Annotated in this window: 55 protein-coding genes, 1 tRNA gene and 6 pseudogenes (2 of these 62 only partly in view); 47 read left to right on the top strand and 15 right to left on the bottom strand. The window is 36.1% G+C overall.

Going from position 1 to position 57671, the window contains the following annotated elements:
* The 6 genes and pseudogenes from AADV52_RS05585 to hpt all read left to right on the top strand — a co-directional run.
* Positions 1–390 carry the 3' portion of a hypothetical protein gene (locus AADV52_RS05585; RefSeq protein WP_014919191.1) on the top strand. 108 nt of this gene lie to the left of the window's left edge, so 390 of the gene's 498 nt are visible here — the last part of the coding sequence; its start codon lies off the left edge, out of view; it ends in the stop codon at positions 388–390.
* Positions 391–409: 19 nt separating this feature from the next.
* Complete coding sequence (locus AADV52_RS05580) at positions 410–895, top strand: PTS sugar transporter subunit IIA (RefSeq protein WP_014919190.1); 486 nt, start codon at positions 410–412, stop codon at positions 893–895.
* Positions 896–1020: 125 nt separating this feature from the next.
* Positions 1021–1293, top strand: a complete 273-nt coding sequence (locus AADV52_RS05575; RefSeq protein WP_014919189.1) for a hypothetical protein — start codon at positions 1021–1023, stop codon at positions 1291–1293.
* Positions 1294–1360: 67 nt separating this feature from the next.
* Positions 1361–1935: pseudogene (locus AADV52_RS05570) on the top strand (nitroreductase family protein).
* A gap of 90 nt (positions 1936–2025) precedes the next feature.
* Complete coding sequence (locus AADV52_RS05565) at positions 2026–3387, top strand: hemolysin family protein (RefSeq protein ID WP_014919188.1); 1362 nt, start codon at positions 2026–2028, stop codon at positions 3385–3387.
* Positions 3388–3494: 107 nt separating this feature from the next.
* On the top strand, positions 3495–4064 hold the full coding sequence (gene hpt / locus AADV52_RS05560) for a hypoxanthine phosphoribosyltransferase (RefSeq protein WP_014919187.1): 570 nt from the start codon (positions 3495–3497) through the stop codon (positions 4062–4064).
* Between the two features lie 30 nt (positions 4065–4094).
* Here hpt and AADV52_RS05555 read toward each other — a convergent pair whose 3' ends face one another.
* A complete protein-coding gene (locus AADV52_RS05555; RefSeq protein WP_014919186.1) occupies positions 4095–5405 on the bottom strand; it encodes an APC family permease in 1311 nt (436 codons plus the stop codon).
* 102 nt (positions 5406–5507) lie between these two features.
* Here AADV52_RS05555 and AADV52_RS05550 point away from each other — a divergent pair, with 102 nt between their 5' ends.
* From AADV52_RS05550 to AADV52_RS05535, 4 genes are all read left to right on the top strand, one after another.
* Positions 5508–6212 (top strand): GH25 family lysozyme, encoded by a 705-nt coding sequence (locus AADV52_RS05550; RefSeq protein WP_014919185.1) that lies wholly within the window; start codon positions 5508–5510, stop codon positions 6210–6212.
* On the top strand, positions 6212–7444 hold the full coding sequence (locus AADV52_RS05545; protein WP_014919184.1) for a DEAD/DEAH box helicase: 1233 nt from the start codon (positions 6212–6214) through the stop codon (positions 7442–7444). The genes AADV52_RS05550 and AADV52_RS05545 overlap by 1 nt, the downstream gene beginning before the upstream one ends.
* Positions 7441–8769, top strand: a complete 1329-nt coding sequence (locus tag AADV52_RS05540; protein WP_014919183.1) for a PTS sugar transporter subunit IIC — start codon at positions 7441–7443, stop codon at positions 8767–8769. Before AADV52_RS05545 ends, AADV52_RS05540 begins: the two co-directional genes overlap by 4 nt.
* A gap of 51 nt (positions 8770–8820) precedes the next feature.
* Positions 8821–8893, top strand: a tRNA-Arg gene (locus tag AADV52_RS05535).
* 43 nt (positions 8894–8936) lie between these two features.
* Here the strand turns inward: AADV52_RS05535 and AADV52_RS05530 are convergent.
* Positions 8937–9125, bottom strand: a complete 189-nt coding sequence (locus AADV52_RS05530) for a hypothetical protein (protein WP_014919182.1) — start codon at positions 9123–9125, stop codon at positions 8937–8939.
* A 107-nt stretch (positions 9126–9232) separates the two neighbouring features.
* Between AADV52_RS05530 and wecB the strand changes: the two genes are divergently transcribed.
* Positions 9233–10375 carry a non-hydrolyzing UDP-N-acetylglucosamine 2-epimerase gene (gene wecB, locus AADV52_RS05525; RefSeq protein ID WP_014919181.1) on the top strand — a complete coding sequence of 381 codons (1143 nt, stop codon included), beginning with the start codon at positions 9233–9235 and terminating at the stop codon, positions 10373–10375.
* Positions 10376–10398: 23 nt separating this feature from the next.
* Here the strand turns inward: wecB and AADV52_RS05520 are convergent, their stop codons facing one another.
* Together AADV52_RS05520 and AADV52_RS05515 are read right to left on the bottom strand one after the other, a co-directional pair.
* Positions 10399–10938, bottom strand: coding sequence for a GtrA family protein (locus AADV52_RS05520; RefSeq protein WP_014919180.1), 540 nt, complete (start codon positions 10936–10938; stop codon positions 10399–10401).
* Positions 10931–11377: a flavodoxin gene (locus tag AADV52_RS05515; RefSeq protein WP_014919179.1), complete on the bottom strand. Its 447-nt coding sequence runs from the start codon at positions 11375–11377 to the stop codon at positions 10931–10933. Before AADV52_RS05515 ends, AADV52_RS05520 begins: the two co-directional genes overlap by 8 nt.
* 143 nt (positions 11378–11520) lie before the next feature.
* On the opposite strand from AADV52_RS05515, the gene map reads away from it, so the two are divergent.
* The 6 genes from map (at position 11521) to AADV52_RS05485 (ending at position 17887) form a co-directional block, all read left to right on the top strand.
* Positions 11521–12348 carry a type I methionyl aminopeptidase gene (gene map / locus AADV52_RS05510; protein ID WP_003633294.1) on the top strand — a complete coding sequence of 276 codons (828 nt, stop codon included), beginning with the start codon at positions 11521–11523 and terminating at the stop codon, positions 12346–12348.
* Between the two features lie 8 nt (positions 12349–12356).
* Complete coding sequence (locus AADV52_RS05505; RefSeq protein WP_014919178.1) at positions 12357–13280, top strand: YihY/virulence factor BrkB family protein; 924 nt, start codon at positions 12357–12359, stop codon at positions 13278–13280.
* Positions 13281–13341: 61 nt separating this feature from the next.
* Positions 13342–14241 carry a UTP--glucose-1-phosphate uridylyltransferase GalU gene (gene galU, locus AADV52_RS05500; protein ID WP_014919177.1) on the top strand — a complete coding sequence of 300 codons (900 nt, stop codon included), beginning with the start codon at positions 13342–13344 and terminating at the stop codon, positions 14239–14241.
* A 111-nt stretch (positions 14242–14352) separates the two neighbouring features.
* A complete protein-coding gene (locus tag AADV52_RS05495; protein WP_014919176.1) occupies positions 14353–15513 on the top strand; it encodes a thiolase family protein in 1161 nt (386 codons plus the stop codon).
* Positions 15513–16724, top strand: a complete 1212-nt coding sequence (locus AADV52_RS05490; RefSeq protein ID WP_014919175.1) for a hydroxymethylglutaryl-CoA reductase, degradative — start codon at positions 15513–15515, stop codon at positions 16722–16724. The genes AADV52_RS05495 and AADV52_RS05490 overlap by 1 nt, the downstream gene beginning before the upstream one ends.
* Complete coding sequence (locus AADV52_RS05485; RefSeq protein ID WP_014919174.1) at positions 16724–17887, top strand: hydroxymethylglutaryl-CoA synthase; 1164 nt, start codon at positions 16724–16726, stop codon at positions 17885–17887. The genes AADV52_RS05490 and AADV52_RS05485 overlap by 1 nt, the downstream gene beginning before the upstream one ends.
* Positions 17888–17925: 38 nt before the next feature.
* On the opposite strand, the gene AADV52_RS05480 is transcribed toward AADV52_RS05485, so the two are convergent.
* Complete coding sequence (locus tag AADV52_RS05480; RefSeq protein ID WP_003626759.1) at positions 17926–18210, bottom strand: hypothetical protein; 285 nt, start codon at positions 18208–18210, stop codon at positions 17926–17928.
* Positions 18211–18291: 81 nt separating this feature from the next.
* Between AADV52_RS05480 and AADV52_RS05475 the strand changes: the two genes are divergently transcribed.
* On the top strand, positions 18292–18516 hold the full coding sequence (locus AADV52_RS05475) for a hypothetical protein (RefSeq protein WP_014919172.1): 225 nt from the start codon (positions 18292–18294) through the stop codon (positions 18514–18516).
* Here AADV52_RS05475 and AADV52_RS05470 read toward each other — a convergent pair.
* Positions 18509–19225, bottom strand: a pseudogene (locus AADV52_RS05470) (IS982 family transposase); the annotation flags it as partial. The gene AADV52_RS05475 and the pseudogene AADV52_RS05470 overlap by 8 nt on opposite strands.
* A gap of 398 nt (positions 19226–19623) precedes the next feature.
* Here AADV52_RS05470 and AADV52_RS05465 point away from each other — a divergent pair.
* The 5 genes and pseudogenes from AADV52_RS05465 to AADV52_RS05445 form a co-directional block, all read left to right on the top strand.
* The gene (locus AADV52_RS05465) at positions 19624–19851 is read left to right on the top strand and encodes a hypothetical protein (RefSeq protein ID WP_014919171.1); all 228 of its coding nucleotides are present in this window, start codon (positions 19624–19626) and stop codon (positions 19849–19851) included.
* Positions 19852–19947: 96 nt separating this feature from the next.
* Complete coding sequence (locus tag AADV52_RS05460; RefSeq protein WP_014919170.1) at positions 19948–20220, top strand: hypothetical protein; 273 nt, start codon at positions 19948–19950, stop codon at positions 20218–20220.
* Positions 20221–20695: 475 nt separating this feature from the next.
* A pseudogene (locus AADV52_RS05455) lies at positions 20696–21275 on the top strand (recombinase family protein).
* 197 nt (positions 21276–21472) lie between these two features.
* A pseudogene (locus tag AADV52_RS05450) lies at positions 21473–22623 on the top strand (IS256 family transposase).
* Between the two features lie 115 nt (positions 22624–22738).
* A pseudogene (locus AADV52_RS05445) lies at positions 22739–22846 on the top strand (alpha/beta hydrolase); the annotation flags it as partial.
* Between the two features lie 410 nt (positions 22847–23256).
* Here AADV52_RS05445 and rlmD read toward each other — a convergent pair.
* A complete protein-coding gene (gene rlmD / locus AADV52_RS05440; RefSeq protein ID WP_014919168.1) occupies positions 23257–24639 on the bottom strand; it encodes a 23S rRNA (uracil(1939)-C(5))-methyltransferase RlmD in 1383 nt (460 codons plus the stop codon).
* 122 nt (positions 24640–24761) lie between these two features.
* Between rlmD and recX the strand changes: the two genes are divergently transcribed.
* Complete coding sequence (gene recX, locus AADV52_RS05435) at positions 24762–25574, top strand: recombination regulator RecX (RefSeq protein ID WP_014919167.1); 813 nt, start codon at positions 24762–24764, stop codon at positions 25572–25574.
* A 9-nt stretch (positions 25575–25583) separates the two neighbouring features.
* Positions 25584–26066 (top strand): hypothetical protein, encoded by a 483-nt coding sequence (locus tag AADV52_RS05430; RefSeq protein ID WP_003627790.1) that lies wholly within the window; start codon positions 25584–25586, stop codon positions 26064–26066.
* Between the two features lies 1 nt (position 26067).
* Here the strand turns inward: AADV52_RS05430 and AADV52_RS05425 are convergent, their stop codons facing one another.
* Positions 26068–26529 (bottom strand): hypothetical protein, encoded by a 462-nt coding sequence (locus AADV52_RS05425; RefSeq protein WP_003627789.1) that lies wholly within the window; start codon positions 26527–26529, stop codon positions 26068–26070.
* Between the two features lie 105 nt (positions 26530–26634).
* On the opposite strand from AADV52_RS05425, the gene AADV52_RS05420 reads away from it, so the two are divergent.
* Together AADV52_RS05420 and AADV52_RS05415 are read left to right on the top strand one after the other, a co-directional pair.
* Positions 26635–27507 (top strand): hemolysin family protein, encoded by an 873-nt coding sequence (locus tag AADV52_RS05420; protein WP_014919166.1) that lies wholly within the window; start codon positions 26635–26637, stop codon positions 27505–27507.
* Complete coding sequence (locus AADV52_RS05415) at positions 27507–29078, top strand: peptide chain release factor 3 (RefSeq protein ID WP_014919165.1); 1572 nt, start codon at positions 27507–27509, stop codon at positions 29076–29078. Before AADV52_RS05420 ends, AADV52_RS05415 begins: the two co-directional genes overlap by 1 nt.
* A gap of 51 nt (positions 29079–29129) precedes the next feature.
* On the opposite strand, the gene AADV52_RS05410 is transcribed toward AADV52_RS05415, so the two are convergent.
* From AADV52_RS05410 to AADV52_RS05400, 3 genes are all read right to left on the bottom strand, one after another.
* On the bottom strand, positions 29130–30407 hold the full coding sequence (locus AADV52_RS05410) for an ISL3 family transposase (protein ID WP_014919164.1): 1278 nt from the start codon (positions 30405–30407) through the stop codon (positions 29130–29132).
* A 208-nt stretch (positions 30408–30615) separates the two neighbouring features.
* Entirely contained in the window at positions 30616–30897 is a 282-nt protein-coding gene (locus AADV52_RS05405; protein WP_014919163.1) for a DUF1827 family protein, read from the bottom strand.
* Between the two features lie 149 nt (positions 30898–31046).
* Complete coding sequence (locus AADV52_RS05400) at positions 31047–33236, bottom strand: ATP-dependent Clp protease ATP-binding subunit (RefSeq protein WP_014919162.1); 2190 nt, start codon at positions 33234–33236, stop codon at positions 31047–31049.
* 204 nt (positions 33237–33440) lie between these two features.
* On the opposite strand from AADV52_RS05400, the gene AADV52_RS05395 reads away from it, so the two are divergent.
* The 6 genes from AADV52_RS05395 (at position 33441) to AADV52_RS05370 (ending at position 38124) form a co-directional block, all read left to right on the top strand.
* Entirely contained in the window at positions 33441–33623 is a 183-nt protein-coding gene (locus tag AADV52_RS05395) for a hypothetical protein (RefSeq protein WP_014919161.1), read from the top strand.
* A gap of 113 nt (positions 33624–33736) precedes the next feature.
* On the top strand, positions 33737–34003 hold the full coding sequence (locus tag AADV52_RS05390; RefSeq protein ID WP_005718606.1) for a phosphocarrier protein HPr: 267 nt from the start codon (positions 33737–33739) through the stop codon (positions 34001–34003).
* Positions 34003–35736: a phosphoenolpyruvate--protein phosphotransferase gene (gene ptsP, locus AADV52_RS05385; RefSeq protein ID WP_014919160.1), complete on the top strand. Its 1734-nt coding sequence runs from the start codon at positions 34003–34005 to the stop codon at positions 35734–35736. The genes AADV52_RS05390 and ptsP overlap by 1 nt, the downstream gene beginning before the upstream one ends.
* Before the next feature lie 231 nt (positions 35737–35967).
* Positions 35968–36366 (top strand): transcriptional regulator Spx, encoded by a 399-nt coding sequence (spx, locus tag AADV52_RS05380; protein WP_014919159.1) that lies wholly within the window; start codon positions 35968–35970, stop codon positions 36364–36366.
* Positions 36367–36457: 91 nt separating this feature from the next.
* A complete protein-coding gene (locus AADV52_RS05375; protein WP_014919158.1) occupies positions 36458–37198 on the top strand; it encodes an adaptor protein MecA in 741 nt (246 codons plus the stop codon).
* A gap of 77 nt (positions 37199–37275) precedes the next feature.
* On the top strand, positions 37276–38124 hold the full coding sequence (locus AADV52_RS05370) for a competence protein CoiA (protein WP_014919157.1): 849 nt from the start codon (positions 37276–37278) through the stop codon (positions 38122–38124).
* Between the two features lie 8 nt (positions 38125–38132).
* Here the strand turns inward: AADV52_RS05370 and AADV52_RS05365 are convergent, their stop codons facing one another.
* Positions 38133–38750, bottom strand: a complete 618-nt coding sequence (locus AADV52_RS05365; protein WP_014919156.1) for a DsbA family protein — start codon at positions 38748–38750, stop codon at positions 38133–38135.
* A gap of 85 nt (positions 38751–38835) precedes the next feature.
* A complete protein-coding gene (locus AADV52_RS05360) occupies positions 38836–39444 on the bottom strand; it encodes a CYTH domain-containing protein (RefSeq protein WP_014919155.1) in 609 nt (202 codons plus the stop codon).
* A 123-nt stretch (positions 39445–39567) separates the two neighbouring features.
* Here AADV52_RS05360 and AADV52_RS05355 point away from each other — a divergent pair, with 123 nt between their 5' ends.
* The 4 genes from AADV52_RS05355 (at position 39568) to AADV52_RS05340 (ending at position 43783) form a co-directional block, all read left to right on the top strand.
* Positions 39568–40200, top strand: coding sequence for a GTP pyrophosphokinase (locus AADV52_RS05355; RefSeq protein WP_014919154.1), 633 nt, complete (start codon positions 39568–39570; stop codon positions 40198–40200).
* Positions 40197–41009, top strand: coding sequence for an NAD kinase (locus AADV52_RS05350; protein ID WP_014919153.1), 813 nt, complete (start codon positions 40197–40199; stop codon positions 41007–41009). The genes AADV52_RS05355 and AADV52_RS05350 overlap by 4 nt, the downstream gene beginning before the upstream one ends.
* The gene (locus AADV52_RS05345) at positions 40993–41889 is read left to right on the top strand and encodes an RluA family pseudouridine synthase (RefSeq protein ID WP_014919152.1); all 897 of its coding nucleotides are present in this window, start codon (positions 40993–40995) and stop codon (positions 41887–41889) included. The genes AADV52_RS05350 and AADV52_RS05345 overlap by 17 nt, the downstream gene beginning before the upstream one ends.
* A 118-nt stretch (positions 41890–42007) precedes the next feature.
* Positions 42008–43783, top strand: a complete 1776-nt coding sequence (locus AADV52_RS05340) for an oleate hydratase (protein WP_014919151.1) — start codon at positions 42008–42010, stop codon at positions 43781–43783.
* Between the two features lie 34 nt (positions 43784–43817).
* Here the strand turns inward: AADV52_RS05340 and AADV52_RS05335 are convergent.
* Positions 43818–44509 (bottom strand): annotated as a pseudogene (locus AADV52_RS05335) (TVP38/TMEM64 family protein).
* A gap of 105 nt (positions 44510–44614) precedes the next feature.
* Positions 44615–45643 carry a lactonase family protein gene (locus AADV52_RS05330; RefSeq protein WP_014919150.1) on the bottom strand — a complete coding sequence of 343 codons (1029 nt, stop codon included), beginning with the start codon at positions 45641–45643 and terminating at the stop codon, positions 44615–44617.
* A gap of 152 nt (positions 45644–45795) precedes the next feature.
* Here AADV52_RS05330 and AADV52_RS05325 point away from each other — a divergent pair, with 152 nt between their 5' ends.
* The 10 genes from AADV52_RS05325 to AADV52_RS05280 form a co-directional block, all read left to right on the top strand.
* Positions 45796–48552, top strand: coding sequence for a cation-translocating P-type ATPase (locus tag AADV52_RS05325; protein ID WP_014919149.1), 2757 nt, complete (start codon positions 45796–45798; stop codon positions 48550–48552).
* 70 nt (positions 48553–48622) lie between these two features.
* Positions 48623–49003 (top strand): PTS glucitol/sorbitol transporter subunit IIA, encoded by a 381-nt coding sequence (locus AADV52_RS05320; RefSeq protein WP_014919148.1) that lies wholly within the window; start codon positions 48623–48625, stop codon positions 49001–49003.
* Positions 49004–49019: 16 nt separating this feature from the next.
* Complete coding sequence (locus AADV52_RS05315) at positions 49020–50219, top strand: AI-2E family transporter (protein ID WP_014919147.1); 1200 nt, start codon at positions 49020–49022, stop codon at positions 50217–50219.
* A gap of 51 nt (positions 50220–50270) precedes the next feature.
* Positions 50271–50831 carry a tRNA (cytidine(34)-2'-O)-methyltransferase gene (locus tag AADV52_RS05310; RefSeq protein WP_003625990.1) on the top strand — a complete coding sequence of 187 codons (561 nt, stop codon included), beginning with the start codon at positions 50271–50273 and terminating at the stop codon, positions 50829–50831.
* Complete coding sequence (locus tag AADV52_RS05305; RefSeq protein ID WP_003625992.1) at positions 50831–51220, top strand: DUF1149 family protein; 390 nt, start codon at positions 50831–50833, stop codon at positions 51218–51220. The genes AADV52_RS05310 and AADV52_RS05305 overlap by 1 nt, the downstream gene beginning before the upstream one ends.
* Positions 51221–51240: 20 nt before the next feature.
* Positions 51241–53658: an FtsK/SpoIIIE family DNA translocase gene (locus tag AADV52_RS05300; protein ID WP_014919146.1), complete on the top strand. Its 2418-nt coding sequence runs from the start codon at positions 51241–51243 to the stop codon at positions 53656–53658.
* Positions 53645–54859: a M16 family metallopeptidase gene (locus AADV52_RS05295; RefSeq protein ID WP_014919145.1), complete on the top strand. Its 1215-nt coding sequence runs from the start codon at positions 53645–53647 to the stop codon at positions 54857–54859. Before AADV52_RS05300 ends, AADV52_RS05295 begins: the two co-directional genes overlap by 14 nt.
* Positions 54856–56112, top strand: coding sequence for a M16 family metallopeptidase (locus tag AADV52_RS05290; protein ID WP_014919144.1), 1257 nt, complete (start codon positions 54856–54858; stop codon positions 56110–56112). The genes AADV52_RS05295 and AADV52_RS05290 overlap by 4 nt, the downstream gene beginning before the upstream one ends.
* Positions 56113–56841, top strand: coding sequence for an elongation factor P 5-aminopentanone reductase (gene ymfI / locus AADV52_RS05285; protein ID WP_014919143.1), 729 nt, complete (start codon positions 56113–56115; stop codon positions 56839–56841). It abuts the gene before it with no gap.
* A gap of 67 nt (positions 56842–56908) precedes the next feature.
* Positions 56909–57671, top strand: partial view of a helix-turn-helix domain-containing protein gene (locus tag AADV52_RS05280; RefSeq protein ID WP_014919142.1) — the 5' portion only. 356 nt of this gene lie beyond the right edge of the window; the window shows 763 of its 1119 coding nt (coding positions 1–763); the start codon lies at positions 56909–56911; its stop codon lies off the right edge, out of view.

Here is a 57671-nt window from a genome sequence, read left to right as displayed (position 1 = left end):
ATTGCTCCATTGCTATTCTGGGCATTAATCGCATTACGCGGCGGTGCTTCGAATCAATCGATCAAAATGATGATTATGAAGCAGCCAGCTGTGGCGATCGTTACTATTGCTGCAATCGTTGACTTTGTCCTAGGCTACTATTTGATGCTAAACAAAAAACAATTTTTGGTTAATCGACAAACCTATCGCTTTTTGATGGTAAGTCAACTCATTGGTCAAGTATTGGTTGGTAACTTACTCTGTGGCGTTTTAGCCATCTTGGGAATGTATAAAGCCAAGACTTTGAAAAAGAGGCAGGATAATATTAGTCCAATAGTAATTGTTATTTCACTAGTAGCAGCAGTTTTATTGGCACTATGCTTTATGTTGATATTGTTACTTGAATTTTAGAAATCTAGAGGTTTAAATTATGTTTAATTTCTTTAAGAAAAAGAATAAAGGTATGGAAGTAGATGCAGTAATTGACGGCGACATTATGCCAATTACTGATGTAAAAGATGATGTTTTCTCAACTAAGATGTTAGGTGATGGCTTTGCAATTAAGCCAACAGATAATCAAATCTATGCACCTGTTGATGGCACTATTTCTACACTCTTTCCAACTAAACACGCCATTGGCATCAAGACAGATAATGGATTAGAAATCTTAATTCACTTAGGTCTTGATACAGTTGAATTAAAAGGTGCTCCGTTTACAGTTAGTGTTAACCAAGGCGATAAAGTTGAAAAGGGACAACCTTTAGCCACAATGGATTTCCAAATGATCACTGACAAAGGCTACGATGACAGTTGTATCGTAGTTTATACCAACATGGATCTTGTAAAATCAGTCACCCCAATTGAAAAGGGTGCGGTTAAACATTCCCAAAAAGTACAAACTATCGAATTTAATTAGTCATTTTCCCTCTCTCAATTAAAATCTTATAGACTAATAAAAAAGTAGTTTTAAGTCCTAGCTTCTTAGGTGAAGCTAGGATTTTTTTGTTAATATAGAGGTAGAGAAAAGATGAGGAGAATTTGATGAAAAGATATCGACCAAATACAAAAGCAGTAATTGTTGGAATTGTCTTAATGCTGATTGGAATTTTGTGTTGGGTAATTAAAGCCTCGTTTATTCCTAAAGGTGCATTATACTTATTCCCTGTTGGATTGTTGTTGATTTGCGTGGGCGGATTGGAATTAACTATTACAGCTTTTATTGCTATGAGAAAAAATGATTTAGCAATGAGTGCCCACCTGAGAGCAATTGAAGCTCAGCGAAAAAAGGCTGAGATTAAAAAAGAGTCAAGATAGTCTAGACCTGTTAAACTATAATATGCATGAATAAAATAGAGTAATTTTTAAGAAGGGTAGAATAACAATGGATTTTAAAGAAGTTTTTCAAAAAGAACATGTAACTCGTAAATTTACTAATAGAAAAGTTCCTGAAAATGCGATTGCTGAAATTATTAAAAAGGCACAGCAATCCCCATCATTGCTTAATTCACAGCCTTGGGGAGCTTAGGTATTAGTAGGGATGCCTTGGAAGAATTTAAGAAGGCTTCCATTGAAAATAATGACAATGACGTAAAGCCAAACGAAGATTTCGCTTCAATGCTGTCAATTGATTGGGATGTTTTCCCAAGTAGAAATATGGTTACTATAGGTGCATCTTAGAGCTTCTTCTTTAGAAATAAATTGCAATTATTTTCACATGCTAATAAAACTATGTTCAATGCACCAGCAATTATTTCCTTGACAGTGCCTAAAAAGTCTCCAGCTCACTCAATGGTTTCTTATCCAGATCTTGTTAGAAAATACGCTAAGATTCCTGAAGACGAAGCAGTTGGTATGGCTATTGCAGTTGGCTATATCGATAAAAATGCAGAGATTAACGATTCAAAATTTATCCCAGCACGCGTACTTTTTGAAAAAATTTGCAAATTAACTAAATAAGCCAATTTCAATTGTGTAAAACTGAACTATTACGGTTAATAATGGTAAAATAGGTTTTAGTAATTAAGTTATAAAAAAGGTGATAATGCTTTGAGTCCAGCTCAGATAGCAACTAATCTAGTTGCAACTTTGTTAATTTTTGTTGTTGCTGCATTCTTTGTTGCTGCAGAATTTGCGTTAGTGCAAACAAGACCTAGTCAACTTGAAGATATGCTGGCTAAGGGTCAAGGCAACAAAAAAAAATTACAACGTGCGCTTCATATGACGCATAATTTGAATGAGTACCTTTCAACTACGCAAGTAGGTACTACTCTTGTAGGAGTAGTTTTAGGTTGGTTCTCAGCGGATACGTTTGACGTTATTTTAGCGGATGCGTTTCATTTAACTCCGATGAGTGAATCGCTCATCAAGTCAGTAAGTGCAATTTTGGGTGTGATTCTTTTAACCTATTTGGAAGTTGTATTAACTGAAGTCGTTCCTAAGAATATCGCTATTGATAAACCTGTGGGGATGATGATGGCGATTGTTACACCGCTTCATATTTTTCACACGATTGTTTATCCATTCGTATGGCTACTTAACACAAACTCCAATGGTATTTTGAAGCTAATGGGTTTTGCACCAGCTGATGAAGAAAATGAGGTTTATTCTCAATCTGAAATCATCAAGTTATCGCGTAATGCGGTGCATGGTGGCTCGCTTGATAAAGAAGACCTTACTTATATGGAACGGGCCTTTGAATTAAACGATAAAGTCGCTAAGGATATCATGACTGATAGAACTCGTTTGTCAGTGCTTGATTCTACGGATATTATCGAATATGCCCTTAAGAAATACTTAGAAGAGGGATACAGCCGTTTTCCAGTAGTTAGGGATAATGATAAAGATGATGTGGTAGGATACGTCTATGCCTATGATATTGTCCAACAGAGCCAAGTTGATAGCAGCGTTCCAGTAACTAGAATTATTAGAACGATTATCACTGTCCCTGAATCAATGCCGATTCAAGATATTTTGCATTTAATGATTTCTAAGCACACTCCAATTGTCTTGGTTGTTGATGAATATGGTGGTACAAGTGGTATCGTAACCGATAAGGACATTTACGAAGAACTCTTCGGTTCTGTAAAAGATGAAATTGATGACGTTTCTGATGATTACATCATCAAGGATAAAGATGGCAATGTTCATGTTTCAGGGAAGACTACCTTATATGACTTTGAACGTTTCTTCCACACAGATTTAAAGGCATTTCAAGATAGCGACATCATTACTATTGGTGGTTATATGATGGAACACTATCCTAACCTTAAAAAGGGTGAAACGATTGAACTCGAGGGCTATAAATTTACGCTTGATAGTATTGAGCAAGGATTTATGCGATGGTTTATCGTAGCCCCAATTAATGCTAAAAAGAAAACAAAAGAGAAAGAAAAAAGCAGTCAAAAATAGAAACTGTTCAGAAAAAGCGTCTTTTAAGACGCTTTTTTTGTATGAAGATGTTATAATTTCTTAATAATAAGAGTTTTAAACATAAATTGGATTGAGGGGTAGGTAAATTGGTTAAAGCCGACAATATCAACGATATTATTGATCATAAATTATTTTCTGAAGATGACATTCATGAAATGTGTGTCCGTTTAGGTAAGCAATTAACTGAAGACTATGCAGGCAAGAAGCCTTTAGTTGTAGTTGCTTTGAAGGGTGCAATTTATTTCTTAACAGATTTAACTCGTCAAATGGATGTTGTTCACCAATTAGACTTTATTGATGTTTCTAGTTATGGTGATGGTTTCGAATCAACTGGCAAGGTTAAGATCGTGACTGACTTAGCAACTGATGTTAAAGATCGTGATGTCTTGATTGTGGAAGATATTGTCGATACTGGTTTAACCTTGAAGTTCATGAAGGACTTAATCAAGAAGCGTGGAGCTAAGAGCGTTAAGTGTTGTGCTATGCTTAATAAGGAATCACGCAGAAATGTTGATGTTGACCTTGAATATTATGGTTCAAAGGTTGGCAACGAATTCGTAGTTGGTTACGGTTTGGACTTCTTGAACATGTACAGAAACATCCCTTATGTTGGTGTGTTAAAGCCTGAAGTTATTCAAAAATATGTGAACAAATAAAAAATAAGGAAGAACTTTAACCGTTCTTCCTTATTTTGTTTTTGCATATAGTTTTTGCATATAAAAGTAAATTGGCAAACCCAGCAAAGTTAATCCAATTCCAATTATTGATAGAACGAATTGATTAATAATTGTGGAGACCACAATAAAAATACCACCTAGAATTGAAACGATGGGGATAAGTGGATACCACGGAACTTTAAAGGGTCTACGCAATTCGGGTTCGCGTTTTCTTAAAATAATGACTGCGATAGATAGCATAGTGTTAAAAGTCCACATGACGAAGACTAGCATATCTGTTAAAACAGTAAAGTTGCCCAGCAAAATCATTATAATAGCGATCGCATCTACAATTAAAGCTCCTATAACTGGTACACCAGTGTGGATGTTGGCTTTACCAATTTTATTTGAGAATGGCAAAAGATTGTCTTGGGCTAAAATGTATGGCGTGCGCATCCCTGTTAGCATGAAGGCATTAACTGCACCATAGACAGAGATTAGAATGCCGATGGCTACCAGTTTCCCACCGAATTGACCAAATAATCTCATTGAAGCTTCAAATGCAGCGTTATTGTTGTTGACTAATTCATGAATTGGCAAAACGGTTAAAAAGATGTAATTAATCAAAACATAAATTAAGGTAATGGCAGATAAACCAAAAATAATCGCACGTGATAGATCTTTTTCTGGATTTTTAACCTCATTAGCCAAGTTGGTAACAACGATCCATCCTTCAAAGGCAAAGAGGGCAGAAAGCAATCCTTGGCTGATGGCATTAGGAAAAGAAATATTGTCTCCTACTGTCAATGGGAAAATGGGAGCTGGAATTTTATTTTGATTAAAGAATCCCCAAATAATAATCAAAATAATTGGAATCACTTTTAAGACAGTGATAATAGACTGCATTTTGCTAGAAAATTTGGTGCCAATCAAGTTGATAGCTAGTAAAAATAATACAAGAGAAATAGCTATTAGATTAGCGTATTTTGCCTCTATGCCAAATAGTGAGACGAATTGTACCCCGAAAATGGAACTAAGTGCTCCAATTTGTGCAGGAAAATAAACAATCATTTGTGCCCAGCCAAATAGAAAGCCCCAAACATGGCCATAAGTATAATCCAAATATTTAATTGCACCATTGATTTTCAAACTTGCTGCAATCTCCGAAATTGTCAATCCAGACGCAATAGAGATCACTCCGGCTAAGATCCATACAAAAATTGTGGTCGAACTACTGCCAGTTTGGGCCGTAATTGTTCCAATTTTAAAGAACACACCAGCTCCGATCACTGAACCAACTACGGTAGCAAGAGCTTGTCCAAAAGAAATTTGTCTTTTCACACTTTCACCATCCTTAAAAAAGTTAATATGTAATTATTTTAGCACATTCAAGGCTTGGTATGATCCGCATTTTTAGTTAAAATAGTAGCGGGAGGAAAAGCCATGAAAAGGTATCATCATAAATATACTTTACCTGCAATTTTGACTTTATTAATTTTAGCAATTGCATTTCTTTTAATTGGCTTTTTTAATTTTAAAAGACAAACGACCTTGCCGCCGGACTCTAATTCTAGTCCGATAGGGATCGAGCTGAATCAAGATGTAGATTATGTGGATTTGCATAAGCTGCAGTCGAATGGAATTTCATTTGTTTATTTAAAATCCACACAAGGCAGATCTTATTTTGATGAAAATTATTTATCCTATCGTGATCAGATTTTAGGTACGCAACTCGCTTTTGGCAGCGAAATTTTATATAGTAATGAATCGACTGCTCGGCAGCACTATCGGTACTTTTTTAACCAAGTAGGCAATAATACAGGAAGCTTGCCGATTCTGATTGTACCGGTGGCTGGGCCTAGTAAAAAGTACTTACAGTCGATGAGTAAGTTTACTCGCATGTTGCAGCAACGAGGCAAAACAGTAATGGTAGAGCTTGATCAAAAGTATCGCCGATACTTTAATCAGGCAACATTATTTATGTCGACAGGTAAAAAAGCACCTAATAAATTAAAATATTCATTTTGGCGTTATACGACTAATGGACGCGTAAAAGATGTTTCTGGTTTGGAAAAGGGCATCACGATGTACGCGTATAACGGAACCGTTGGTCAATATAAACAGAAGTATGGACAATTAACACAATAATGTATCAAGAAAAAATAAAACAAGTATTGCTCAAAGAGCATAAGACCGAACCAACAATAATACAAAAGCAAACCTATGATGCTATCAAAAATGGAGCCAGCCTGATAGGCTTAGCTAAAACAGGAACAGGTAAAACCTTAGCTTATGCTTTGCCTAGCTTAGAAAGAGCAGAAAAAGGCAATGCTAACAGCGTAGTAATTTTAGCTCCAACTACTGAATTAGCTGTTCAAATTCGACATGCTATTAATCCTTATTTGCATGCATTGGATTTAAAGGGAGCAACGCTAGTAGGAGCCGGTAATAGAAAAAGACAAGAGGATAATTTAAAGAAAAAGCATCCGGAAGTGATAGTGGCTACTCTGGGGAGATTCTTTGATTTCTTCTCAAGCGGTCGAATTAAAATAGCTCAAATTAAGACTATGATTATCGATGAAGCAGACGATATTTTGGAATTTGCCAAACTTGAACTATTGTCTGCATTAGGTCAAAATTTAGGCTCAGATAGTCAAATTTTGCTTTTTGGTGCCACTGATTCAGAGATTACGAGAGATGCAGAAGAATTGTTTGCTCGTAATTTCCTTTTAGTCGATGTGCGTAACCAGCAAAATTCAACTACCAAGCATTATTTCTTACAAGTTGATAATCAACATAAAATTGAATTTTTGCAAAGAATGACCAAGCTGGATCATTTTAAGGGTATTCTTTTCTTTGACTCTAATGAAACCATGATGCGTTTTGCCGGGATTTTTAGTCATACTAAGACTAAGTTTGAAATATTAGCTAATGAATTTGGCAAGCAGCGTCGTGAAAAAGCGTTAAACGATTTAGCTACAGGAAAGACTAAGTTGCTTCTAGCTACTGATCTCGCTGCACGTGGCTTGGATATTCCGGGTGTGACCTATGTTATCAATTTTGATATTCCAAGTGAGCAAAATACATATTTGCACCGTGCGGGGCGAACTGGAAGAATGAACGCCACAGGTTACGTGGTAACTTTGGGTGATGATCACGACTTCCGTGATCTAAAGAAGCTTTTAGCAGATCAGCTTCAAATAGAGCGCGTTTATTTTGCAGGTTATCATTTAACTACTAGCAAGCCTAAAAAGATAGAAAAGAAGAAGGAAGCTGCTGCAGAAGTTAAACAGGTAGTTAAGAAAAAGCAAAAGAAGCACAAGAAACGTAATAAGAAAAATAAGGGATATCATCCCCATTATCTGAAGGTGAAGAAATGAATCGATTAGTTAGATGGCTGGAAGATTATGTATTGCCGATAGCTAATCGTTTAGGGCAGATAAGGTGGTTAGTTGCATTAAGGGATGCTTTTGTTTCTTTAATGCCGATTACGATTGCTGGATCGTTAGCCGTTTTGATTAAAAGCTTGGTTGAAGCCGCTAAAATTCATTTAGGCTGGAACGCTTTTGCTTTTGCAATGCAGCCATTCGTATCAATTAGCAATTTAGTATGGCGAGGAACTTTTTCGCTTTTTGCCTTTTTCTTTGCTTTAGCGTTAGGTTATCAGTTAGCCAAAGCTTTTGAAGTAAATAGACTAGCTGCGGCGATTGTTTCACTATCATCGTTTGCCTTAAGTATTGCTAGTTTTGCAAAAATCAAATTTCATGGCGATAGTATCTTGATTAGGGATGCTTTTGATATCAGTCAGTTTTCAACTACGGGATTGTTTACTACTATCTTATTTGGTTCAGCTGGTTTCTTTATTTATTGGGCTTGTTATAAAGCAAGAATCATGGTTCATTTATCAGCTAATTTACCACATGCAGAACAAGCTGCCTTTGATTCGATGATTCCTGCGATAATTGCGATTTTTAGCGTGGGCGGAATTAATTATCTCTTTCAAGCATTAACCGGTCAGTATTTGGGCGATTGGCTATTAACTAGTATTCAAATGCCATTGGTTAAATGGGGCCAAGGCTTTGGTACAGTACTGTTAGTAACCATGTTAGTACAAGTATTTTGGTTTTTCGGAATCAATGGGTTGGGAGTTTTATCCCCAATTCTGGATTCGATCTGGTTAACTGCCCAAAATAGCAATATTGCGGCGGTTCGTAATGGTCGTATTCCACCATACCTTTGGGGACGTGGATCCTTTGATGTTTTTGCTTGGTTTGGTGGTGCTGGTGGCACTGTGATGTTAATCGTTGCTATTTTAATGTTTTCTAAGCGAAGTGATTATCGTATGGTGGCTAAAATTGCGCTTGCACCAGGTATTTTTAATATTGGTGAACCGATCTTATTCGGATTGCCAGTTGTTTTAAATCCAGTTTATTTAATCCCGTTTGTGTTGGCACCAGTGGTTAATGTTGCATTTTCTTATTGGGTGAGCGTAATGGGATTGGTTAATCCGGTACAAGTGGCTGTGCCAAGTATTATGCCACCGATTATCGGTCCATTTTTAGCCTGCAATTATGATTGGCGTGCCATTGTTTTAAGCATTGTCGATATGTTGATTACTTTGGCAATTTGGACTCCATTCGTTATTGCGGCAGATAAAATTGCGGATACCAATAATCCTAAGACATTTTTTACCACACAATTTTAGAAAAAAAGATTAACTATTACCGTATTTTTTGGTAAAGTTAATCTTAGGTTTGACCCCGTAGTTCATCTGGATAGAACAATGGTCTCCTAAACCGTAGAGGTGAGTTCGAATCTCACCGGGGTCATCAAAAAAGCCATCTGTGATGCAGATGGCTTTTTTTGTAAATACTAACCTAATGGATTGAGCATGATGTAAGTAATTAAGCCCCAGACGACAAAGACACAGATTAAAGCAGAATATAGCAAGCGTCGTCTAAGTTTAGCAGGCTTAGCCTTGTCCAATCCAAATACTAAGCAGAAACTGCCAATGATAATAAATAAGGCTGTAGTAATTAAAAAGATTAAACTAGAATTCATAAACATATCCAACTTTCTATAAATACACATTTAATTAAAACACAGAATTAAGATGCAAGATAGAAATAAATCAGTTATAGTTAAATAAGGTCATCGGAGGAAATTATATGAAGAAGATTAAAGTAATGACTGTCTTTGGTACAAGACCTGAAGCGATAAAAATGGCGCCACTTGTTTTAAAATTGAAAAAAGATGAGCGCTTTGACGAAGTGACTGTAGTCAGTGCACAGCATAGAGAAATGCTGGATCAGGTACTCGATATTTTTAAAATTAAACCTGATTACGACTTTAACATTATGCACAAGAATCAAACTTTGGAAGATATTACTTCGAAAGTGATGATTGATTTGTCAAAGGTCATCAAGGAAGAAAAGCCAGATGTTGTGCTGGTTCACGGTGATACGACAACTAGTTTTGCGGCGGGGCTTGCGACCTTTTATCAACAAACTACATTGGGACACGTTGAAGCGGGACTTAGAACTTGGAATAAGTATTCGCCATTTCCTGAAGAAATGAATCGCCAAATGACCGATGATTTGGCTGATTTATATTTTGCTCCAACTGAATTATCTAAGAGCAATCTGATTAAAGAAAATCACAAAGCAGACAATATTTTCGTAACTGGGAATACTGCAATTGATGCTTTGGAACAAACTGTGCAAAAAGATTACCACCACGCTGTTATGGACGAAATTACACCAGGGAGCAAGGTGATCTTGGTGACTATGCACAGACGTGAAAACCAAGGCGAACCTATGCGCCACGTCTTTAAGGTGATGCGTCAGGTAATTGATTCACATCCCGATGTAGAAATTATTTATCCAGTGCACTTGTCTCCACGGGTGCAGGAAGTAGCTAACGAAGTTTTAGGCGGCGATCCTCGAATTCACCTGATCGAACCACTTGATGTGGTTGACTTCCACAATTTAGCAAAACGCAGCTACTTTATCATGACTGATTCAGGTGGTGTGCAAGAAGAAGCGCCAAGTCTGGGCAAGCCAGTGCTTGTTTTGCGTGACACAACTGAACGTCCCGAAGGCGTGAAGGCTGGTACTTTGAAGCTTGTAGGCACGCAAGTCGACGCAGTTAGAGAAAGCATGCTAGAACTTTTAGAAAATAAAGAATCATATGACAAGATGGCGAATGCCAAGAATCCGTACGGTGATGGTCATGCTAGCGACCGCATTATGGATGCAATTTATTACTACTTCAATAAAGATGAAGCAGAAAAACCAAAAGATTTTGAATAAGAACAAAACAGAGAGCAGCAAAATTAATTTTTGCTGCTCTTTTTATTTTCTCGTTTATTTTTCTGTTCTTGAATCCGCATCTTAGCTCGTTCAATCATGGTATGTTCTTGATTTTGAAAGACTGATCTAGTAGTTAAATAATTGAATACACCAACTAGTACTTGGTCAATGATCTTAACAAGCAAAGCATTTAAATGAAGCCAAGATAATCCTACCAACATAATTAAAGTATCTGGAATTAAACTAATTACGCGGTAAGTAAAGAAAACTATTAATTTGTGCCATGTGCTGTGATCATGATCGACATTATTAATAAAAACGGCTTTTTGGTTAAAGTAAAATGATGCCAGGTTAGACACAATAAAAGCAATGGTATTGGAAATTACCATTACGCTGTGCCACCAAGAATGAAGTACCATAAAGACTAAAGTATTAATTAAGGTAGCCACGAAGCCGAAAATCATGTATACCCAGAGATTACGGTGTCTTTTAAGCAACTTTTGCCCTAATTGTCGAATTTGAGCTTGATCGACAGCAGTAACTTCTTTTTTATTTTTAGTCATTTAGCTTATCAGCCATTTCCTTTGCAGCTTGGTCAATCAGATCGATAGCTTCATCGTCAGGTGCATTTTCAATAGTGACGGGCTTAGTAATTTCAGTAGCACCACATTCTTTAAATGCCTTTTCATAGTCAAAAACATTTTCACAGAAATGTTCGCCATAGGTCTTATCTCCAGAACCCATCACAGCAAAATATTTACCACTTAAATCCAAGGCCTTTAATTCTTCATAAAAGTCTGCAATTTCGTCGGTCATTGCACCCTCACCATAAGTATAAGTAATGAAAATACAAAGATCGCTTTCTAAGTAATCACTGGCATCCGTGAAACCAACATCGCTTGTTTCAACGTCAAAGCCATAGTCTTGAAGATCTTCTTCTAATATATCTGCCATGTCTTCATCATTGCCAGTCATACTGGCGTAAACAATTCTTGCTTTCATGATTTTTCATACCTTTCACTGCATTATATGACACTTTATTATACATGAAACTTCGGTTTTTTAGCCCAGATTTGATAAACTTTTAAAAATATTCAGTAAAACGTTATAATAATGAGGAATATATTTTTAAAGGAGAAATTATTTTGATTACAATTAAATCAATCAGAGAACTTAAAGGTATGCAAGCTTCAGGACACCTTCTTGCAACAATGTTTGAAGGCTTGCGCGATGTAATTAAGCCAGGAATTTCAACCTGGGAAATTGAAGAATTCTGCCAAGACTTCGTTAAGAGTCGTGGTGGTCGTCTTTCAGAACAAGGTTTTGAAGGCTATAAGTATGGTACTTGTATTTCAGTTAACGATGAAATTGCTCACCAAACTCCAAGAAAAGATCGTATCTTAAAGGAAGGCGACATCGTTAAGGTTGATGTAACTTGCAACTTGAATGGTTACGAATCAGATTCATGTACTACTTATCCAGTTGGTGAAATTTCAGAAGCTGACAAGAAGTTGATCGAAGTAACTAAGAAGGCAATGTACTTAGGGATTGATCAAGCTGTTCTTGGTAACCGTATCGGTGATATTGGTGCAGCTATTCAACATTGGGTTGAAGATGAAAATCATTACGGTGACGTCCGTGAATTAATTGGTCACGGTATTCAACCATCAATTCACGAAGATCCAGAAGTACCACACTGGGGTAAAGCTGGTCATGGTATTCGTCTTCGTGAAGGTATGACTATTACCTGTGAACCAATGGTTGAAGCAGGTGGCGATTGGCACATTGATCAAAGAACGGTTGATGATCCTAACGATGATTGGGTATACTACGCAACTCCAGATGGCTCAAATGCTGCTCAATTTGAACATACCTTTGCTATTACCAAGGATGGTCCTAAGATTTTAACTTTGCAAAAACCATATGATGGTTTAGAAAAATACATCCCTCACTTTGATGAGATGGATGACTAGGTTCTTGAATGAAAAATGAGACAAATCGATCTAATTCAAAAATAAGTGATTTCTTTCTTACCTTGCGTACAATTCTGTCACAGGGTGAGATTATTGATAGTTCAATAGTAATTGCCTATTATATTTTGTTTTCAATCTTTCCGATTATCATTATTATTGGAAATGTTCTGCCTCTATTTCATATCGATACAGCTCCCATTGCAAAATATTTAAATTTGATTTTTCCAGATCAAGTATCTAGCTTTATCATGCCAATCATCAATTCTTTGTTGAAAACGACATCTACTGGCTATATTTCATTTGGTATTATTTTGGCGATTTGGTCCTTTTCTAATTTAGTTAATGCTATTAGATTAGGCGAAAACCGACTGTATGGTGTCCATCAAGTGGAATTAAAGCTCTCAATGCTTAATTTCTTGTGGACAAGATTAATTATGGTCATCTTTACCACCTTGATGATTATTATCTTTACTGCAGTTGGTGTAGTATTGGCGTTTGGTCAAGAATTGCTAGATTTAATGGATGCAATATTTAAGATACCTGTTCATGAAGTGGGTAAAATATTTAGCTATCGCTATCCAGTAATTTTCTTGATTATAATTTTGGCGGTATTTTATTTAAATTATGTATTGCCAAATATTAAGCTGAAAAAACGGGTAATTTGGCCAGGTGTATTTGTTACTTCATGTGGCTGGATTGCATTATCGTTTTTATTTAGTTTTTACTTGCATAATTTCCCGATTACTTGGAAAAACTACGGAATTGTCGGTACGTTCATCATTTTTATGTTGTGGTTGAACATTGCTTCACTATTATTTTTATTTGGTGTAGCCGTCAATGCCACGATTATTCGTAACCGGGTCGGAGAACTTGAGTATTCTGCTGGTAGAATTGCTAGCTATATTCAAGATAAAAGAAGGAAGCAAAAGTAGCTCTAAAATCATAATTTTGCTATGATACTGTTAAGAAATAGAGAATAGAAAGTGTGTCTGTATGAAAGTAAGAAAAGCTGTTATTCCAGCTGCCGGTTTAGGTACTAGATTCTTACCTGCAACAAAGGCTTTGCCTAAAGAAATGTTGCCAATTGTTGATAAACCAACAATTCAATTTATTGTAGAAGAAGCTAAGAAGTCTGGTATTGAGGATATTTTGATCGTTATTGGTAAGAATAAGCGACCAATTGAGGATCATTTTGATTCTAATCCAGAACTTGAACAAGACTTGGAAGAAAAAGGCAAAAGTAAATTGCTTAAATTGACCCAAGGAATTACCAACTTGGGTGTCAATTTGTACTATACTAGACAACCACATCCAGCTGGTTTAGGGGATGCAATTTATCGTGCTCGCAGCTTTGTTAGTGATGAACCATTTGTAGTAATGCTTGGTGATGATTTGATGGATGATCAAGTGCCTTTAACCAAGCAATTGATTAATCGTTACGACAAGACGCATGCCTCTACGATCGCTGTAATGCCTGTACCTCATGAAGAAGTTTCTAAATATGGGGTAATTGAACCTGAAAATGAAATCATGCCTGGTTTGATCAACGTTAAGTCTTTTGTAGAAAAGCCTGATGTTGATAAAGCTCCAAGTGATTACGCTATTATTGGACGTTACTTGCTTACACCAGAAATTTTTGATATTTTGGCTCATCAAAAACCAGGTCGTGGCGGAGAAATTCAATTAACAGATGCCATTGATACGATGAATAAGACACAACGCGTGTTTGCTCATGTATTTAAAGGTGAACGTCATGATGTTGGTAATAAAGAGGGCTACCTTGAAACCTCTATTGAATATGGACTAAAGCATCCTGAGATTAAGGATCAATTACGTGCATATATTAAGAAGTTATCTAAGCAATTTGAAGCAGAAGATAAAAATAATAAATAAAAAGCAGATAATTGTTCATAGACTACGCGAGAGCGTAGTCTTTTTATGTTTTTTTTTTAATATTTTTTGTTATGATCATAGTGTTAATAATACAAATGGAGAAAAATAGTGATGAAAAATATTTATATTGTAGCGGCCAAGAGAACACCTTTTGGCAAGTATCGTGGATTTTTTAAAGATGCTTCGGCAATCGATCTTGGTGTAATGGCGTTAAAGGGAGCTTTAAAAGCAGGAAATATTGATCCTAATGATGTTCAAGAACTTTTCATGGGAAATGTGTTGAGTACAGGCTTAGGTGAAAATATGGCCCGACAGGTTGCTCTTAACTCGGGGATGAGAAAAGAATCAACTGCGGCAACGATTAATGACGTTTGTGGTTCAAGTCTTAAGGCTGTTCGTCTGGCTCAAGGTCAAATGGAACTAGGCGACCTTGATTTAGTTGCAGTTGGTGGTAGTGAAAGCATGACTCGTGCGCCATATTTTGTTAAAAAAGAGAATAAAGAAAATCCTGCAGATCATTTAGTAAATACTATGATTAATGATGGTTTGATGGATGCTTTTTCTGGACAACATATGGGGATTACCGCTGAAAACGTTGCTCAAAGATATCATGTTAGTCGTGAAGAAATGGATGAATTTAGTCTTCGTTCTCATAAAAAAGCGGCAGAGGCAACAAAATCCGGCTTTTTTGATAATGAAATTTTGCCAATTGAAATTAATGGTGAGACTTTAGATCATGATGAACCAATTCGTCCTGACACTTCTATGGCAGCATTAAGCCAATTAAAACCTGTCTTTAAAGAAGATGGTGATGTGACAGCTGGCAATTCCTCACCGTTAACAGATGGAGCTAGTATGTTGGTATTAGCCACAGAAGACAAGGTTAAAGATTTGAACTTAAAGCCAATCGCTAAGCTGGGGGGCTTTGCGGAGGCTGGATTTGATCCTGCTTATATGGGATATACGCCATATTTTGCTGTGAAAAAATTGCTTAAAAAGACAGGACGTTCAATTAATGATTATGATATCGTGGAACTAAACGAAGCTTTTGCTTCACAGAGTGTAGCAGTAGCACGTGATTTGCAAATTCCTGATGATAGATTGAATATCATGGGCGGTGCTATTGCATTAGGACATCCGTTAGGTGCTACTGGAACTAGATTGATTTGTTCTGCAATTAGTGGCTTGAAGAAAGAGCAAGGTCAACGTGCATTAGTAACCTTGTGCATTGGCGGTGGCCAAGCAATCGCATATGAAATCGAAAATATCTAATGAAGTTTTATCAATTGAAGCCTGAGCAAAGGCGAGAAATTTTACAATCTGAAGGAATAAATTTAGAAGATATTGATGATCAGGTTCTTAATCGCTTAGACAAATTAAGCGAGAATGTTGTGGGACAATTGCGTTTGCCTTTAGGAGTCGTGCAAAATCTTCTGCTAAATGGGCAATCGTATATGGTCCCTATAGCTGTAGAAGAACCTTCAGTTGTAGCAGCTGCCAATCATGGTGCTCATATTTTTGCACGTAATGGCGGAGTTAAGGCAACTAGCAAGCGAACAGGAATTTATGGTCAAATTGTTTTAAAGGTAAATCATGATTTTTCTTTACCAGATTTAAAAAAGAAATTTCCGGATTTAATCAATTTGGCTAACAAAGAATTTGCTAGTTTGATTCGTCATGGTGGTGGAACTAGATCAATTGAAGCTGAACGAAAAGGTGATTTAGTTTATCTTAAAGTTTTGGTTGATCCCGCTGAAGCAATGGGAGCAAATAAGACGAATTCGATCTTGGAATTTTTAGCAGCTAAGTTAAAACAATTTCCAGGTATTGAAGAAAAATTATTTGCGATTTTGTCCAATTATCCTAGTCAATTGACTAAAGCGACGGTGACTCTTGATCCTAAGACGATGGGCGGTAGGAAAGTGGCTGAACGCGTTGCTTTGCTTAGCAAAATTGGTTATGAAGATCCATATCGAGCAGTAACCAATAATAAAGGAATCATGAACGGCGTTGATGCCGTGCTGATTGCAACAGGAAATGACTATCGTGCAATTGAAAGTGCGACTGCAGTTTTAGCTAGTCAGGATGGACATTATCGCAGTCTGTCTAAATGGACGATGCAAGATGGCAAGCTAGTTGGTGAACTCACTTTGCCGATGGCTATTGGAGTAGTTGGCGGCTCGATTAAAGCGCGCAAGGATGTCCAGCAGAGCTTTGCTATTTTAGGTAAGGAAATAAATAGTGTTAAGTTAGCTGAAATTATTGTCAGTGTTGGATTAGCTAATAATTTAGCAGCGCTGCTAGCAATTTCTACTGTGGGAATTCAGGCTGGTCACATGAAATTGCAAGCACGCAATATTGTTTCGGAACTTGATGCTAGTGATGAGGAAAAGAAAAAGGTATTAGCGCAAATAATTAAGCAAAAGGATTATTCTGAGAGTTATGCTCAGGCTGTTTTAAAGCAAATGAGAGAGGGAAAATAATGCAAGTAGGTATTGATAAGATTGGACTTTTTACTCCTAATAAGTATGTAGATATGGTTGATTTGGCTCATGCTAGAAATGAAGATCCAAATAAGTATTTGATCGGTATTGGTCAAAGTGAGATGAGCGTGGCAGATCAAACCCAAGACGCTGTTTCAATGGGAATCAATGCAACGATGAAGTACATTGATCGCATTGACAAGGATAAGATTGGTTTATTGGTCTTTGGTACTGAAAGCGGCATTGATCAATCTAAGTCAGCTTCACTTTTTGTTAAAACAGCACTTAAATTAAAACCAGAAGTAAGAACTTTTGAAGTAAAAGAAGCGTGTTTTGGCTTGACTGCTGCATTAATGATCGCACGTGATTTTGTTAGAGTTCATCCTGACCAAACAGCAATGGTGATTGGTAGTGATATTGCGCGTTACGGCATTGGTACTGCTGGTGAAGTGACTCAAGGTGCCGGTAGTGTAAGCATGCTGATTAAAGCCGATCCAGCTATCTTGGCTTTAAATGATGGTCATAGTGCATATAGCGAAGACATCAATGACTTTTGGCGTCCAAACGATTCTAAATTAGCAATGGTTGATGGCAAGTATTCAACCCAGGTTTACCTAGATTTCTTTAGTAAAACTTTTGCAGATTATAAGAAGCAAAAAAAGTTAGAAACAAAAGATTTTGACGCAATTATTTATCACTTGCCATTCACAAAGATGGGGCTTAAGGCAAATCGTCTTGCAGTAGCTGATCAAGATGACGCAACTACTGAGAAATTGCAAAACTCATTTGATGCTTCTAAGCAATTATCACGTCGGGCTGGTAATATTTATACTGCCTCTCTTTATATGAGCTTATTGAGTTTGCTTGAAAATGGCAATTTGCCAGCTGGTGCCTTAGTTGGGTTATTCTCATATGGATCAGGTGCCATGGGCGAATTCTATAGCGGCAATCTTGTAGAGGGCTATGAAAAAGAAGTTAACGCTGCAGGTGATGAAAAGATGCTTAAGCGTCGTCAGAAGGTTAGTGTTCCTGAATACGAAGAGATCTTCAATACTGCATTAGATGATCCAGAAGATAATGAGGAATTGACTAGTGACGATGAAAAAGGTACTTGGTATTTTGCAGGTACTAAAGGCAATATTCGTCAGTATAAAGTTAAGTAAAATGAAAAAGGCTATGATTAAAAATGATCGTAGCCTTTTTACATAAGGATGATTTGATTGCTTTCTTCTTTGATTTGCAATCCGAAAATATGATGTTCTTCTTGGTCCACTGCTATTAAAAGAGGGATGCCGCGGTTATGCATATGACCAACTAAGCGGATAAGTTTAGCTTTAGTCATCGCATTTTTTCCTGGATAAAGAAGACAGCGGCCATCTACCAGGGTTAGTTTGCCCCAAGGGACAATTTTATCGTCTATTTTTAGATAAAAAGCAGTATTAATATTTAAATCGTTAATTAATTGAAGTAAATCTGTTAAGCGCATTTTCAAGTATAATTAAAATTAGTAATAATCATTAACTATTATAAAATGAATAATGAAGTAATTTAATACGGAAGAATCAAAATGAAGAAAAAAATAATATTATCATCCCTAGCTTTAGCCGGATTAGGTTGGTTAGCAGTTAGCGACTACTTCTTTAAATATGCGATGACCACCTATAAGAAAAAGCCGGAATCTAAAAAGATATCTGGTAGGGATGCACTCTATCGCGACAAGGTTTGGTTTAAGGAGTTTGAAAAACAAGAATGGATTTTAAGAGTAGATCCTAATACGCGTGGTGCTAGTTAAATCGTTCTAGACAATAAGCTAGATTATAAGTCAGAATAGCAATTTCTAATCGTGCTTGAAAGCCAGTTAAACTGCGCACTCGATTGTTCTCGGCGTTGTAATGGGTTAGAAGTGAAAAGTCGCTTTCAATTGTTCTGCGAATAGCCATCAATTGACGATCATTGTGCTTTTTGGCGCCAGCCATGTTTTTCCGATATGGCGTCCACAGTTCATAGCCCATTTGTTTTAATTGATCATGCAATCGTTTGCCTAAATAGCCCTCATCGCCAAGCAGATAGCGATTGGCTGGATGAGTATTTTTCATTAGTTCCACCGTTTCCTTGGCATCATGGACTGAGGCGCGGGTTACGGCATAATCAAGAACATAGCCGTCGTCGCTGACAATCGCATGAACTTTGAAACCATAATAGTAGATCTTTTTGGCTGCCTTATAGCCAATATTCGCAGAACCGCGAAAAATCCTTACGCGATAATTGCGAACCGGCTGACAAACTGGAACGGGAAAACTGTCAATAATCAAGAATTGTCCGCTTAAATCAACTTTTTGATTCATTTTTTGGCGTATCTGATAAATCAACTGGAGCAGCTGTCGAGAACGGCGGTTAAAACGCGAATGCGATAGACAGCCGAAGCATTCGCAGAACCTTCTTTGTGATTCGATTCCAGTCTTGGCCTGCCAGATAAGCAAAGCCAAGATTAAACTGTCCGTAGCTCAATCAGATCAGACTCTTTTCTATTGAATACTAAAACTTGAGTCTAGTCCGATTGGACTTTTTTATTAACTAAAACGATTTAACTAGCACCACGCGTAATAGTTAATTATTGTTAGAGCCAGAGCCAATTTCGAATTTCAAGTACCATTTTGGAGATTTGACCATTGTAAATTTCCTCCTTTCAAAGTTAATAGCTGTGTAACAAATATGATACAGAATGTAATTAAACCTTATAATTTGAGCTAGAATAAAACTAAAGCGATAGAAAAGACTACGAAAGAATGTTGACATACATAATTTGGTGGGAATTACCAGTAATTATTAAGTAAGAAAAGACAGTTTTATTATGGAGGAAGTTTTATGAAAAAAATTATCTAAATTTACGGCAGTCGCTATGGCATCTGCCACATTGCTAACTGTAGTAGCACCAACTATTTCTAGTAGCGTTAGCGCTTCTACAATTAATAGTGACACAAAATCGGCAAACTCAGGAAATACTCAAACGTTTGTGATTCCTAAAAGAAGCGTTGTTCCGGAAAATACTGAAATACAACAAACTCTTTCTGAAGATATTGCTCAATCAGGAACTCTTACTAATGAAAATGGGGTTAAAACGTTTTAAATTTCTAATGATGCCTTACTCAGAGCTATTAATAAAGCATATGGAAATGAATTTTCTGCTGAACTAGCCAAAAGACACCACGCTGGCGTTACTAAAGTGAAAAATTATGGTAATGGGAACATTAATGTTTATCTTTCTAAATCAATGTTAAATAAGATCAGAACAGAAGGTTATAGTGTAGCCTTTGGTGCTGTCTTAAGTTTGATTTCAGCGGCTCTTGGTGTTCCATCAATGGGAGTAGCTTCCTGGGCTATTACAGCTGTTTCTAAAAAATTAGTTGGTGCAATGTTAGGACAAGTAAGCCCATACAAAGTTGGTAAAGTTTATAAGATTCGTGGCTGGCGTTATGCTGGTTGGCGTTACCAATAAAGGAGGCTTTTTGTATGCGTCACGCATTACTTAATGATTCAGCGTATAAAAGTATAGGATATGCATCAATCGTTGTAATACTAATTATATTAGTATTACCGTGGACGAATCAGAAACAACTAAATTATTGGCTTATAGGTTTTTATCTATTTATGCTTGGAGATTGGATATGTACTTTTCTACAACGTCATTCCGTTACCTTAGTATTAGGATTGTTGATAGGTTATGTAATAGCAATAATTGTTTGTTTTCTACTACTTTTTTATACTATTATTGTAAATAATTAAAAATACTAAAACGATTAATAAACTTTCTTTAATTAGTTAGATATTAGTCGTTTTATTTTTTTACTTAAAAATTTAGTATTGATATTCATAAGTTGACAGTCTTGAATACAATTTGAGAATACCGCAAAATGTGGGTATTACGTGTAGTCAAGACTTAGTGTCAAGAACCAACCAGAAAAGAGCTAAATATGAATACAATATATGGGTATGCAAGGGTATCTACTGTTAAGCAAGATTTAAGTAGTCAAGTTGACGATTTAAAATAAGCAGGAGCCACCAAAATTTTCAAAGATAAATATACTGGAACAACTGCCAATCGTCCTGAATTTGATAAATTAATGGCCAAGATTAAAAGTGGTGATACCTTAATCGTCACTAAATTAGATCGCTTAGCTAGAAATACGCAAGACGCACTCAACATTGTTAAGAAAATGAATGCTGAGGGGGTCATTCTGCGGGTTTTAAATATTGGCACGATTGATAATTTCACCAAGTGGGCGTTTAATCTTCACTGTCTTTAGTGCCTTTGTGGAATTTGAACGAGATTTAATTGTTAGTCGCACCCAAGAGGGAAAAGCGTGGGCGAAAGCAAATAATCCTAACTTCCATGAGGGAATGCCACGAAAATACAATCAAGAACAAATCGATTTTGCTTGGAAATTGCATACTCAAGATCATATGAGTTACTCTGAAATCAGCAAGAAATTAGGCATCTCCAAAGCGACAATTTATCGGCGCTTTAGAGAATTGCGAGGAGATTCTGCATAATAGCATGGCTTTTTTGTTGATCATAGAAGACAGTAATTTGATAGATAAATTTTAACTAAAAAAAGGAGACCGTAAAATAGTTTGTGTAAGGATGAATGATTCCTTAAATTAATTTCTGAAAACATTAGAAAAAGGAGTTCCTTTCTTGTATGATTGGATTGAACAAAAAAACAACATACAGAAAGAAGAACTCCTTCATGAATGATTTTACCAAAAATATGGCTCAAGCACTATTCAATCAAGACAAAGTTAATGATTTTTTGCGCAAGGAAATTCAAACTGCAGTTAATCAATTGCTTGAAGCTGAATTGACTGCCTTTTTAGGCTATGATCCTTATGCAAAAAGCGGATGGAACTCTGGCAATTCCAGAAACGGCATCTATTATCGCAAGGTTGATACGCAGTTTGGCCAGATCGAAATTCAGGTTCCCAGAGACAGAAACGGCGAATTTCATCAGCACACTCTGCCTGACTACAAGCAGCACTCGGACGTCCTGGAAAGCATGATTATCAAAGGCGTCACTACCAGAGAAATAGCCGATCTGATTGAAAAGATGTACGGCAGCCATTACAGTCCGGCTCAGGTATCAAATATTTCCAAGCAAATGATTCCAAAGGTTGAAGCCTATCACAAACGCAAGCTTAGCGACAGGTTCTTTTGCGTTTATCTTGACGCAACGTATCTTCCGCTGTGCCGAGAAACGTTTGAGCGTGAAGCCGTCTATATTGCCATCGGCATCAGGCCCAATGGCCATAAAGAAGTAATCGACTACTGCATAGCACCCAGCGAAAACGTCGAAGTTTGGACTGAAATGCTTCAAAACATGAGATCGCGGGGTTTGAAGCAAGTCGAGCTTTTCTTGTCTGACGGTGTTGTCGGCATGAAAACAGCTCTGGCAAAGACTTATCCCAAAGCACATTTTCAGCGCTGCCTGGTTCATGTCATGCGCAATATTTGCAATAAAGTGCGTGTTGACGATCGTGAGACAATCATGAACGATTTCAAGCAGATTAGACAGCCGCTGTACAAACTCTTCATGCATTCTATGACAAATGGAACAAGGCATACAATCATGTCATTAGGAATCTAAAAGACATTGAGCCTGATCTATTGGTCTTTTACAACTATCCCAAACAGATCAGACCCTCAATCTATTCCACCAACATGATTGAATCCTTTAACAATGTCGTTAAACGCAAGGCAAAGCCCAAAGCAGAGTTTCCAAGCGAGCAGTCGCTTGATACTTTCATTGGCATTCAGGCAATAAGCTACAATGATCGCTACTTCAACCGAATCCATAAAGGCTTCGGCCAAGTGCAGGATACATTGGAATCCTACTTTGACTAAGAAAAAATTAAAAAATCAATTTACGAGAAAGATCTATTTACACAAACTATTTGACAGTTTCAAAAAAAGAGGTTGAATTGATTTTCAATCTCTTTTTTAGACTGCTATAAGTCTTAAATTTTTATGGATTGCACCGTTAGCTGGACATGCAATGTCTTATCCAATGTACAAAAATAGATATCGACAAGTTATCAAAGCTTTTTTGAAAAAATATATTCGTTAATTATTGCAAGCGGTTACACAAGCGGATATAATTAAAGATGTGGAAGAGGTAGAAATTAAGTTAACAAGTATAAATATAAGTAAGTTTTTATCTCCAGAATTGTATTATTATTGGAAACTTGAAAGATTCTCTATATGTAGAGGTGTCAGCCCTAATAATGGCTGTTTACAAAACTCCAATTCATTAAAAATTACGTTTTATGTAAAGATCAGAACAAGTGAATGTTAATATTGGTTACGATAATGCCATTGTTTTATAATACATAACAAACAGTTGAAGATCGTGACTATCAATTTGATGAGCTACCTCATCCACTTGAATTGCGACTGCTAAGAGACAAGGATTGCCCGGCAGTCGCTTTTTGTATGCAAAAACAACCTAGCATATGACTAGGTTGTTTTTTTATCATATTATTTTCTCAAAACTAATTTTGCGATTGCTTCACAGCGTGGAGTTTGTGGCAGCATATCCACATTTTGAATTACACGGACATCGTAAACTTCACTTAAGAGTACTAAATCTTGTGCGAGAGTGGATGGATTACATGAAATGTAAACAAAAGTTTCAGGCTTTACCTGTAAAAGTGTTTTGATTAATTTCTTAGCTAAACCTGTTCTAGGTGGGTCAACGATTAAGGCATCAATTGAAACGCCGCTATTTTTTAATTCAGGCAATACCTTTTCTACGCTGCCTTGGATATAGTCAGCATTTTTGATGTGGTTGAGTTCGACATTATGTTGAGCATCTTTAACAGTTTCTGGAATAGTTTCGATACCAATAACTTGCTTGACACGGTCAGCTGCTAAGATACCCAATGTACCTACACCACTATAAGCATCAATCAAGGTTTGATCTGGAGTTAAGTCGAGGTATTTCAAAGCTTCAGAATACAAGTTCACTGTTTGAACTGGATTAAGCTGGAAGAAAGCACGTGGGGATAAGGCAAATTTCTTACCCAAAATTTCTTCCATGATTTGGTTTTTACCTAATAGTTTTTCAGTTTTATTGCCCCAAACTTGTGGATTTTGCCATTCAGTTTCATTTTGGTAAACGCTGACTATGTTGTCCAATTTCATAATTTCTTTAGCTAACGGAATCAAATTCTTGATTTTATGACCAATAGTGATTAAAGTAACTTGAATTTCCTTAGTAGCTTCAGATTGACGCACTACAATAGTTTTAACGCCAGGTAAATGACGACGGAAATTAGCAACAGGAACATGCAGCTTTTCAATTAAAACTTTGATTTCACGTTCAGTCTTTTGGGTGTCTTCACTTTGAGTAGGCATCTTAGGCAAGTCGATTAAGCGGTGAGAATTTGGTGCGAAAAGTCCCAACTTGGTCTTGCCGTGAATATTTTCAATTTGGTATTGTGCCTTATTGCGGTAGTGCCATTCGTCAGGAGCTGGGATAGTCTTCTTGACCTTGTACTTAGCGTAGTTTCTTGGATGGTACTTTCTGAGTGATTCAAGCATATTGTTGCGCTTAAATTCAAGCTGCTTTTCGTAAGATAGATGTGCAAGTTCTAATCCACCGATTTCTGGATCTACGCCTTCTGGGAAAGCTACGCGGTCAGGACTTTTTTCCTTAATGCGGACAAGTTCACCTTGAATGTAGTGAGGGTAGCTTTTAACGATTTTTGCTACAACTACTTCATCTGGTAAAGCGCCGGGGATGAAGATGATCTTCTTTTTATAATAGCCGATTCCTTCACCGTTAATCCCTAAACGTTTAATTGTGATAATTACGTCTTTTTCATGATGTTGTTTTTTATGTGTAAATTTTTTGTTCATTACCTTATTCTTTCTACTAAAAACTAATTACATTGCTTTTAATTGTACTACCTGGTAAAAGTTCTTAGCAAGATATTAAAAAATTTGCTAGCATGTATTTTGGAATATGCGAGGTGAAAAAAATGATCATAACCAAAGTTAGTGCACAAAAGCGGCCAGGTCGCTATAATATTTTCTTAGATGGTAAATATGCTTTTTCTGCTGGTGAAAAAACAGTTGCTGAGTTTGTTCTTTTAAAAGGAAAAGAACTTGATAGTGAACAAGTTGAAAGAATCAGACAATTTGATGCTGATGCTAAAGCTAGTGATCTAGCAGCACATTTTTTGAGTTACGAACCTCGAACTATTTTTGAAGTCTTACAGTATTTAAAAAAGCATGAAATTTCTGATGAAGTTGCTAATAGCGCTGTTAGTCAGTTAAATGAGTTAGGCTATTTAGATGATCACCAGTATGCCAAGTTGTTTATCAAAAATGATTTGCGTGTAGGCTCAGATGGGCCAAAAAGTTTATTGCGTAAATTAACTCAAAAAGGTGTTGATCCAGAAATCAGTCAGACGGAACTAGACGAAGTGCTGTATGAGGACTGGATTGAAGTGGGGCAAAGAGTAATCAAATCGATGGTCCATCAAGCTGGCAAGTTAGCTCAGCGAGAATTGAAACGCAAAATGAAAACCAAGTTGTTAATGCATGGTTTTGACAGCGGAATTAGCACCGAAGTAATTGCATCTTTAGATCTTGAAGATGATGAAGACTTACAGATGCAAGCGTTAAAAAAGCAAGGTATCAAAGCTTATAAACGTTTTCGTCGCTATGATGAAAGTGAACGGAAGTTTAGAATAAAGAAATATCTCTTTAGTCATGGCTTTTCATCTGGCGAGATTGATACCTTTTTAAATGGTGAAGTAATTAATTTTGATGATTTAGCAGAATATTAAGGAGAAAAAATGAAAAAGAATATTGATAAGAAGTTGTTTGTTGGTCGTCCTTTCCCAGATAGTTTGATGAATGCCCAAAAGAGTTTTATGGAATCTAATCAACAAATGGAAAATGATGAGGTATTTCAAAAGTTTTTAGCAGATAATAATCTGGAAAATAAGCGTTCAGCTTTGATTGTTTCAGGCCCTGATAGCTTTATGTACTGGTACGGTGTAGTAACTGACATGGAAGCAGATAAGGTTCCAACTGGTTTGATGAAGTTTGAATTGCCTAAAGCTGAAATTGACGAAGAAGTGGAAGAAAATCAAAATTTAGTTTACTTTAACTTGCCATTGAACAGTACTGTGCCTAATTTTGTAAAAAAAGTGGTAGCCAATGGGGTTAAGGTTTATGAAAATTTAGGTGATAGCGATACTCCATATATCGTTTGGGATCTTGACTTAGATACAAAAAAACTGACCCAAGCATTTTACGTTAAGGTCAGTGAATAAATTAATGTTGTTGTGGATCAATTGATAAGTTGTCGTATTCAACGTAGGCACCAAGACAAGTTGATACAAACATGATCAATAAGACAAAGCCGATAGAACTGCCTACAATCTGATCAAGTGTCAGAACAGATCGTACCAAATAAGTTGCGGCAAAGCATAAAATAAAATCTAAGACAATATTTGCAAAGAGCAAGAAATAGCGTCGTCGAATACTAAAGAAGCGTAAAAGCTGCTTTAACAAACCGTCGTTAGTTTGCATAGCTAGTAAATCAACTGGGCGCTGGATAGTCGCCTTAACTGCAAACATAATGATGGAGCCGACTAAGGCACCAATGATTGTTCGGTAAATTTCAGCTGAATGGAGAACCAGTGCATTGTAGCCGATGCCGATAATTAATAAGCTGCAAATATATGGAATAAGCAATAAAAATGTGAAAACCAATAAAACGTGGCTTTTTTTCATAAGGATTTCCTCCTTTTAGTCTTATTTGCTATTTTAACATACTGATAATTGCTCTATGCTATAATAACTTTATTTAGATAACTTTTTAAGAAAGAGAGTAAAAAAATGAGTAGTGATCCTGGAGCGGATAATCTTTTTGTTCGCCTTAAAAATAGATTGTCAGGTGAGACAGAAGAAGGAACCAAAGATCATTTAGAAAAAGAAATTATCAATTTGCATGATAATCATAAAATTAATGATACTGAGTTTTCAATGCTTGAAGGAATTCTGGACTTTCAGGGTAAAATAGCTCGCGAGGTGATGGTTCCAAGAACGGATGCATTCATGGTGGATGCAGATGTGAGCTTTCAAGATAACTTGGATGAAATCTTGCGTGAACCTTATTCGCGTATTCCGGTATATAAACGAGATAAAGATAAAATTGTCGGCATAATTCACATTAGGACGGTACTACGTAAAGCTAAAATTAAAGGTTTTGAAAATCTTGATTATCAAGATGTGATGACTGAGCCTTTATTTGCACCAGAAACAGCAGAGCTAGGGGATCTGTTGATGGAAATGCAGCAGACGCAGCGCCAATTAGCTATTTTGACAGATGAGTATGGTGGTGTAACTGGATTAGCTACTATTGAAGACCTTATTGAAGAGATCGTAGGGGACATCGACGATGAGGTTGATCATACTGAGATTCTGTATAATCAAATTGCACCTAATAAGTATATTATTTACGGCAAAATGCCTTTAGATGATTTTAATGAGCAATTTGGTACTCATCTTGAAATGGAAGATGTTGATACGGTAGCAGGATATGTTATTAACACTTTGAAGATGATTCCAGCTAAAGGAGAGAAGCTAAACGTTGACATTGGCGACGGAATGACTTTGACTACTAGAAGGATGAAAGGGTCACGCTTACTGACTGTTTTGTTGACAAAGAATAAACAAGAGATAAAAAAGGAAGAAGATAACAAAGAGTAATGGATAAAGAGTTAGCAGAGAAAGTAAAGAAAAGAAGAACATTTGCAATTATTTCTCACCCTGATGCAGGTAAAACGACTATTACAGAACAAATGCTGTTATTCGGTGGGGTAATTAGAAAAGCTGGTACTGTTAAAGCACGTAAAACTGGTAACTTCGCTACCAGTGACTGGATGGAAATCGAAAAAAAGCGTGGTATTTCAGTTACTAGTTCCGTTATGCAATTTGAATATAAAGGCAAGAGAATCAATATCTTGGATACACCAGGACACCAAGATTTCTCTGAAGATACCTACCGTACTTTAATGGCAGTGGACGCGGCTGTCATGGTAATTGACTCAGCTAAGGGTATTGAGCCACAAACTAAAAAACTATTTAAAGTTGTTAAAAAGCGTGGCATTCCAATTTTTACCTTTATGAACAAGTTGGACCGTGATGGCCGACCACCACTTGATTTAATTGCTGAACTTGAAGATTTGCTCGGTATTGAAGGCGTCGCAATGGATTGGCCAATTGGTTCTGGTCAAACCTTGAAGGGGTTATATGATATTGCTAATAATCGAGTTGAATTGTACCGTAAAGATGGTGAAGACCGTTTCTTACCATTAAATGAAGATGGCACTTTGCCAGATAGCGAACCATTGAGTCAAGATCCGCAATTCCAAGATACTCTTGATGAAATTGAATTGGTTAAAGAAGCTGGTAATAAATTCGATCCTGAAAAAATTGCTTTGGGTGATCAAACTCCAGTCTTCTTTGGCTCAGCTTTAACTAATTTTGGTGTAGAAACTTTCTTGAACAGTTTCGTTGATTTGACACCAGCTCCTGAAAGTCATACAGTTAATGGGGATGAAGAACTTAGTCCAGAAGATCCAGAATTCTCTGGTTTTGTCTTTAAGATTCAAGCTAATATGAATCCTCATCACCGTGACCGAATTGCCTTTGTCCGTGTTGGTAGTGGTGAATTTAAAAAGGGATTGGATGTTACTTTAGCAAGAACAGGTAAGCCAATTCGTTTGAATAATGCCACTGAATTTATGTCTAGTGAACGTGTTCAAGTTTCTGATGCCGTAGCTGGGGATATTGTTGGGTTATACGATACTGGTAATTTCCAAATTGGGGATAGTATCTATTCTGGTAAACGTAAAATTGTTTATCCACCACTTCCAGAATTTACTCCAGAATTGTTTATGCGAGTAACTGCTAAGAACGTGATGAAGCAAAAGTCATTCCATAAGGGAATGAACCAGTTGGTTCAAGAAGGTGCTATTCAGCTTTACCGTAATTACCAAACCGATGAATATATTTTAGGTGCGGTTGGTCAATTGCAGTTTGAAGTCTTCCAATTCAGAATGAAGAATGAATATAATTCAGAAGTTGAGATGAATAGTATTGGACACAGAGTGGCACGCTGGATTGATCCAGAGCAGCTTGATCCACGTATGTCTAATAGCCGTAACCTGTTAGTAAAAGATCGTTATGGCAATCCATTATTCTTGTTTGAGAATGAATTTGCAGAACGATTCTTCCATGACAAGTATCCAGATGTTAAATTAACTGAAAAACTTTAATAAAAAACGGCTCTTTGTCAAATCCTGTTGATAGAGAGTAAATGAATAGAATCAAGCGGCCATTAAAAGGCTGTTTGGTTCTTTTTCTCTAAACAAGTTTTCCTCTAAACGAATTCTGGTTAAAAGATTGATAAAGTTAGAATAGCCGAAGGCTGTTCGCTCAATTTGTTTGATTTTGCGATTGAAGCCTTCAAGGCAGCCATTGGAGTAAGTCAAAGCTGCTCCGTTGAGTACCGCTTTTAGATTATGTTTGAAGGTTAGCAGCGTTTTATGCATTAAAGCTCCAATGGAATCTTTGCTGGCAATTAATGATTCAATTTTCTGAGTATCGCCGTCTTCAATCGCCTTAATAAAGCTCTGCATCAGATTATATGAGTTTTCTAATGTAGTGTTGGCACCGATACCCTCCATGACTACTTGAGCTTGTGTTAAGCAGCCTTTGTAATGCCAGTTGTAGCGAGGATGAACTTTTTCAAGCTCATCAAACTTCTTCAAGTATAATTTCCAGGGAGATTTGAGCAGCTGATACTGTCTGGATCTTTTATCAAAGGTCTTCATGACTTGGACTCTCAGTGAGTTGAAAGAACGCGTAAGCATTTGAATCATATGAAAACGATCGATGACAATCTGAGCGTTAGGAAAACAAGCTCTGACGATATCTTGATAGTAAAAGTTGAGATCCATCGTAACGGTTCTAACGTTGGCTCTGGCTTGAGGCGAGAAACGACCAAAATACTTAAGCAGCGTCTTCTTGTAGCGAGTTCTAAGAATCTGCACGACTTGATGACTATCGCCGTCTAAGCAGATAAAGTGCAGCTGACGATCAACGCCTTTGAATTCATCGAAAGCCAAATGAGCTGGCAGATACTCATAGCTGTCAAGGAAACGGTGAGAGCAGCTGCCTAAAACTCTTTGAACAGTGTTGACAGAAACATTGTTTTCTCTAGCAATGCTGGTCATGGAACTGTCTTCAGTCAAAGCAGATAATACCTTCAGTTTGGATGCATTAGAAATAGAGCAGTATTTGTTTACTAATTCTGATTGAGCCATTGACCAGCGATTGCAAGCGCGACATTTAACTCGCTGTTTAGCTAGTCTGATAATTACAGGATGACTAGCATTAGCTGTCAAATAGTGAATATTAGTAATCAAATGACCATTATGCAAAAGATCTAAAGAGCCACAGCAAGGGCAAGCGGGTTGAATTAATTCGGCTTCATAGATTTTATGCTTCTTCATTTGAACCATCTTGTAGAAAAAGCTCTTAAAAACAATATTTTTATCTTTAATATCAAGCGCAAATTTAATACAATTATTTAAAGAGGACATAGTACACACCTTTACTTATAAAATGTTTAGTGGAATAGATTTTTTATTACAGAGGACTATGTCCTCCTTTTTTATTGCAATAAAAAACCTGTTAACAGCTTATCATATTGATAAGCAATCAACAGGAAAAATTATAGAGCCTAAAAAACAAGCGTCTAAGAATTAATCTTAGACGCTTGTTTTTGACTAAATTTTATTTAGCATAAATTTATTTATCGACGTGAATTTCAATGACGTGACGGCTCTTGTCAACTGTTAAAGTGTATGAAGAATCGTAATCTTTAATTAATCGTTTAATGACCAATTCAATTTCATCTTCACGGACACGGCGATCATGGTTTTCAAGTGCAATGCCGATTGCATTTTTGCTTTCGGTATAAATTACGGAAGTATTTCCTAATGAATATACTTTGACGTAATTAGCATCGGTAGTATTGAGCTGACTGTGAACCAAGTTGGAATAGTTGTTAGTTACATCAATTAAATGCATGAAATTTCACCTGTTTCTTTTTTGTTTATATTACTCAAATTTAGTATACATCAAATAAGAAGCATATTTTTACTTTTTATTAAATTAAATAAAAAAAATTCTGCTGATTGTTAGTCGCAGAATCTTTTTTAAATTGTTAATTCGCATAATTATTCAGCCGCATTTTCATCGCTGATAACGATTTTATCATCGACCACATCAGCCTTTAAGTTCTTGCTATCAGTATGATCAAGCTTGAAGTCTGCAACATTGTCTTCAATTTCTTCTTGAATTGTCCGACGAAGTGGACGAGCACCTAATGCAGGATTGAATCCTTCTTCAACTAATTTATCTTTAGCGGCTTGAATTACATCGATATGCAAGCCTTGGTCTTTAACCATATCATTAGTGTTCTTAAGCATTAAGTCAACAATCTTAAGTAAGTCTGGCTTAGTTAATTCATTGAATTCAATGACATCGTCTAGACGGTTTAAGAACTCTGGCTTGAAGAATTGACTCATATTGTTTCTAGCAGATTCTTTAGACTCGGTTTCATTTTCTGCAGTAAAACCAACACTAGCATTCTTGATGCCTTGACCTGCATTAGAAGTCATAATGATGATTGTGTCTTTGAATGAAACTGTTCTGCCTTGTGAGTCAGTTAAGCGTCCGTCGTCTAAAATTTGTAAGAACAAGTTTAGTACGTCTGGGTGAGCTTTTTCAATTTCATCAAGCAAGATTAAGCTGTAAGGATTATGTCTTACTTGTTCAGTTAATTGACCTGCTTCTTCATAGCCAACGTAGCCAGGAGCAGAACCGATTAATTTAGAAACAGAATATTGTTCCATGTATTCAGACATATCGAAACGGATCATGGCATTTTCTGAACCAAACATTTGCTTAGCTAATTGTTTGGCAAGTTCAGTCTTACCAACACCAGTTGGTCCTACGAAGAGGAAGGAGCCGATTGGACGACCTGATTTGTTAAAACCAATTCTGTTACGGCGAATTGCACGAGCAACTTTTTCAACTGCCTTGTCTTGTCCAATGACATGAGCTTTTAAGTCGTTAGCTAAGTTTCGCAATTGATTTTCTTCTTGCTTTTGAATATCGCCGACAGGAATGCCAGTTTTTTCTTCAACAATCTTATTCATAATCTTGTTGGTAATAATTGGAGATTTATCTGGGTCAACTTTTTGATCCTTTACTTTTTCGTATTTTTCAATTTGATCGCGGTAATAAGCAGCCTTTTCGTAATCTTCGTTCTTTAAAGCTTCTTCCTTTAATTGTTCAGCTGCGTTGATTCTTTCTTGCATCTTATCTTTGTCGATGTAAGGAATAGTTAAGTTCATTCTTGAACCAGCTTCATCTAATAAGTCGATGGCTTTATCAGGTAAAAATCTGTCTTGAATATAACGGGCTGACAATTTAGCGGCTGCTTCAATTGCATCATCGGTGTAATGAACGTGGTGATAATCCTCGTAGCGTTGTTGAATACCTTTCAAAATACGAATAGTTTCATCAATAGATGGTTCTTTTACTTCAACTGGTTGGAATCTACGTGCTAAAGCTGAATCCTTTTCGATGTCACGGTATTCCTTAATAGTAGTAGCACCAACTAATTGAAGCTCACCACGAGCTAAGGCTGGTTTGATAATATTTCCGGCATCCATACCGCCTTCAGCGTTACCGGCACCAACAATTTCGTGAATTTCATCAATGAATAAAATGATGTCATCATTTTGTTGCAATTCTTTAATTAATTGTTCCATTCGTTGTTCAAATTGACCACGAATACCGGTCCCTTGAACAAGTGAAACTACATTTAATGAAATGATACGTTTATTTTGTAATTTAGCTGGGACTGAGCCATCAACGATCTCTTGGGCTAAGCCCTCAACTACAGCAGTCTTACCCACACCTGCTTCACCAATTAAAACAGGGTTGTTTTTAGTTCTTCTATTTAAAATTTCAATTACACGGGCAATTTCTTTGTCACGTCCGATAACCGGATCAATTTTTCCTTTTTTAGCAAGGGCAGTTAAATCAGTACCGTATTGGTCTAATAGACTTTTACCACCACGGTTGCCGTTTCCATTTCCTCCACCCATTTGCATTCTTGGATTATTTTCATTCATATTGTTATTTGCGGCATTGTTGTTATTTCCGTTTAAAGCGTTGAATAAATCATCAAAGTCGCCAAAAAATTCGTTGTTATTGTTCATATTTTCTAGATTTCCTTGTTGATTTCTTAATTCTTGATAACATTGTTGACATAAATCAATTTCGCGGCTTTGGCCATTTACCTTAGTAAAAAGGTGAATGGAGGCTGGCCGTTTATGACAATTTTGGCAAAGCAAAATACATGACCGCCTTTCATTTAAGTTGTAACAAAATTATATTATTAGCACTCTTAGTAGTCAAGTGCTAAGGCTTAATTTTCTTACTTTATGTAAGAATTATATAAAATAGTAATATTTTAAAAAATTAACATAAAAAAATTAACATAAATAGTAGAATAAACAATGAAAAAATTATAAAATATAAAAAGCGTGGTGATATTTTTGGATTATCAAAAAATTTTAGACCAATTGGTATCTGGTGAGCTCAAAGAATATAAGGTAGAGCCCGAAGATGCCTTTGATTTACAAAAAACTATTAGAAATTATGGCAAAAGACAATATATTACCGGCAGAGCAGAAAGAGGCGGTGCTATTGTATATACCGCTACGAACACTGACGATTGAATAATGTAAACTGTTACATTATTGTTGTCTAAACTGTAAAAACATGATAATCTAATACCTGAATGGGTATTTATTACCAGTTTAATTTTTTAAATTTAAAGGAGATATTTATAATGGAAAAACGCGATTTTCATATTATTGCAGAAACAGGTATTCATGCACGTCCAGCTACTCTTTTAGTACAAGCTGCTTCAAAGTTCGGTTCAGATGTTAACTTGGAATACAACGGCAAGTCAGTAAACTTGAAGTCAATCATGGGTGTTATGTCACTTGGTGTTGGCCAAAACGCTGATGTTACTATCACTGCTGAAGGTGACGATGAAAAAGACGCATTAGACGCAATTGCTGACACTATGAAAAAAGAAGGTTTAGCTGAATAATGACCGAGACCTTAAAAGGAATTGCTGCTAGTGATGGTATTGCCATTGCTCCAGCATATCTTCTTGTGGAGCCTGATCTTTCATTTTCAAAGTCTTCAGTTGATGACGTTGAAGCTGAAGTAGCTCGTTACAAGGATGCTATTAAGACTTCAACTGCTGAAGTTGAAAAAATCCGTGATGTTGCTAAGAAGAGCTTGGGTGAAGAAGAATCTCAAGTTTTTGAAGCTCACTTAATGATTTTGAATGATCCAGAATTTACTGGTGCCATTGAGAATGAAATTAAGGATTCAAAGATTAATGCAGAAGCTGCATTAGATGAAACTGCACAAAAATTTATTCAAATTTTTGAAAGCATGACTGATAATCATTACATGCAAGAACGTGCTGCCGATGTACGTGATGTTTCTAAGCGTATTATGGCTCACTTGCTTGGTAAGGAATTACCAAACCCAGCTTCAATTGGCCATGAAGTAATCGTTGTGGCTCATGACTTGACTCCAAGTGATACTGCACAACTTAACAAGAAATACGTTAAGGGCTTTATTACTGATATTGGTGGTCGTACTGCTCACTCAGCAATCATGGCACGTTCTCTTGAATTACCAGCTGTAGTTGGTACTGATTCAATTACTAAAGACGTTAAGAACGGCGATATGTTAATTGATGATGGTCTTGATGGTGTAGCTATTATTGATCCTAGTGATGATCAAGTAGCTGACTACAAGAAAAAGGGTGAAGCCTTCTTAAAGCAAAAGGCTGAATGGAAGAAGTTAAAGGACGAACCTTCAGTAACTGCTGACGGTAAGCAATTTACTATTGCAGCTAACATTGGTACTCCTAATGATATGCTTGGTGTACATGAAAACGGCGCTGAAGCTGTTGGTTTGTACAGAACTGAATTCTTGTACATGGATTCATCAGACTTCCCAACTGAAGATGATCAATTCGAAGCTTACAAGAAAGTTATCGAAGGCATGAACGGCAAGCAAGTTATCATCAGAACAATGGATATCGGTGGTGATAAGCACCTAGATTACTGGGACTTGCCAGATGAAATGAACCCATTCTTAGGTGTACGTGCTATTCGTCTTTCACTTAAGAACGAAAAGATTTTCCGTACCCAATTAAGAGCTTTGCTTCGTGCTTCAGCATACGGTAAGCTTGGTATTATGTTCCCAATGATTGGTACATTGGCTGAACTTCGTCAAGCTAAGGCTATTTTGAATGATGAAAAGCAAAAGCTTGTTGAAAAGGGCGTTAAGATCGGTGACGACTTACAAGTTGGTATGATGATCGAAGTTCCTGCAGCTGCTGTTTTAGCTGATCAATTCGCTAAGGAAGTTGACTTCTTCTCAATTGGTACTAACGACTTGATCCAATACACTATGGCTGCTGACCGTGGTAACGACAACGTATCATACTTGTACCAACCATATAACCCATCAGTACTTCGTTTGATTAAGCACACCATTGATGCTGCTCATGAAAATGGTATTTGGTGTGGTATGTGTGGTGAAGCTGCCGGTGATAACACCATGTTCCCAATCTTACTTTCAATGGGACTTGATGAATACTCAATGAGTGCAACTTCAATCTTACGTATCAGAAGCTTAATGAAGAAGTTTGATACCAAGGATCTTAAGGAATTAGCTAATGAAGCATGCTTCGTTTCAGAAACTGCTGAAGAAAATGAAAAGTTAGTTAATGACTTAATGAAGAAAATTAACAAATAAATTCATATTTTGAATTGAGAAAAGAGACCGAAAGGTCTATTTTTTTGTATTTAAAGGTTTTAATCAAAACATACAAATTCTTCACAAATAATTCACGTTTTATTTTTAGGATATAAGGAGTATTCAATGTAAAAGATAAAATGAGTACTTACAAAAAAGAAGTTATTATGTTATACTAATAGTAAGATTAAGAACGTATACAAATATTTGTTCTGAGGAGCGTGATTTTTTATGGTAGATTTGTATGTATCGCCTAGTTGTACTTCATGTCGTAAGGCACGAGCATGGCTTGAAAAACATGATATTCCATTTAAGGAAAGAAACATTTTTTCAGAGCCTTTAACTAAAAAAGAGATATTAAAAATTCTACGTATGACTGAAAATGGTACTGAAGAAATCATTTCTACCCGCTCAAGAGCTTTTCAACAATTAAAAATAAATTTGGATGATTTATCAATTGATCAGTTACTTGATTTAGTAGAAAAGAATCCGAGCTTGTTACGGAGACCAATTATTATGGATGATCGTCGACTTCAAGTAGGATATAATGAAGACGAAATTCGTTGTTTCTTACCACGGAAAGTTCGTCGATTAGAATTGGCTGAAGCACAAAAAATTGCAGATTTATAATATAGAAGAGTGTTAGTAATGATGCTAACACTTTTATTTTAGGTAAAAAATAGGCTACAATAGATTATATAATTCGGGGAGGTGATATCCTGTGCAAGTAGATCATATTAATGAGAATACAATTAGGGTTAGAATTAATAAAGATGAATTAGCTCATCGTGGATTGAAGGTTTTGGATTTATTGGGGGATAAACAAAAGATCCAGCAATTCTTCTACTCAATTCTTTCAGAAGTAGATACAGATCATACCTTTACTCAAGGAGTACCTGTAACTTTTCAGGTGATGCCAAATAATGGTGGTCTTGATTTGATGATTACGAAGATTAAACCTGATGATGCGGACAATCTTCGTCAAATGATAGAGCCGATGAATAGTGATACTAATCAAACACAGGCAGAGCCCGATTCAAGAAGAAGCTTCTTTGACCTTGATCCTAAAGATGATGTAAATACTGAACTTGATCCAATAAAAGAAGAACAGCTTAAATCATCTAATCAAGATAATGCGGCAAATACACAATATTGGAAATTTCAAAATCATCATTCCTATAGCTTTGATAAGTTAGGAAACATTGTAGAATTAGCAGATAGTTTAAAAGTGAGTGATCTAGCTTCAAGTTTGTATTATTTACGGGGTAAATATTATTTGAAGTTGGCATTTTTAGATGAAAATTATGCCGAATTAAAGCCAGCTGATACATGGGCTATTGCTAATGAATATGGTATCAAGATTGATGATGAAGAAATGAAGACGGTGAAAGAAACTGGTAAATGTTTGTTGAACCGGGATGCTCTTGAATATATCCGATATTATTTTCTGCAAAAGAAATAATTAAGATTTTATAAAGAAAAAGAGACGTTAGAAAAAAACGTCTCTTTTTTGCGTAATAAAACATGGGTGAAAAAATAATGTATGCAGCCATGTTGAATAAAAAAATAGTATTAGCCGTTAGTGAAGCTAATTTAGTTAATGTCGGCCAGAAAAGTTTAAATATGGATGATTACCGTTGCCCGCATTGCAATAAAAAAGTAATTTTAATTATTTCGGAGCAAAAAGCAGCCTTTTTTAAACATTTAACTAACTATAGTAATGCGATGGGGGAAAAAGAAGAACACCATCAATCTAAAATGTTGTTAAAAGCTGCGCTTACAGCGGCTGGATTTAATGCTCAAGTAGAAATACCATTAGCCGATGGTCAACTAAGAGCTGATGTTTTGGCTTCAGAAAAATTAGCTTTTGAAGTTCAATGTGCACCGTTAAGTGAAGCTGAATTTACGCATCGGCATTCGCTATATAGTCAGATAGGTGTGACCGATATTTGGATTGTAGGCCGAAGGCACTATTTAAAAAGAAGGTTAAAACATACGCAATTAATCTTTTTTAGACAAAATAAATTATGGGGTAACTATTATTTAGAAATTAATCCTAAGAAGAATATGTTCTGCTTAAAATATAATATCTTGCAGGAGCAGATAACTAATCATCTACATTATCAGATAAAGTATTTTGCATTAGATGAATTAGATATAAAAACTTTCTGGCATTTTACACCGATAAAGAAAAGATATTCTATCAATATAAATAGTCAGAAAAAATATTTAAGAAAACAATTAGCCCAAAAAACAAAGTTAGGGCTAAGGATTGGTGAATTACTTTATCAAAAGGGTCTTACCATAGATGATTTGCCAGATGAGGTATTTACTACCTGGCGTAATCCAGGTGAATTAGATTCGATTACTAAATTTTTGCAAAAATAAAACGCCTATTAAATAAGGCGTAAGTGGTTTTGTTGCGGCATAAAATTTGAAAAGCAATTTTGATAATCAGGTAGAAGCAAATTAACTAAATCCTCATGTGCAACGGGACCTTCTAGAAGGACACCATTTTGTTCATTATCCTCATTGAACAAAACAATTGTTGGTGTAGCTTTAATGTTCCATTGATTAGCTAATTTTTGATCTTCCTCAATTGAACTACGTACATAACTACTTTTCTTCATTGAATTAATTGTACTAGTTTTAATGTTAAGCTTAGTAGCAATTTCTTCTAATAGTTTAGGATTGTAAGCTGAAGCATCATGACTTAAATTCTTTTGCAGTTCATATAAAAATTCACGTGCTTTTTTATTGCCATATTTAAGTTTGATAGCGTGATAATTTTCTAGTGCTTCGTAAGTTGTTTTAGAAAAAGTGCTGATGTCTGGCAGCTTTTGTGAATCCTTACGACGCCGAATAGCGTCATCATTTACTAAACAAACATTAGCAATAGAAATATAGTGATAACAAACGTCAATTCCAAGTTCATCAACGGTGTTGCGAATTTGTTTTTCCGTATCATAACAGTAAATTCCTATTGGATTAATGAATAGAAAAATCTCGAACATACTCTCGACCCCTTTGGTGATTTACTATTGATACTTTAGCAAGAAACAAAAAAAGTAACAAAAAATATGCCTTATTTTTTATATGTTATTTTTTGTGAGCGCTTGCTCGGGCAATCTTGCTTTTGTTAGTATTGCTTGAATCTTGCTTAAAATTGTAAGTGCTTTCTAACATAGTTAGGGTCTTAGTTATTAAAACTGGATCGTCATTTTCGATCTCTAATTCAAAGTCTTCGTAGCTATCTGGATAAGAAGTTGCATCTAATGTTAGTTCACAATCTTGTGGACCATTCATTAAGATGCGTCTAGTTTTACTCCAGGTAAAAAGTGAGAGAGCATCTTGTTCTTTAGCAAAATGTGTGGTAAGGTATTGACCAATATTGCCATGAAAAGCAAAGTGCTTTTTCGCTACCAATTCTTTAGCTTGCGCATGAGTTAAATTATCATTGATTTCAATGACTTCGTGATAATTTCTTTGAACAGGATTAGGATCAGGTACCTTCATTGTTTGTTCGGCATGATCGCTGTAGATTCTAATTCGCAAACTAATATGATGCTTTTTCAATAATTTATCCGGTGTATCAAAATAATAATTTTCTTGGACAAAATCACTTTTTACAGGGAAATCATTGACTATTTTTTGATAAGTTTCTCTGTGTAAAAGTGTTTTAGCTTCGATTTCTCGATTTTTGCTCATAAGTTTAAGACCTCCAAGTTCCATAAATAATTATAATAGTTAAGAAAAAATATTTAAATGAGTTCGGTTTATAATCTTTAACATGGTAAAATGTGATTGTTTACTAAGAAAGGATGTTTTCTCATGGAAGTAGATTGGGATAACTTCTTGTGGCCTTATAATGAAGCTGTACGCGAGTTAAAGGTTAAATTTCGTTCCCTTAGACAAGGCTTTTTAACTAAGGGAGAACATTCACCAATTGAATTTGTAATTGGTAGGGTGAAGACAGTAGATTCTATTAAAGAAAAGATGACAAGACGGGTAATTAGCCCAGATGTCATTGAGACTGACATGCAAGATATTGCAGGTATTCGTATTGTGACACAATTTGTGGACGATATTTATAAGGTAGTAGATTTGATCCATGCACGGGATGATATGGAAGTAGTTGAAGAGCGAGATTATATTCAAAATGCTAAGCCATCAGGCTATCGTTCCTACCACATGGTGATTAACTACACGGTTTACTTGCCAGAAGGTCCAAAAAAGTTGATTGCAGAGATCCAAATTAGGACTTTAGCAATGAACTTTTGGGCTACTGTTGAACATACTTTAAATTATAAATATCAAGGTGTTTATCCAGAAGATATTTCAAAGCGACTTAAATCAACAGCGGAAGCTGCTTATAAGCTTGATGAAGAAATGTCGTCTATTAAGGATGAGGTCCAAGAAGCTCAGAAAATTTTTACCAAAAATAAAGGCAAGGAAAAGGCATGAAAGTAACAATAGCGCATAATAACTATGATAAGACTTTAGAGACAGTGGCTTATCTTAAAAGGCTATTGCAAAAAAAGAATGTCATTTTTGACGCTAAGTATCCAGATATAGTAATTACGGTTGGTGGCGATGGCACCTTAATCAATGCATTTCATCGTTATGAGAATCAAGTTGATTCAGTTCGTTTTATAGGTGTGCACACAGGCCATCTAGGTTTTTATACTGATTGGCGTAATTATGATATTGATAAAATGGTTGATGCGCTTTTACTAACAAAAGGTCAACCGGCCAAGTATCCTTTGCTTGAAATTAAGATGCTGACGGAGTCAGGAGATACTCGCTATCATTTGGCTGTAAATGAGTCAGCGGTTAAGAGAATTTCGCATACGCTTGAAGCAGATGTTTATATTGATGATGAGTTATTTGAGAACTTTAGAGGCGATGGCTTGTGTGTTTCTACACCAACAGGTTCGACTGCTTATAGCAAATCGTTAGGCGGAGCCGTAATTCATCCACGATTAAAAGCTTTGCAAATGACAGAAATTGCCTCGATTAATAATCGTGTGTTTAGAACTTTGTCTGCACCGATTGTAATTGCACCTGATCAGTGGATCACGATTGTACCTAACGCTGACCATTTTGTAATGACAGTGGATGGGGCAAGAATTGATGTTAGAAATGCCAAAAAAATAGAATATCGTATTTCTAAGCATTCAATTCAATTTGATCAATTTGGTCACCACCATTTTTGGTCACGTGTACAAAATGCATTTATTAAGGACACCGAGGATAATGACAAGTTTATTTAAATTAGTTGTACAAGAAAAAGATCCCAAAAAATTGGGCTCTTTTTTGTTAAAGAATGGTTTTTCACACCAGGCCTTAATTAAGGCGAGACATCATCATGGAATGATTTTAGTAAATCACAAACGACGATATTTAAGTTTTCATTTAAGTGCTAGGGATGAAGTGATTTTTGTTAGTGGTGAAGAAAAGAAAAATCAATTTTTAAAGCCATCTAATAATCCGGTAGATCCGGTTTTTGAAACCAAAAACTATATTGTATTAAATAAGCCAGCAGGGGTTTTATCGATTCCATCTAGATATGAAGATAATGATGCTGTAGTTAATAGATTGATGGGATATTTTTTTCAACAAAATAAAAAAGATTTGAAGCCTCATGTAATTACTCGTTTGGATCGAGATACTTCTGGTTTAGTATTAGTTGGGAAAAATGCGATCGCACATGCTCGTTTTAGCAAAATTGGCAAAGATAATTTTGTGAAAAAGTATCATGCTATTGTTCATGGCAATTTTGCGGAAGATGAACTAGCGGGGATAATCGATGAACCAATTGGCAAAGAAGGCGACGGAGTAAAAAGAGCCGTCGTAGCAAATGGTAAAAAAGCACAGACGCGTTATCGCGTGCTTAAGCAAGTTGAAGGAGCTAGTCTGGTAGAATTACGCCTGTTAACAGGCAGAACGCATCAGATAAGGGTTCATATGGCTTATTTAGGACACCCGCTTTTTGGTGATCCTTTGTATGGTATTAACGATAATTTTTCTCGGCAAGCATTAAATTGTTTTTACTTGGCTTTTCCTGATCCATTTGATAATGAAAGAAAGCAAGAAATTCAAATCAAGGATCCAGAAGACATGTCTAAGCTATGGCAAAAATTAGTTAATTAATAAAAAATTCTAAAATAATTAGCCTTAACTATTAAAACTTTTGCATAAAGAAAGCGATTTCTGTAGAATGAGAGGTGTAATGTAAAAAATATACTTATACAGAAAAGAGGATACCTTTATGTATTATTCCAATGGTAACTATGAAGCTTTTGCGGATCCTAAAAAGCCTGAGGGCGTAGACAACAAGTCTGCTTATATTATTGGTAGTGGATTAGCTGGTCTTTCTGCAGCTGTCTTCTTGGTTCGTGATGCTCAAATGAAGGGCGAAAATATTCATGTTTTGGAAGAATTGCCAGTAGCCGGGGGTTCACTTGATGGTGCTAAGCGTCCAAATGCTGGTTTCGTTGTCCGCGGTGGACGTGAAATGGAGAACCACTTTGAATGTTTATGGGATATGTATCGTTCAATTCCAAGTTTGGAAATTCCAGGTGCGTCATATCTTGATGAATATTATTGGCTTGATAAAGAAGATCCTAACTCCTCCAATTGCCGCTTGATTTATAACCGTGGTGATCGTCTGCCAAGTGATGGTCAATATGGTTTAGGCAAGTGCACTAATGAAATTGTTAAATTGATCATGACCCCAGAAAAGGAACTTGAAGGAGAAACGATTGAAGAATTCTTTAGTGACGACTTCTTTAAGACTAATTTCTGGTCATACTGGTCAACGATGTTTGCCTTTGAAAAGTGGCACTCAGTAGCTGAAATGCGTCGCTATGCAATGCGTTTCATTCACCACATTGATGGTTTGCCAGACTTCACCGCTTTGAAATTTAATAAGTATAACCAATATGAATCAATGGTAAAACCACTTTTGGCTTACTTAAAAGATCATGGCATTAAATTTGAATATGACTGCCATGTACAAAATGTGGAAGTTGATCATGATGGCAAGCAAAAGATCGCTAAGAAGATCGTGATGACTCAAAATGGCAAGGAAACCGAAATTCCATTGACACCAAATGATATTGTCTTCATCACTAACGGCTCAATTACTGAAAGTTCAACTTACGGTGATCAAAATACTCCAGCTCCAATTACTCATGCTAAGGGCAGCTCATGGAAATTATGGGAAAACTTGGCTAAGCAAGATCCTGACTTTGGTCATCCAGATGTCTTCTGTGAGAACTTGCCAGAACGTAGTTGGTTTGTTTCCGCAACAACTACTTTAAAGAATAAGAAACTTGCTCCATACTTTGAACGTTTAACTAAGCGTAGTCTTTACGATGGCAAGGTTAATACTGGTGGTATTATTACGATCGTTGATTCAAACTGGGAACTTAGTTTCACTATTCACCGTCAACCACACTTCAAGAGTCAAAATCCAGATGAAATCGTTGTTTGGATTTATGCACTTTATTCAGACACTGAAGGTAATTATATTAAGAAGAGAGTAGTTGACTGCAGTGGTAAAGAAATTGCCGAAGAGCTTTTGTACCACTTAGGTGTTCCAGAAAGCCAAATTAGTGAATTAGCTAGCGAAGAAAATATGAATACTGTTCCTGTTTACATGCCATACATCACTAGCTACTTCATGCCTCGTCACGATAGCGATCGTCCAGCAGTAGTGCCAGAAGGTTCTGTCAATATTGCCTTTATTGGTAACTTCGCTGAATCTCCAACTAGAGATACTGTCTTCACTACTGAATATTCAGTCAGAACCGCGATGGAAGCTGTTTACACGCTTTTGAATGTTGATCGTGGTGTTCCAGAAGTATTTGATTCAATTTACGATATTCGTCAATTATTGCGGGCAATGTACTACATGTCAGATAAGAAGAAGCTGGCTGATCAAGACATGCCACTTCTAGAAAAATTAGCTCTTAAGACAGGGATGCGCAAGATTAAGAAGACTTGGGTAGAAGAATTGTTAAAAGAAGCTAACTTGATGTAGTTTTTAATGCAAAAAGAAAAAGCTGGATGAAAAATCAAGCTTTTTTTGTATGCTTTTTAACACTTTTCAAAATAAACAAAATCGCTGCAGCTATTAAGGCAACGGCAACAATCATGACTGTTGCATTAATAATTCTGCTGGTATTAAGGTGCAAAATTGAGTCGCCACCGTAGGCGTAAAGATAAGCAAATGGACTTACACCAATCACAATCGGAATCAATTGCTTTTTGAAATCATTTTTATTAATCAAAATATTGACATAGCTAACAGTTGCACTTGGAATAAATGGGATTAGATATCCAATAGTTAAGGCACCATCGGATATTTTTGTGTGGTTAACAATTTATAGATCTTGCTGTTAGACATATGTTTAATGTCATATAACTTGTGCAAAAGCTGCATTAAAATAATTTGACCTAAAATATCACTAATCCAGTTAACAATGAATCCAAAGGCTGGACCATAAAGAATACCATTTAAAACACAGAAGATACCATTAGATAGGCCAGGAATCGCTACACAAATTGCATTTAAAATAAAAAGAAAAGCTAAATCTTCGATTCCGTGGCTACGCACCATTTTAATTAATAATTCTTCATTGTGGTGATCAAAATGAACTAGCAATTTTAATTCTGGTAGATAGCTTAAATACAATTTATATAAAAGCAATAATCCTAAAATTCCACCTAGAATAAATAATATAATACGAATTGTTTTTCGTTTCACTTTGTCGCTTTCTTATTAATTCAGTTCTGCTAATATCTATTCTACTTTAAATTTATAAAATGAAAAAGCCATGACTAGCATGTCATGGTCATTTTTCGTTATGAATTATTTAGTAAAAAGTACGCGTGTACCTTCAGGAACCGGGATTTCTGTTTGAATAGGGGTTAAAGTTCCGTTACCGCCATTTCTAATGTATAGAGTAGCGTTATCTGTATTTTGATTTGCAACTACTACGTATTTTTGATCGGCATCCCAGTTAAAGTCACGAGGAAAATCGCCAAATGTTGAAATACGTTGAACCAAACTTAAAGTATGATCATCATTGACTTTAAAGACAGTAATAGAATTATGACCTCTGTTAGAGTTGTAAACATATTTACCATCTTTACTGATATAAAGGGCTGCAGCACCATTGTGTTCAGTGAAATCTTCTGGAATGGTCTTGTATGTAGCAATATTTTCGAAGTCCCAAGTATCTTCGTTGAATTTAACTACATTAATTTTGCTAGATAATTCACCGACCACGTAGAAGTAGTTGCCATCTTTTGAAAAGACAATGTGACGAGTTCCAAAACCAGTTTCATTTTTATATTGAGCCAAATGTTCTAACTTACCATTTTCTAAGCGGTAAAAATCAACAGTATTGTTACCCAAATCGCAGCTAACTAAGTTTCCTGAGGGTGTCTCGTCGAAGAAGTGTGGGTGAGGACCGTCAGTTTGTTCTGGACGAGGGCCAAGTGTTTCAGCCTTGTGAGTAACTTGATCGACTAATTCTAAATTGCCGCTTGGATTGTAGTGAAATACGGATAAAACAGCGGTGTGGTAATTAGCAGTATAAATCAGCTTTTTTTCACGATCGATGCCAACATATGCTGGTGAAGCACCGGGAGTTAAGTAGCGGTCAACTTCGCTTGAACCATGTTCACCTAATTTGAAGACGCTGATACCGCCTTCGTCCCCAGCGTTATTAATGGTAAAAATTAAATCGCCGTCTTTTTGGAAATAAGTTGGACCACCAACACTAATAATGTTTTCTGCTTTGCCCAACTTAGCCCCATTATCTTCACCAATAAAAGGCAATTCATAAATACCTTTAGAGGTTTTCTTAGTGTAGCCTCCGATTAAAACTTTCATATAATGCCTCCGATTTTTAGAAAAAGTATTAACTAGAGATAAGTATAGCATGGAAAATAATGAATCAGATTATGACTTGTTTTCCTAAAAAGTGCTAGAGTAGGGAATATAAGGTGAAAATAATGATTGTAAAAATAAGAAGGTGTGTATAGATGGATGAAAATAAAATTCGTGAATTATATGCCCATAATGAGGTTCAACAGGTTTTTACAAATTTGCAATCTTCCTCTTCTGGATTATCGGATGAGGAAGCCGCTGAACGACTTAAAAAATATGGCGCTAATACCATTAAAAAAGCCGCAGCTGAATCAGAATGGAAAACATTTTTTAAGAATTTTTCTAGTATGATGGCTATTTTGCTCTGGATATCAGGATTAATTGCAATTGTTTCCGGAACATTGGAATTGGGGATTGCCATTTGGCTAGTTAATATTATTAATGGCTTGTTTAGTTTTTGGCAGGAGCGAGCTGCTAAGCGAGCAACTGATGCCCTGAATAATATGTTGCCAAGCTATGTGGAAGTCATTAGAAGTGGCAAGAAGAAACAGATTAATAGCAAGGATTTGGTGCCTGGGGATGTTTTCGTTTTGCAAGCCGGCAATTCGATTCCAGCGGATGCGAGAATTATTTCCGCTAGTTCAATGCAAGTAGATCAGAGTGCTTTAAATGGTGAATCTGTTCCTGAGTCCAAAACGACGAAATATGACCCAGGTGAAGGTAGCTATGCCGAGAGTAATTTGGTCTATTCGGGTACGACAGTAGGTGCAGGGACTGCTAGAGCAATTGCCTTTGCCACTGGGATGAACACGGAGTTTGGACGAATTGCAAGTTTAACTCAAAAGCAAACTAAGACAACTAGTCCGCTTACAGCTGAGCTTAATCGATTGACTAAACAAATTTCAATTATTGCTATTACGATTGGGCTTATCTTCTTTATCGCCGCAATCTTTTTCGTAAAATATCCTTTAGCCAAGGCATTTATCTTAGCTTTAGGGATGATCGTTGCTTTTATTCCAGAAGGATTATTGCCAACAGTCACGTTAAGTTTAGCTCAAGGCGTTAAGCGGATGGCTAAAAAGCATGCATTAGTTAAGGAATTAAATTCCGTTGAAACTTTAGGTGAAACGACAGTTATTTGTTCAGATAAAACTGGTACTTTAACGCAGAATCAAATGACAATTCACTATCTTTGGACTCCAGCCAATGAATATCACGTTACTGGCAATGGCTATGTCAATAATGGACAGATTGAATTAAATACAAAGCAATTATGGTATGAAGAAAATCCAGATTTACGCAAATTAGTTCAAATTGCAGCTTTGGACAATGATACTTCAGTTCAACCTAATAAAAAGGGTGGAAAACCTAAAATCTTAGGTACGCCTACTGAAGCTTCATTAATCGTCATGGCGCAAAAAGCGGGCTTTAACAAGCAGAAAGTTTTGGTCAAATATCCTCGTTTGCGTGAATTGCCATTTGATTCGGATCGTAAAAGAATGTCCACTATTCATCGTTGGGACGATACGCATTATATTGTTCTTACTAAGGGCTCTTATAGTGACACGATTAAGCAGTGTGATCGAATTCAAGTCAATGGCAAAATTCGTCCGATGACTGAAGCAGATCGTCTTCGCGCTAAAAAAGCTAACGCTGATTATGCTTCTCGCGGATTGCGCAGCATGGCCTTGGCTTATAAAATTATTGATCATGATGTCGATGTTAATAAAATAAATATCGCTGATGCTGAAAGTAATTTGGTTTTTGTAGGTTTAGCAACAATGAGCGATCCACCACGTCCAGAAATTTATGATGCTGTTAAACGTTGTCATCAAGCAAAAATTAGAATAATTATGGTAACTGGTGATTCAAAATTAACTGCTAAATCGGTTGCTGTTCAAATTGGTTTAACTTCAGATAAAGCACGTGTTATTTCTGGTAATGAATTAGATAAGATGAGCGATGAAGAATTGCGTCATGCCTTAAAGGATGAAGTGATTTTTGCTAGAGTTGCTCCAGAACAAAAATATCGGATTGTAAAGAATTGTCAGGCTAACGGTGAAGTCGTAGCCTCAACAGGTGACGGGGTTAATGATGCTCCGGCTTTAAAGCAAGCCGATATCGGAATTGCAATGGGCATGACTGGTACTGATGTTGCCAAAGATGCGGCTAACATGATTTTGACGGATGATAACTTTGCATCGATTGTGGCTGCAATTGAAGAGGGGCGTGCAGTCTATAGCAATATCCGCAAGTTTTTAACATATATCTTAACTTCAAATGTCCCAGAAGCTATCCCATCAGTTTTGTTTCTTTTCTCAGCTGGATTAATTCCACTTCCTATGACGGTTATGCAAATTTTAACAGTTGACTTAGGTACTGATATGTTGCCTGCATTAGGATTGGGTGCTGAAGCTGCTGATCCTGATATTATGAAGCAGCCACCACGTAAAAGATCAGAGCATTTGTTGAACAAGGGCGTTATTATTAAAGCCCTTTGCTGGTATGGACTTTTATCAAGCATCATATCAACTGCTGCTTATTTCTTCGTTAACTATCAAAATGGTTGGCCAAATGTTGCTTTAGCTGCTAATGGTTCAATTTATATGCGTGCTACGACTATGGTTTTAGGTGCGATCGTCTTCACTCAAGTAGCTAACGTATTGAATTGTAGAACTAATATCGTTTCCGTTTTCAAGAAAGGGTTATTTAAGAATAAGAATATTTGGTATGGCATTATTTTTGAGATCATCTTATTCTTTGTTTTGACTGTTACACCAGGCATTCAGCAGGTATTTAATACAACTATCTTGACTATGAGTGATTGGCTATTTTTGTTCTTATTGCCAGTTCCTTTAGTCTTGTTAGATGAACTAAGAAAATGGTTGATGTATCATCATAAAAATATCTAATAATTTAGGCCGCTTAAGTTTTTAAGCGGCTATTCTTATGCTAAAATTATTTTTGAGGAGATATATAATTATGAAATGGATTTCAACTATTAAAAAAATTGGTAAAAAAGCTATCGATAATAAAGATGGTATGGTAATTTTATTTGGCGAAGGCGCTAATAAAGACTTAGAAGATGTTTCAGTTATTCAAAAATTTAGTGACGAACCCCCAGTTAAAGGCTTTGTTTTCAAAAAAGGCGATACGCTGACTGTTGATGGTCAAACCTATGTTGCAAATTATGTAGGTCCAATGGTCGAAAGCAACATGAAGGCTTTAGGTCACGCTACTTTGTTCTTTAACCGTCCAATTCCTAAGGCACCTTTGGCAAATGCAGTATACTTTGATCCAGATGTTGCTCAACCACTTCCAACCTTCAAGGTGGATGATGATATTGTTTACGAACACATTTAAATACTAGGACAGGTAGATGGATTATAAACAAAAAAGTGAGAAAGCAACCTTATTTAAAAAATGGTTTTTAGATAATCGGTTTAGTATTGTTTTATTAAACATCTTATTGTTCTTTTTGATTATCTGGATTTTTAACAAAATATCTTTTGTGTTGAATCCTGCTTGGGTATTTTTTAGTGCAATTTTGCCACCATTACTTTTAGCAGTCATTCAATATTACGTAATGAATCCAGTAGTAGATTGGTTTGAAAAGAAGTTCAAAGTTCCTAGAGTTGTTACAATTCTTGTTTTATTCCTGTTTGTTTTAATAGCTTTAATTTGTATTATTAATATCTTAGTTCCTATTGCCCAAAATCAGATTAATTCATTGATCAAAAATTGGCCTAATATTTGGAACGATGCGGTAAATGCAACGCAAGAAGCTTTACGAGATCCTCGTTTGCATGAAGTTAAGGGCAGCTTGCAAAATATGATAGACAATACTCAAAAAACTTTGTTTAAATCAGGACAAAGCACGATTAATGCAACTATAGGAAATATATCTTCTGCGGTAAGTATTATTACAATGATTGTAATGACTTTGCTTACTGCACCGTTTATCTTATTCTTTATGCTCAAGGATGGACATCAGTTGCGTCCTTATATTACGAAGTTTGCACCAGAACATTGGCAATCCAGTTTTAGTCAACTATTGTATGATATCAACTATGCATTGGCTTCATATATTCGTGGTCAAATAACAGTGGCTTTTTGGGTAGGTGTCATGTTTGTAGTTGGCTATATGATAATTGGCTTGCCATATGGTTTGGCTTTAGCTATTTTAGCTGGATTTATGAATTTGATTCCGTATTTTGGTACGCCATTAGCTCTTATTCCAGTATTCGTAATTGCAATTATGACTTCAGGCTCTATGGTTATTAAAGTTTTAGTAGTTTTCTTAATTGAACAAGCAATTGAAACTAGAATTTTAAGTCCTTTAGTCATGGGGAATAAGATGGAAATGCATCCCGTAACTACAATTTTGCTTTTAATTGGTGCCAGTTCTGTTTGGGGACTATGGGGTGTATTTTTCGGTATTCCAATCTATGCAATCTTGAAGATTATTGTGTCTCGCGTGTACAATTATTATCGAAGAGAATCTGAAATTTTTAGTGAAACAGATGCTGTTTCTTCGACCACGGGAGATGCAGATAAAAAAGCAAATAATGCTAAATAAATTTAAAGCGTGGTTTAAAAGCTGCGCTTTTTTAGTTTAAGGGGTTTTGAAATGACGAATCACGTAGTTTTATATGAACCATTAATGCCAGCCAATACTGGCAATATTGCACGTACTTGTGCAGGTACTAATACAGTTTTAGATTTGATTGAACCATTAGGTTTTCAAATTGATAATAAGAAAATGAAACGAGCAGGACTCGATTATTGGGATAAAGTTGATGTACGTCGCCATGATGATCTAAATGCTTTTTTAAAGACTTTAGGACCTAACGATGAGATGTATTTAATTTCTAAATTCTCATCTAAAAATTATGTAGACGTAGATTACACTGATCCTAATAAAAATTATTATTTTGTTTTTGGTAAGGAAACTACAGGCTTACCTGAAACTTTTATGCGTGAATATTATGATAGAAATTTAAGAATTCCAATGTCAGATAATATTCGCTGCTATAATTTGTCCAATTCTGTAGCGATGGTTCTGCTTGAAGCATTGCGTCAACAAGGTTTTCCAAATATGAAAACTGCCCATCACTATGAAAATGATAAGCTAAAGGATGATTATGATCGTCCAGAAAGATATGAACGTAATTTAGGAAGTGAAGAATAATGGATTTTGAAAGACAAACACCAGTAACTGTGCAGGCATTTCACTATGATTTGGTTGATGAAGACACTGCACCAAAAAGCGATGTCAGAACTGGTATCCAAAAATTAGATGTAAGTCAAGATGATGAACATTCAGAAAAAAATGGCAGCTATTATGATGTAGCCGTATTTTATGATGTAATTCCTGCACCAGCTGAATTTAGAGTAAGCGGAACTATTCACCAAGTTGTTCAATTAAAGGATTATCATGGTGATGGTTCTGATATTAGTAGTGCAGATTGGCAACTTTTAAGTCGACCATTGGTTGAATATATTGAAACTTTAACGTATGAAGTAACGCAAGTAACTTTTGACCAACCGGTTAACTTGAACTTTAAAGCTAATTTTTAATCACTAATTAGGGTGAGTACATGCCTGCAAAAAGGAAAAAGAGAAAGATAAAAAAGACATATTCTAAGAAGAAAACAGCTAAAAAACAAAATTTAGAGTGGAGTATTTTAGGGCTAGTACTTATTTTGCTAGCTATTTTTGCCTTTGTAAGATTCGGTATTTTAGGCAAGCAAATTGCAAATTTAATCCGCTTATTTTTTGGTGATTCATATTTATTGGCAGCAAGTTTATTGGCTCTTTTTGGGTTAGTAAATTTAATTTATAATCAACCCGTTCGTCTGTCTATTAAACGTATCATAGGGCTTTCTTTAACTTTTATTGGTATTTTATTGATTCAAAGCAATTTGTACTATGAACATGAATTGGTTAATAGCAATTTTTTGAATTCATTTTGGCACGCTATGACCGCGGAGTTTGCTCGCGCAGGCGTGACAGAGAGCGTAGGCGGCGGTCTGATTGGATCGTTAGGTTATCAAATCTTTTATCCATTATTAGGACAAATTGGAATCAAAGTCTTTGCTGTTTTGTTAATTTCGATTGGAATTTTAATGTTTTTTAATGTGAAATTTAGAACTATCATTGAAAAATTTCAATCAATCAGCCAATTATTTATTCAAAAGAATAAAACGGCTGGTGTTAAATTAAAGGATAAATACAGCGATGTATTGGAAAAACGAAAGCAAAGACAAGCAAATGCTGATCAAGATAAAAATATTTTTCCAGATGTCGCAGATTTTGATTCTGATAATAATGAGGAAGATACTACTGAACCGGCAAGTGAAGATGTACCTGTTGAATCTGAGGCTGACTCAGAACCGGTTCCGGAACCGCAAATTCAAATCGCTCCACAGCATGAAGAACCTGAAAGCAAAGACTTGCCAAAGTCCCATTCTTTTGCTCAGGAAGATCAAAAGCTAGTACAAGAATTAGCTAATGTAGATCATGGCGAATTAAAGACAGATATGGTAGTTGATAAATCATATAAAAAACCACCATTGAATTTGCTTGATCCAATTAAATCGACTGATCAAAGTACGGATCGAGATTTGATTAAGAAAAATACTCAGGTTTTGCAATCTACTTTTAAGAGTTTTGGTGTAAAAGTAATCATTAAAAAGGCGATTTTAGGACCTACTATTACGCGTTATGAAGTTCAACCTGCCGTTGGTGTAAAAGTTAGTCGGATTGTTAATTTAGCCGATGATTTAGCTTTGGCACTAGCAGCAAAGGATATTAGAATTGAAGCTCCAATTCCAGGGAAACCATTTATTGGAATTGAAGTACCAAACCAAACAACTTCAGTTGTATCTTTTAAAGATGTAATGGAACATCAAGATGCAAAAGCGAAAAAGGATCCAATGAATGTGCCATTAGGTAAGGATGTCACTGGCAGCACTATTTCTGCTAACTTAGCTAAGATGCCGCACTTGTTAATAGCTGGTTCTACAGGTTCTGGTAAGTCTGTAGCCATTAACACTATTTTGGCAAGTATTTTGATGAAATCTAGACCAGAAGATGTAAAGCTAGTTTTAATTGATCCCAAAATGGTAGAACTTTCCGTTTATAACGGAGTACCGCATTTGTTAATTCCAGTTGTGACAGATGCTAAGCTGGCTTCTAATGCATTGCGCAAAGTAGTTAAAGAAATGGAACGTCGATATAAACTGTTTGCGGCAGGCGGCGTACGCAACATGGGTGAATATAACCAGAAAGTTGCTGAAAACAATCAAGATAAATCTAAGCCTGCCATGAAGCCATTGCCATATATTTTAGTAGTTGTTGACGAACTTAGTGACTTAATGATGGTTGGTGGTCATGATGTTGAAGGAGCAATTGTCCGTTTAGGTCAAATGGCTCGTGCTGCCGGAATCCATATGATTTTAGCTACTCAGCGTCCAAGTGTAGATGTTATTACGGGATTGATTAAAGCCAATGTTCCATCTCGTATTTCTTTTGCTGTATCTAGTGGTGTAGATTCTAGAACTATTCTGGATCAGACCGGAGCTGAAAAACTCTTAGGTCGTGGTGATATGCTTTATATGCCAATTGGTGTTTCAAAGCCTGAACGTATTCAAGGTGCTTATATTGCTAGTGATGAAGTTGAACGCGTAATCGATTGGGTAAAGAAGCAGCAAAAAGTTGATTATGATGAGACAATGATTCCTAAAAAGGGTGATAATTCATCTGCTTCTAGTGATGGAAATGATGAACCAGAAGATGAGTTCTATAATCAAGCTGTTGATTTGGTTCGTCGGCAGCAAACAGCAAGTGTTTCTATGCTGCAGAGACGCTTCAGAATCGGTTATAATCGTGCTGCAAGAATAGTTGATGAGATGGAAGCTAAAGGAATCGTGGGGCCTTCTGAGGGCTCAAAACCACGTCAAGTATTAGTCCCACCAGTAAAGAATGAAGGTAATGGAAATAATGCTAATGACTAATATTACGATTAGAAAAAATAAAAAATTTACGACAGCCGCATTGGGCTGTTTTTTGCGTTTACCACTGACAAGCCATAATCTAGCCTTTGCAAGTTTGTTGTCACGGCTGCAGTCAAATACTAGTATGTTTTATCCTCAAATTGCAGAACAGACTAGAAGATTAGCTGATCTCTATGATTTGCAACTAGATATAATGCCTCAGCTTTTTGGCAAAGAAATAATTTTGACTTATTATGCTAATTTTGTCGAACCAACTGAGATATTGGATCCAGAATATGTATATCAAGAAATAATTCAAACGGTAAGTGAAATTATCACTAAACCGGATTGTACGCCTAAATTGCTGGCTTATGCTAAAAAACAACTAGAGGATGATTATCGTGAATTAATGCAGCAGCCTGCTAATTATGCTATCGATCGCTTTTTTAAACTATGGTATCGAGATCAGCCGGATTATGCCGAAAATTTCATGGGACCAATTGATGAAATTCAAAATGCAACGGTCGATGAAGTAAATCATTATATTGAAGGTTTGCGGGATGTCCCTGTAGCTGTAGTGGGTATGGGACGTGATCACAAATTGATGACGAAACTTGCCAAGTTTTATTTTACGCAAGCTGGTATTATTAAAAATTTCCAAACTTCTGGTTTAACTATTCCTGCTAGCCAAAATTTGATTGAAAAAGTTGATGAACAAGGCAATAGTCAAGCCCAATTATTAATGGGATTTGGCATTGATCATGCAATTAATTACCAAGAACAGATTATTGGCTTGCTTTTAAGTCAATATTTAGCTGGTGATCAATCGTCTAAATTATTTAGCAAAATTCGTGAAGAATTAGGTGCAGCTTATGCTGTAGAAGCTAGTTGTTTTGCAAATAATTCTTTATTTTTAATCAATGCGGGCTTAGATTCTGATCAAGTAAATGCAGCTAAACAAGTTGTGTTAGCTGAAATGCAAGACTTAGCTGATGGCAACGTAGATGAAGAACTTTTTAAGAAGTCTCAAAAAGCTTTATACAGAAATACTAGAATTGGATTGGATAGTCAAAACTGGCAGATGGGTCAAGCCTTCCGAGGAGAACTATTTTCAGATTATTTAGATTTTGATCGAGAGACTGCTATTAAAAAAGCTACGACGCGTCAATTAGTTAATTTTGTTCAAAATTTATTCTTTAATGAAAGCTATATTTTAAAATGATTACACCAAAAATTATTAAAAGAGAATATAAATCTGGTTTTAAAGCAGAGATTATCCTAAAGCCACATTTTTATCAACGTTTTTTCGGCATTATTATTGATTTTGGCAGCAGTGATCCACAAAAAGTAGCAGGATCTGCTCATTTTTTGGAACATAAATTATTTGCTAAAAAAGATGGCGATCTTTCTGCACAATTTGAAGAGATTGGGGCTGATGTCAATGCATTTACCTCATTTAATGAAACAATGTTTTATTGCAGTGGGATTGAACATACGCCTAAGATGATTGAGTTGTTGTTCAGATTAGTAGGAGAGCCTTATTTTACTAAACAAAATATTGCTAAAGAGGCTCCTATAATTGAGCAAGAATTAGCGATGTACCAAGATGATCCTATGTGGAAAGTAAACAATGCAATTATGACAAGCATGTTTGGTCATTCTAATTTAGGAACTGAAGTAGTAGGTACTAAGGAATCGATTAATCAGGTAACTAAGCAAAATTTGACTAAAGTTTATACAGAAAATTATGTGCCTACTAAAATGCAGTTTGTTGCTTGTGGAGATTTTTCAGATAACCAAGTTCGCACAATTTTGCGCCAAGTAGGGAAATTGCAAGCTAAGTATTTAGCTGATCGTAAGGCAGTTAGTGCTCCAATAGTTAAACCTACGGGTGAATTTTCAGATCAAGCTTTATCGACCGGAGGAAATTCTAGAGCTTTCGGATTAGGAATTCGCTTTGAAAACTTTAAGAAAGTATTATCAAGTTCTGATTTAACTCAAATTCTGTTAGAAATAATGTTAGAATCAAAACTAAGCGTGATGAGTCCTTGGTTTGAAAGAATGCGCAAAGAAGGGCTGTTGGCCAATCTTTTGCAAATTTCAGTTAATTATACTAGACAAGGCGATTTTGCCACTATTTTCGGAGTTAGTGCAGATAGTCAAAGAATAATTGAGGAAATTAAGCGAGTTTTAACTCAGCCTGTGGATCCAAATTCTGAACAATATCGCTTTATTAAAGATAATTTCGTTTTGCAGAAGAAAGAATGGCTGGCACGAACTATTCGAACAATGAATAATCTTTCATATTTGGCAATTGAAATGATTGAAGAAAGTCTTGATCATGAAGATTTACAACTTAATTTGTTAAAGTTGCAGACAATGGGATTTGAAGAATTTGATCAAATTTGTCAAAAGCTAATGAAAGATAGCACAATTTGTTCAGCTTATTTAAACTCTAAAGGAGAAGAAAAATAAATGAAGCGCGCTATTGTGTTTGGGGCTACGGGCGGTATTGGACAAGCAATCTGTCAAGATTTAGCCGAAAGTGGCTGGTCTCTTTATTTGCACTATAATTCCAAAGAGAAAACTGCAGAAGAATTAGTTCAAAAATTATTTGCTAAATATCCTAAACAGGATTTTATGCTAATAAAATTAAATTTTGAAACTGATGATGCGCAATTAAGCAAATTTGTGAAAAATTTGTTGCCAGTAAACGCAGTGATTTTTGCCCAAGGGGTCACTAATTACGGTTTTCTAGGGGATGAAGATCTTGAGAATATTACGAGATTAATAAATATTAATCTAACTGTACCAATTAAACTAACTAAATTGTTAGAGCCCCAGTTAATGAAACAAGATTTTAGTCGAATCGTTTACTTAGGATCGGTTTATGGAGGCTATGGTAGTGCCTTAGAATCAGTATATAGTGCAACCAAAGGTGGATTAAGTCGTTTTGCGCAGGCTTATGCACGTGAAGTAGCATCAAATAATTTGACGGTTAATGTAATTGCACCAGGTGCTGTGAAGACGAGCATGAATAGTATTTTCTCAGAAGATACTATTCAGGAAGTTCGAGAAGAGATTCCAGTTGGACGTTGGGCCGATGGAAAAGATATTTCATATTGGATTAAAGTATTGCTCGATAAACGCAGCAATTATCTCACTGGACAAACAATTTATGTTACCGGCGGCTGGCTTTTATAACTAAGAAGTTGTAAACGAGATTTTATGGTATACTCAATTTGTTAAATTTAATTTTGAAGGGGTTAATATGGCAGACATCGGAGAGAAATTAAAGAGCGCTAGAGAGGCAAAAGGACTTTCAATTGAAGATATCGAAAAGGCAACTAAGATTCAAAGCAGATATCTGACAGCAATTGAAAAGGATGAATTTGATAAGCTTCCTGGTGACTTTTATGTTAGAGCATTTATTCGCCAATACGCTCAAGTAGTTGGATTAGATGGGAAAGAACTACTCAGCGATTATCATGAGGATGTTCCAGAAGCAGATCCTGATGAATATGTAGAAAATTCAATTGACAATAAGAGCGAAGAAGTTCGTGAAACCACAAATAACAAGAAGAATTTATGGAAAAATTACTTGCCTCGAATTGCTATTGCATTAGGCGTAATTATTGTAATTTTAGTTGTGTACGCATTGTATGCACATATTTCATCAGGTGGTCAGCATAATGAGGCTGATAATAGTGGTGTAACTGTTTCATCACAAAAGACATCATCCTCATCTTCTAAGAAGAAGACTAAGCCAGTTGCTGTAAGTGCAGTTAAAATTAAGAAGATTAATGATAACGAATATCGTGTTCTTGGTCTTAAGAAGAATCGCCGTTTAGTTGTTAAAGCAGGTTCAACTAAAAACACTTCTGCAGGCGTACAAATTAATGGTAATGCAAATAGCTGGCAAGGAACTTTAATTGCTAAGCAAAAGCATACCCTTACTTTGCCTTCAAACGCTGAACGTGTTGTAATTACCTTAGGTAATGACAATGGAAGCTCAATTAAGATTGGTGGCAAGA

The organism is Lactobacillus helveticus (assembly GCF_046109915.1).
In the GTDB taxonomy this organism is placed as follows: Bacteria; Bacillota; Bacilli; order Lactobacillales; family Lactobacillaceae; genus Lactobacillus; species Lactobacillus helveticus.
Note: the sequence above shows the minus strand (reverse complement) of the source record. Positions and strands in the feature narration are given on the sequence as shown.

What these genes read in the sequence shown, in the direction of transcription:
- AADV52_RS05300 (WP_014919146.1), top strand. Translation starts at nt 51,241, where the DNA reads ATGCCTGCAAAAAGGAAAAAGAGAAAGATAAAAAAGACATATTCTAAG.
- AADV52_RS05290 (WP_014919144.1), top strand. Translation starts at nt 54,856, where the DNA reads ATGATTACACCAAAAATTATTAAAAGAGAATATAAATCTGGTTTTAAA.
- AADV52_RS05360 (WP_014919155.1), bottom strand. Translation starts at nt 39,444, where the DNA reads ATGAGCAAAAATCGAGAAATCGAAGCTAAAACACTTTTACACAGAGAA.
- AADV52_RS05485 (WP_014919174.1), top strand. Translation starts at nt 16,724, where the DNA reads ATGCAAGTAGGTATTGATAAGATTGGACTTTTTACTCCTAATAAGTAT.
- AADV52_RS05405 (WP_014919163.1), bottom strand. Translation starts at nt 30,897, where the DNA reads ATGCATTTAATTGATGTAACTAACAACTATTCCAACTTGGTTCACAGT.
- AADV52_RS05465 (WP_014919171.1), top strand. Translation starts at nt 19,624, where the DNA reads ATGGCATCTGCCACATTGCTAACTGTAGTAGCACCAACTATTTCTAGT.
- AADV52_RS05410 (WP_014919164.1), bottom strand. Translation starts at nt 30,407, where the DNA reads ATGTCCTCTTTAAATAATTGTATTAAATTTGCGCTTGATATTAAAGAT.
- AADV52_RS05340 (WP_014919151.1), top strand. Translation starts at nt 42,008, where the DNA reads ATGTATTATTCCAATGGTAACTATGAAGCTTTTGCGGATCCTAAAAAG.
- AADV52_RS05425 (WP_003627789.1), bottom strand. Translation starts at nt 26,529, where the DNA reads ATGAAAAAAAGCCACGTTTTATTGGTTTTCACATTTTTATTGCTTATT.
- wecB (WP_014919181.1), top strand. Translation starts at nt 9,233, where the DNA reads ATGAAGAAGATTAAAGTAATGACTGTCTTTGGTACAAGACCTGAAGCG.
- AADV52_RS05490 (WP_014919175.1), top strand. Translation starts at nt 15,513, where the DNA reads ATGAAGTTTTATCAATTGAAGCCTGAGCAAAGGCGAGAAATTTTACAA.
- AADV52_RS05350 (WP_014919153.1), top strand. Translation starts at nt 40,197, where the DNA reads ATGAAAGTAACAATAGCGCATAATAACTATGATAAGACTTTAGAGACA.
- AADV52_RS05420 (WP_014919166.1), top strand. Translation starts at nt 26,635, where the DNA reads ATGAGTAGTGATCCTGGAGCGGATAATCTTTTTGTTCGCCTTAAAAAT.
- AADV52_RS05365 (WP_014919156.1), bottom strand. Translation starts at nt 38,750, where the DNA reads ATGTTCGAGATTTTTCTATTCATTAATCCAATAGGAATTTACTGTTAT.
- AADV52_RS05320 (WP_014919148.1), top strand. Translation starts at nt 48,623, where the DNA reads ATGAAATGGATTTCAACTATTAAAAAAATTGGTAAAAAAGCTATCGAT.
- AADV52_RS05345 (WP_014919152.1), top strand. Translation starts at nt 40,993, where the DNA reads ATGACAAGTTTATTTAAATTAGTTGTACAAGAAAAAGATCCCAAAAAA.
- AADV52_RS05505 (WP_014919178.1), top strand. Translation starts at nt 12,357, where the DNA reads ATGAAAAATGAGACAAATCGATCTAATTCAAAAATAAGTGATTTCTTT.
- ymfI (WP_014919143.1), top strand. Translation starts at nt 56,113, where the DNA reads ATGAAGCGCGCTATTGTGTTTGGGGCTACGGGCGGTATTGGACAAGCA.
- AADV52_RS05355 (WP_014919154.1), top strand. Translation starts at nt 39,568, where the DNA reads ATGGAAGTAGATTGGGATAACTTCTTGTGGCCTTATAATGAAGCTGTA.
- spx (WP_014919159.1), top strand. Translation starts at nt 35,968, where the DNA reads ATGGTAGATTTGTATGTATCGCCTAGTTGTACTTCATGTCGTAAGGCA.
- AADV52_RS05310 (WP_003625990.1), top strand. Translation starts at nt 50,271, where the DNA reads ATGACGAATCACGTAGTTTTATATGAACCATTAATGCCAGCCAATACT.
- AADV52_RS05520 (WP_014919180.1), bottom strand. Translation starts at nt 10,938, where the DNA reads ATGACTAAAAATAAAAAAGAAGTTACTGCTGTCGATCAAGCTCAAATT.
- rlmD (WP_014919168.1), bottom strand. Translation starts at nt 24,639, where the DNA reads ATGAACAAAAAATTTACACATAAAAAACAACATCATGAAAAAGACGTA.
- AADV52_RS05540 (WP_014919183.1), top strand. Translation starts at nt 7,441, where the DNA reads ATGAATCGATTAGTTAGATGGCTGGAAGATTATGTATTGCCGATAGCT.
- AADV52_RS05330 (WP_014919150.1), bottom strand. Translation starts at nt 45,643, where the DNA reads ATGAAAGTTTTAATCGGAGGCTACACTAAGAAAACCTCTAAAGGTATT.
- AADV52_RS05315 (WP_014919147.1), top strand. Translation starts at nt 49,020, where the DNA reads ATGGATTATAAACAAAAAAGTGAGAAAGCAACCTTATTTAAAAAATGG.
- recX (WP_014919167.1), top strand. Translation starts at nt 24,762, where the DNA reads ATGATCATAACCAAAGTTAGTGCACAAAAGCGGCCAGGTCGCTATAAT.
- AADV52_RS05545 (WP_014919184.1), top strand. Translation starts at nt 6,212, where the DNA reads ATGTATCAAGAAAAAATAAAACAAGTATTGCTCAAAGAGCATAAGACC.
- galU (WP_014919177.1), top strand. Translation starts at nt 13,342, where the DNA reads ATGAAAGTAAGAAAAGCTGTTATTCCAGCTGCCGGTTTAGGTACTAGA.
- AADV52_RS05495 (WP_014919176.1), top strand. Translation starts at nt 14,353, where the DNA reads ATGAAAAATATTTATATTGTAGCGGCCAAGAGAACACCTTTTGGCAAG.
- AADV52_RS05325 (WP_014919149.1), top strand. Translation starts at nt 45,796, where the DNA reads ATGGATGAAAATAAAATTCGTGAATTATATGCCCATAATGAGGTTCAA.
- AADV52_RS05370 (WP_014919157.1), top strand. Translation starts at nt 37,276, where the DNA reads ATGTATGCAGCCATGTTGAATAAAAAAATAGTATTAGCCGTTAGTGAA.
- AADV52_RS05305 (WP_003625992.1), top strand. Translation starts at nt 50,831, where the DNA reads ATGGATTTTGAAAGACAAACACCAGTAACTGTGCAGGCATTTCACTAT.
- AADV52_RS05515 (WP_014919179.1), bottom strand. Translation starts at nt 11,377, where the DNA reads ATGAAAGCAAGAATTGTTTACGCCAGTATGACTGGCAATGATGAAGAC.
- AADV52_RS05390 (WP_005718606.1), top strand. Translation starts at nt 33,737, where the DNA reads ATGGAAAAACGCGATTTTCATATTATTGCAGAAACAGGTATTCATGCA.
- AADV52_RS05480 (WP_003626759.1), bottom strand. Translation starts at nt 18,210, where the DNA reads ATGCGCTTAACAGATTTACTTCAATTAATTAACGATTTAAATATTAAT.
- AADV52_RS05550 (WP_014919185.1), top strand. Translation starts at nt 5,508, where the DNA reads ATGAAAAGGTATCATCATAAATATACTTTACCTGCAATTTTGACTTTA.
- AADV52_RS05530 (WP_014919182.1), bottom strand. Translation starts at nt 9,125, where the DNA reads ATGAATTCTAGTTTAATCTTTTTAATTACTACAGCCTTATTTATTATC.
- AADV52_RS05475 (WP_014919172.1), top strand. Translation starts at nt 18,292, where the DNA reads ATGAAGAAAAAAATAATATTATCATCCCTAGCTTTAGCCGGATTAGGT.
- AADV52_RS05580 (WP_014919190.1), top strand. Translation starts at nt 410, where the DNA reads ATGTTTAATTTCTTTAAGAAAAAGAATAAAGGTATGGAAGTAGATGCA.
- AADV52_RS05575 (WP_014919189.1), top strand. Translation starts at nt 1,021, where the DNA reads ATGAAAAGATATCGACCAAATACAAAAGCAGTAATTGTTGGAATTGTC.
- AADV52_RS05295 (WP_014919145.1), top strand. Translation starts at nt 53,645, where the DNA reads ATGCTAATGACTAATATTACGATTAGAAAAAATAAAAAATTTACGACA.
- ptsP (WP_014919160.1), top strand. Translation starts at nt 34,003, where the DNA reads ATGACCGAGACCTTAAAAGGAATTGCTGCTAGTGATGGTATTGCCATT.
- AADV52_RS05430 (WP_003627790.1), top strand. Translation starts at nt 25,584, where the DNA reads ATGAAAAAGAATATTGATAAGAAGTTGTTTGTTGGTCGTCCTTTCCCA.
- AADV52_RS05415 (WP_014919165.1), top strand. Translation starts at nt 27,507, where the DNA reads ATGGATAAAGAGTTAGCAGAGAAAGTAAAGAAAAGAAGAACATTTGCA.